Genomic DNA, 56,814 nt, shown 5'->3' on the forward strand with positions numbered 1-56,814 from the left:
GGCCAGGCTGGCAGCGGTGGCGCAACCGGCCAGGCCGCCACCGATGACCATGGCATGGCGCTCGCCGTTGACGGCTGCCGGGCGCGCAAACCAGGGTTTGGGTGTGGCCGGTGGTGGCGTATCGTCGGGCCAACCGAGAAACTCGCCGCGCAGGATTTCCCACTTGTGGCCAATGCCCGGCGTGCGTTTCATCTTGAAGCCGGCGGCGTTGATCAGCCGACGTACCCAGCCGGTGCTGGTGAAGGTGCTGATGGTCGAGCCCGGTGCCGCCAGGCGCGCCAGTTCGGCGAACAACTCAGCGGTCCACATGTCGGGGTTCTTGGCCGGGGCAAAACCGTCGAGAAACCACGCGTCGATTTGCGCATCCAGTTGCGGCAATTGCTCCAGGGCGTCGCCGATCAACAGCGTCAGGGTCACGCGGCCGTTATCCAGCACCAGGCGCTGGAAGCCTGGGTGGATGGCGATGTACTGCGCCAGCAGTTGTTCTGCAAAAGGCTGCAGTTCGGGCCAGAGGGCGAGGGCGCGCTGCAGGTCTGCGTGGCTCAGCGGGTATTTCTCCACGCTGACAAAATGCAGGCGTGCCCCGGGCACTGCGTGTTGTTCGAACAGTTGCCAGGCGCACAGGAAATTCAGCCCCGTACCAAAACCGGTTTCACCAATCACCAACCGCCCATTCACCGGCAAGGCGGCAAAGCGCTCCTGCAAACGGTTCTGTTCAAGGAACACATAACGGGTTTCTTCAAGGCCCGACTTGTCGGAAAAGTACACGTCGTCGAACACTCGCGAATGCGGGCGGCCTTGGTCATCCCAGTCGAGCTGGGCGTGGGTGATGGGGGTCATGGGCGGCTCATAAAAATAACGGCGGGCAAAGGCACGGCGGCCATTCTAGCCGATCAACCGGTAATGAATTGACCCACGGCAAGCGCGGGTTGAATTTCCTTCCGCGTGTTGTTGCCCAATCCGCTAGTCTTGAGCCATCTTGAAATGGAGCTGCCCATGTTCGAATCCGCGGAAATCGGTCACGCCATCGACAAAGACACCTTTGAGGCCGAAGTGCCGGCCCTGCGTGAAGCCTTGCTGGAAGTGCAATACGAACTGCAACAGCAGAAGCGCTTCCCGGTGATCATCCTGATCAACGGCATCGAAGGCGCGGGCAAGGGCGAAACCGTCAAGCTGCTCAATGAATGGATGGATCCGCGTCTGATCGAGGTGCGCACCTTCGACCAGCAGACCGACGAAGAACTGGCACGGCCACCGGCGTGGCGCTACTGGCGCCAGCTGCCGGCCAAGGGCCGCATGGGCATCTTTTTCGGCAACTGGTACAGCCAGATGCTGCAAAGCCGTGTGCATGGCCAGATCAAGGATGCGCGCCTGGACCAGGCCATCGCGGGCGCCGAGCGCCTGGAAAAGATGCTCTGTGATGAAGGCGCGCTGATCTTCAAGTTCTGGTTTCACCTGTCTAAAAAGCAGATGAAGGCGCGGCTCAAGGCGCTGGCCGACGACCCGCTGCACAGCTGGCGCATCAGCCCGCTGGACTGGCAGCAGTCCGAAACCTACGACAAGTTTGTGCATTTCGGCGAGCGTATCCTGCGCCGCACCAGCCGTGACTACGCGCCGTGGCATGTGATCGAAGGCGTGGATGCGAATTACCGCAGCCTCACGGTGGGCAAAATCCTGCTCGAAAGCCTGCAAAACGCCTTGAAGCTGCCCAAGGGCAAGGCCAGCGGCATGAACCCGGCGCCGTTGATTGCCTCGGTGGACAAAAAGAGCTTGCTCGACAGCCTCGACTTGACCCAGCGCCTGGACAAAGACGATTACGAAGAACAGCTGATTACCGAGCAGGCGCGCTTTTCCGGCCTGATGCGCGACAAGCGCATGCGCAAGCACGCATTGATCACCGTGTTTGAAGGCAACGATGCGGCGGGCAAGGGCGGGGCGATCCGTCGCGTGGCGGCGGCGCTGGACCCGCGCCAGTACCATATCGTGCCGATTGCCGCGCCGAGTGAAGACGAGCGCGCTCAGCCGTATCTGTGGCGCTTCTGGCAGAAGATTCCGGCACGCGGCATGTTCACCGTGTTCGACCGCTCGTGGTACGGCCGTGTGTTGGTGGAGCGTATCGAAGGCTTCTGCACCCCGGCGGACTGGATGCGCGCCTATGGCGAGATCAATGATTTCGAAGAGCAACTGCGCGATGCGGGCGTGATTGTGGTCAAGTTCTGGCTGGCCATCGACAAAGACACGCAGCTGGAGCGCTTCCAGGCCCGTGAGGAAATCCCCTTCAAGCGCTTCAAGATCACCGAAGACGACTGGCGCAACCGCGATAAGTGGGACGATTACCGGGCGGCGGTGGGTGACATGGTCGACCGTACCAGCACCGAAGTGTCGCCCTGGACCCTGGTGGAAGCCAATGACAAGCGCTGGGCGCGGGTAAAAGTGCTGCGCACCATCAACCGCGCGCTGGAAGAGGCGTTCGACAAGACCGACAAACACGACAAGAAGAAAAAGAAATAGCGGAAGCTGTCGAGCATTGATCGTTCCCACGCTCTGCGTGGTAACGCATCCAGTGACGCTCCGCGTCGCCTTCAAGGTGGCCTTGGTCAGCGGGACGCAGAGCGTCCGGGGCTGCATGCCCACGCGGAGCGTGGGAACGATCCAAAGAAATAACCCTGGCTCGCCACAGAAGCCTCGTTCGTAAGGCGGTCATGCTTTTGCATATGCCAGGTGAATGATCATCGCGGTTGGGCAGGCCCGGATCTATGCTCGGTCCATCTCCCAACAACAAGATCGAGGTAGCCCATGCGTGAAGTAGTGATCGTCGACAGCGTGCGAACCGGCCTGGCCAAGTCCTTTCGTGGCAAGTTCAACCAGACGCGCCCGGATGACATGGCGGCCCATTGCGTCAACGCGCTGCTGGCGCGCAACGGTATCGACCCGGCGACGGTCGAGGATTGCATCGTCGGTGCCGGCTCCAACGAAGGCGCCCAGGGCTACAACATCGGGCGAAACGTGGCGGTGCTCTCGCAACTGGGCACCGGGACGGCGGGCATGACCCTCAACCGGTTCTGTTCCTCGGGCTTGCAGGCAATTGCGATTGCGGCCAACCAGATTGCCTCGGGTTGCAGCGATATCATCGTCGCCGGTGGCGTCGAGTCCATCAGCCTGACCATGAAAAGCGTCAACACCGACAACCTGATCAACCCGCTGCTCAAGGCGCAGGTGCCGGGCATTTACTTCCCCATGGGCCAGACCGCCGAGATCGTCGCGCGCCGCTATAACGTCAGTCGCGAAGACCAGGACCTGTACGCCCTGCAAAGCCAGCAACGTACCGCCCAGGCCCAGGCCGACGGCTTGTTCAACGATGAAATCGTGCCGATGGCGGTCCAGTACAAGGTCGAAGACAAAAATACCGGCCAGGTGCAGGTGCTCGATGGTGTGGTCGACCGCGACGACTGCAACCGCCCCGACACCACCCTGGCCAGCCTCAATGGCCTTAAGCCGGTGTTTGCCGAAGACGGTTCGGTGACGGCGGGCAACTCCTCACAGTTGTCCGATGGCGCTTCTATGACTTTGGTGATGAGCCTGGAAAAAGCCCTGCAACTGGGGCTCAAGCCCAAAGCGTTTTTCCGTGGTTTTACCGTGGCCGGTTGCGAGCCGGACGAAATGGGCATCGGCCCGGTGTTCTCGGTGCCCAAACTGCTCAAAGCCAAGGGCCTGCAGGTGGCGGATATCGACCTGTGGGAGCTTAACGAAGCGTTTGCTTCGCAGTGCCTCTACGCACGCAATCGCCTGGAAATCGACAACGCCAGGTACAACGTCAACGGCGGCTCGATCTCCATCGGCCATCCGTTCGGCATGACCGGGTCGCGGCAAGTGGGGCACCTGGTGCGTGAGTTGCAGCGCCGTAACCTGCGCTACGGCATCGTCACCATGTGCGTGGGCGGTGGCATGGGCGCGACCGGATTGTTTGAGGCGGTGCGTTAGTCAATCGACAGTTAGCACCGTAGCCAAATAAAGGGGGAGCATGCTCCCCCTTTGCACATTCGCTGTTTGGTAATAATCAGGTACGGCTTCGTTTGTTTGATTAGTTGCTCTAATGGCGTAAACACGGTTATTTTTTAACTCATGTAATCCTCGTCTTACAGATGCGATCTGGTTTGAATTGTTCTCATTAGTCCGCGCGTAGTCCTTTTCCTTCAGCGCTTTTCAAAGTTTTGGCAAATAGCCATGTTTTTCCTGCGTGGTCTAGTGTGTCGCGGCTACTTGGTTTGCGGAAATGGATGGCTTACTTGCGCAAGTGTGAAGTGGAGAATTGCCTGGCGTTGAGCTGATCCCTGAATTGCAATACAACTAATTGGAAAACAACTCAGGAGTCATCGGCTTAACAACACGGGTTATAACCGCTCGTTTAATCAGCCCTGCACCGACCTGTGGCCGGGCTTCTTTAATGACACTTGTGAATAAGTGGGAATCTGTACATGAAAACCAAAATGAAAGCTGCGCTGTTGTCTATCGGTCTGATGGCCGGCTCGATCTCTGTTGCGCAGGCAGCGGATGGGACGGTTACGTTTCTGGGGTCGGTGCACTCGGGTGCTTGCTCTATCAAGCCTGACTCGGTGGATCAGACCGTTCGCCTGGGGGCGATTGCCAAACACCAACTGGAGTCGGGCGGCAAGTCTGAAGCGCGTCGTGTGCTGATTGAACTGGAAGGCTGCGACCTGTCCGGCCTGACCGATAACACCGTGACCACCACCTTCACCGGCGCGCCTTCCAGCGCTGTGCCTGGTGCGATCGGTACGGTCGGTGGTGCAGGCGGCGTGGGCATCATGATGACTCACGGCGGTGACCTGGTTGAACTGGGCAAACCCACTACCCCGCAGGCCATCGCCACCGGTAACAACACCCTGGAGTTCGGTGCCTACGTGCAAGGCGCTGCCACCGACCCGATCATCCCGGGCGACTTCAGCGCCGTCACCAACTTCACCTTGGCTTATCAGTAAGTTTTGCTCCCCGCCACCCAGCGTGGCGGGGGGACGCTGACGGGAGATCCAGGTGAAAACATTCAAACGCCTCGCACTCGCCTCTTCTTTGATGACATTCATCAGCCCTTGCGTATTCGCCCAGGCATCTTCGCAAGGTCATGGCGTGGTTCAGTTGGGGGGAGAAGTCGTTGACTCCGCCTGCGGGCTGGAACTGGGCAGTATCGATCAGACCATCGAGATGCCACCGGAGCCGGTCGGCCGGTTGCTACGCAACACGCGCGGCGAAGACCATCCCTTCCAACTGCGACTGGTCAATTGCACGCTGACTCGCCCGGACCCATCACGCCCTGGGGCAACCCTGCCTGACTGGGAACACATGCGGGTGACATTTGACGGCGCTACCGACCGGGGAGGGCTCTCCTTTGCCGTGTTTGGTGGCTCGCAGGGGGTTGCCCTGCACATCGTTGACGCTGCTGGCGAAGAGAGTGTTCCCGGGCAGCGAATGTCGCCCACGCCTTTGTCGGAGGGCGATATGACGCTCAACTACAGATTTTATCTGGTCGGTAATGGACTGCCGCTGGTCGTGGGTGCTCACACCGCCGCAGTGCGGTTCAAGTTGGAATACTTTTGAATAGTGATGGACAGGCGTTCATGTTGAATACAGCGAAGTTCAAAAATACGCTGCGCCCGAGCCTGTTTGGCGGGTTGATGTCTCTGGCAGGAACAGCACTGGGAGCCGGGGATGTCGAGTTTAATACGGATGTGCTCGACCTGATTGATCGCAGCAATATTGACTTGTCTCAATTTGCCCGCAGCGGGTTTATTTTGCCGGGTACTTACACGATGGTGGTGCAAGTCAATGGCCAGCCTATTCCTGAACAATCGGTGGCGTTCTATCCTCCGGACAAAGACCCCAAAGGCAGTCAGGCGTGTTTGTCGCGCAGCCTGGTGGAACAGTTAAGCCTGAAAGGCTCCGATGCCGACAAGCTGGCATGGTGGAAGGGCGGCGAGTGTCTGGATATTCAAAGTTTGCCAGGCATGGAAGTCAGTGGAGACCTGGCCACCTCCACGCTGAGTATCAACTTGCCCCAGGCGTACCTGGAGTACAACGCTATCAACTGGGACCCGCCTGCGCGCTGGGATGAAGGGGTGCCAGGGTTGCTGGTGGACTACAGCCTGACGGCCCAGTCCAATTACCAACGAGGCGACGGCAACCGTAATAACCTCAGTGGCAACGGCACCGTCGGCGCCAATGCCGGCGCCTGGCGCTTGAGGGCCGACTGGCAAGGGCGCCTCGAACGTGGTCGGCAGGAAGCGGCCGGGCCGCAAAAGCTGGAGTGGAGCCGCTACTACGCCTATCGCGCGATTCCTGCGCTGAAGGCGCGCCTGGTGGTGGGCGAGAATTACCTGTATTCGGACCTGTTCGACAGCTTCCGTTTTACCGGTGCCGCGCTCAACTCGGACGAGAGCCAGTTACCGCCCAACCTGCGTGGCTACGCGCCGGAAGTGGTCGGGGTGGCCAAGACCAATGCCAAAGTCATCATCAGTCAACAGGGCCGTGTGCTCTACGAAACCCTGGTCGCAGCAGGCCCCTTTCGCATCCAGGACTTGCAGGATGCGGTAACGGGCAAGCTGGATGTACGCGTCGAGGAGCAGGACGGTTCGGTGCACAGCTTTCAGATGGATACGGCGGGTGTTCCTTATCTGACTCGCCCTGGACAGGTTCGCTACAAGTTGGCGACTGGCCGACCGTCGAATCTTCAGAACGGCTCGGATGGCAATGTTTTCGGCACCGGCGAGTTTTCCTGGGGCATCAGTAATGGCTGGTCGTTGTTCGGCGGCGGTATGACCGATAACAACTATCGGGCGTTATCGGTCGGGGCCGGCAGGGACTTGCTGGCGTTCGGTGCCGTCTCGCTGGATGTGACGCAGTCGCGCGCCGAGGTTTGGCGCGAAACGCTCTCGGGCAAATCCTATCGCCTTCAATACTCCAAGAACTTCGAAGAGTACGACAGCCAAGTGACCTTCGCCGGTTACCGGTTTTCCGAGAAAAACTTCTTGAGCATGAGCGAGTACCTGGACGCCCGGTATTACGGGTTGAACGGCGAACTCGGCGGGCGAGGCGATTATCGCGATCCCAGTGAGGGCTGGAAGCCGATTGGTGGCAGCAAGGCGCTGTATACGGTCACGGTCAACAAGCAGTTTCGCGACCTGGGCGCCACCGTCTACGCCAGCTACAACAAGCAAACCTATTGGGACCGGCCAGACACGCAGCGTTGGAACCTGTCGTTGTCGCGCTATTTCAATGTGGGCACGGTCAAGAACATGAGCCTGTCCCTGAACATGTACCGCACCCAGGAATACAACTACAAAGACAACGGCATGGCCGTGACGGTCAGCCTGCCCTTGGGGCGCACCGGCACACTGTCGATGGATGCCAACCGGACCGCCGGCAGGAACAACTTCGCGACGCGCTACAGCGATCGCCTCGATGAGCGCAACAGCTACCAGCTCAGTGCCAGCGATTCTTCCGCCAGTGGTTACTTGAGCCATATGGGCGACCAGGCCGACATCGACCTGAGCGCCAGCACTCAAGAGGGCGGCTACAGCAGCCTCGGCCTGTCGGCACGTGGCGGCGGCACGCTCACCCCCTACGGTGGCGCACTCCATCGTACGACCAGCACCGGCGGCACCCGCCTGATGATCGACACCGGCGGCGTACCTGATGTTCCGGTGCGCGGTTATGGCTCACCGACCCGCAGTAATGTGTTCGGCAAGGCCGTGATCTCCGACATCAGCAGTTACCAGCGCACGGCGGCCAGCGTTGATCTGGAGCGCTTGCCAAACAATGTCGAGGCCACTCAATCGGTCACGCAACTGACCCTTACCGAAGGCGCGATCGGTTACCGCTCGCTGGATGTGATCGCCGGTGAAAAGGCCATGGCCGTTGTGCGTCTGCCCGATGGCAGCTTGCCGCCTTTCGGCGCCACGGTGAAGAACCTCAAACAACAGGACACCGGGATTGTGAATGACGGCGGCAACGTCTACCTGAGCGGTATCCAGGCCGGCGAGCAGATGGTCGTCAGTTGGGGCGGTGACGAACGCTGCCTGCTCACGCTGCCTGTCACGTTGCCTGCGGATGGGTTGACCGACGCCCTGCAACTGCGCTGCCAGCTGGTAGCCACAGACCCATCCTTGGCTGAACCTGCCGTGCTGACCGGCAAGCCCACTGATACGGAGAACACATCCTCATGATGCCCAACATACGACTCACTTCCCAGACCTTGGCGCTGCTGGCTCTGGCCCTGAGCCAGAGCGCCAACGCCGCCGTCGGCCTGGATCGTACCCGCGTGATTTTTGATGGCGGCAAAGATGCCACCAGCGTGAATATCACCAACAACAATACCCAGTTGCCGTATCTGGCCCAGGGCTGGATCGAGGACGAGGCGGGTAAAAAAATCACCTCGCCGCTGATCGTGCTGCCACCGGTTCAACGCTTGGAGCCTGGCAAACAAAGCCAAGTGAAAGTCCAGGCGCTGCCGGCGGCCAAGTCGCTGCCGCAGGACCGGGAGACGGTTTACTACTTCAACCTGCGGGAAATTCCGCCGCGCAGCGATAAGTCCAACACCCTGCAAATTGCCTTGCAGACCCGCATCAAGCTGTTCTACCGGCCGCAAGCCATTACGCCGAGCCAGCAGGACCTGTCCAACCCCTGGCAGCAGAAACTCACCCTGACCCGCGAAGGCGACCAGTACCGGGTCCACAACCCGACGCCTTACTACGTGACCCTGGTGGATGCGCGCAGCAGCAAGGAGGGCAAAACCGTGGAGGGCTTTGCGCCCCTGATGATTGCGCCCAAGGAGTCGTTGACCCTGGGCCCTTCCGCCAAGGCGCTGGGTTCGGCGCCTTACCTGGCCTATGTGAATGATTACGGCGGTCGTCCGCTCCTGGCGTTCACCTGCACGGGTGACACGTGCAACGTGAACGTGCAGGCCTCATCGCCTAATTGAGTAATGCCAGCTGCTGGAGAACATCATGAAGTCGCAACGTGTGAAGGTCTTGGGCGGCCTGTTATGGGTCTTGGCGGCGGCGGTTCACGCCGCCGAGGATGACGAGGATATCGAAGGTATGAGTGGGCTGCTGAATGTGCTCGGCTCTATGCATGAATCGCCTTGCAGCCTGGATATGACCTCACTGCATCAGACGGTTGACCTGGACGCCGTGTCCACCAGCCAATTGCAACGGCCCGGCGACCAGGCGACGGCCAAGGCCTTTCAGCTGCGGTTTACCGATTGCCTGCGCACGGCCGGCCGTGTGCGCAACGAACGCACGGGAAACCTGGCATGGAGCGCCTACCAACCCGTGGTGTCGATAACGTTTGATGCGCCGGCCGATGCCGATGACCCACGGCTGGTCAAAGTGCAAGGCATCACCGGGATGGGCCTGCAATTGACCGACGCCTTGGGCCGTGACGTACAGCTGGGTTCAAGGGGCCAACCCTTGTTTTTGCCCGTAGGACGCAACACCCAGACCTGGCGTGTTCGGCCCACCCGCACCACCGCGCCATTGAGCAGTGGGGCATTCAGGGCTGTGGTGGATTTCAGGCTCAATTATGAGTAAGGGCAACGCGATGACCCAATCAATCGGCCCAAGGGCCATTCTTATTGCTGGTGGCCTGCTGTGGTTTGTCAGTCAAAGTGTGCAGGCCGAGACCAGTTTGGTCATCCGGGCAGTCATCATCGCGCCTGCGCCTTGCGTCATTAATAACGGCACGACCCTTGATGTGCCGTTTGGCAATGACCTTCAGACGTCACGGGTGGATGGCGTCAATTATCGTCGCGGTGTGCCTTACACCGTCACCTGTGATTCGCCCTTCAGCAACGCCCTGACCCTGGAACTCAAAGGCACCGGCGCCGGGTTTGACAGCCGCGTGCTGGCCACCCGCAAGGCCGACCTTGGGGTCAAGTTGTTCGTGAACGGCACTGACTGGCCGCTGAATACGGCGGTGAATTTTACCTTTCCCAATTTCCCCGTGGTGCAGGCGGTGCCGGTCAAGCGTGAGGGCAGCAAGCTGACCGGCGGGGCATTCGATGCTGCCGCCACCCTGGTGGTCGATTACCAATGACGAGGAATGATCAATGACTTTTTGGCAGCAGCGCGCGTTGCTCACCTTGTGTTCCATCGGCCTTTGCAGTGGTGCGTCGGCCAATTTGACGTTCAGCGGGACGCTGAATGAACCACCGCCTTGCACGATCGACAGCGGCAACACGATTGAGGTGGATTTTGGCGACGTCGGGGTAAAGCGCGTCGACGGTGTGAAGTATCGCAGAGGTGTCGGCTACGCCATCAACTGTGGCACCGACACGTTGCCGTGGGAGCTCAAATTGAGCGTCAACGGCACAGCCACCTCGTTTGACGGTGCAGCGGTGCAGACCAACGTACCGGCACTGGGCATTCGTGTTTTCCAGAATAACCTGCCACTTCCACTTAATACGCCACTGGACATCAACCTGTCGTCACCGCCGACTTTGGAAGTGGTGCCGGTGCAGCTGCCAGGCGCCATTTTGACGCCCTCGCGATTTACGGCGGTGGCCACGTTGTTGGCCGAATACCAGTAGGAGCTGAGTCGATGCGAAACCACATTGTGCCAAAAGGCGGGCTGGCGTTATTGCTCACCTTCGGCCTGATCCCCCTGGGCCATGCGGCGGACAACCTGATGTTCAAGGGCAACCTGGTTGAAGAGGCCTGCACCCTCCGCCCAGGCGATGAAGCAATCACGTTGGAGCTCTGGGACGTCACCAGTAAGCACCTCTACATCAACACGCGAACAGTGGGCAAGCGGTTCCAGCTGCACCTGGAGGAGTGTGACACCACCATTGGCAACACCGTGACCATCACCTTCGGCGGTGCCGAAAACAGCGAGCTGCCCGGTTTGTTCGCGCTGGACGGTGGCAGTGGTGCCTCAGGGATTGGCGTCGGTATTGAGACACTGAGCGATAAGCCACTGCCTGTGAATGCCGTCAGCGATGAGCAGGTGTTGAGTGATGGCAGCAATGTGATCGAACTCAAGGCTTTTGTGCAGGGCGAGCCGACCGCCATCAGGGATCAAACCATCGGGCACGGTGCATACACGGTGACCTCAACGTTTACGCTGGATTACCCGTAACGATCAACCGACATTCATAGGTTGGAAACAGCCTTGCACACACCTCGCTCGCTGGAAGGTGGTCTGCGCGGATACGCAACGAGAGATCAAAATGAAACGAATATACAAAGCTGTTGTGCTGCTCCTGCTGACTGCTGTTGCAACGACCGCGCAGGCCGTTGACTGTCGGGTCAATGGCGGGGCGTGGGGGCGTGTCACTCACCTGACCGTACCCGTGAACGTCCGGCTCGATGAGGATCGCACGAGGATTCTGATGGAGGGCGCCCGGCTCGAATGTCGATTCACCGCTGGTGCAGGTCCTGCTTGGGGCGAAGACTACTGGGCTACCGGTAATCCAACAGGCGCCCCTTGGACCCCCGGCCCTAAATTCAGCAGCGAGAGGGCCGGTTTGCGAATCAACGGATCTTTCCAGAATGTTCCTGTTCCGGCGGGGATACGAATAGCCACGATGCCCAACAACGGCGTCGGCTACCCGATCAATATCACGCCTTACATTCTGATGCGTAGCAGTCCATCCAACCCGATCGATGTTCGAATCGGCGATATGCTTGGGCTCCTGCGTATCTCCGCCACGAACAACTATAACTCAGACAGAGCGGATCTCACGGTGACCTACACCGCAGCCAACGACTTCACCGTTTCCCCCTCCACCTGCACGATCAACAACAATAACCCGATCGAAATCAACTTCGGCACGGTGCACCAGCGCGCAATCGGCATAGACCCGCTCACATCCTCCATCGTCAGTAACCGCAGACTCACCTACTCCTGCCCGGACGGCGGGATCAACACGCCTATCACGATTACCTACAAAGGCACCCGTTCCGGATTCGACACGCGGCTGTTGATGATGAGTAACCCGGACGTGGGCACGGCCATGGTGCGCGCGGGAACTGCAGTGCCGGTGAACGGTTCGTTCCTCACCCGTATCACCAACAGCGCGGGCGCAGACGATGTGACGTTTTCGCTGGTACGGCGCAATGGCTCTCTTCCGACAGCAGGGGCTGTAAGTGGCAGCGGTGTGCTGGTGATGGGGGTGCCCTGACACACAAAATGATCGATACCCAAAGCGCAGTGCATCGCCCTAGAATGCCGGCTCCTCCACCTCTGGTTTTTTGGGGCACTCATGCACATTTCTTCGGGCCGCTGGGTCTATGGTTTTCTCCTGACCCTGCTGACCGCGCTGCTCTGGGGCATTCTGCCGATCAAGCTTAAACAAGTGTTGCAGGTGATGGACCCGGTTACCGTCACCTGGTTTCGCCTGGTGGTGGCCGGCAGTTGCCTGTTTATCTACCTGGCGCTGAGCAAACGCTTGCCCAGTCGCAAGGTGCTTGGCCCCAGGGGCGGCTGGCTGGTGGCGATGGCTGTGTGCGGGCTGGTGGGCAACTACGTGCTGTACCTGGTGGGCCTGAAAATGCTCAGCCCCGGCACCGCGCAACTGGTGGTGCAGATGGGGCCGATCTTTTTGATGATCGCCAGTGTGTTCGTGTTCAAGGAGCGTTTCAGCCTGGGGCAGGGCGCGGGGTTGGTGGTGCTGATCCTCGGTTTTGGTCTGTTCTTCAATCAGCGCCTGGCTGAGTTGCTGACCTCCATGGGCGCCTACACGGCCGGCGTGCTGACGATTCTGCTGGCCACCACCATCTGGGTGTTCTACGCCCTGGGCCAGAAGCAACTGCTGACGGTGTGGAATTCGCTGCAGGTAATGATGGTGATCTACCTGTCGTGCGCTCTCTTGCTCACGCCGTGGGCGCATCCGCTGGAGGCTTTGCAACTGAGCCCGCTGCAAGGCTGGTTGCTGTTGGCCTGCTGCATGAACACGTTGGTGGCGTATGGCGCGTTTGCCGAAGCGCTGGCGCATTGGGAGGCGTCGCGGGTCAGTGCGACCCTGGCGCTGACGCCGTTGGTGACCTTTGTCGCGGTGGCCTTGGCGGCGTGGTTGTGGCCGGACTATGTGCAGGCGGAGCAGATCAATACCCTGGGCTACGTCGGCGCGTTGGTGGTGGTGCTCGGGTCAGCGACGGTAGCGCTGGCGCCGTCGCTGCTCGCCGGGCTCAAGGCCCGGCGGCTGCGCATGGCGCATTAATACCCTTAAAGGACGAACACGCCCACTGTGGCGAGCAGGCTTGCCCTGCGTTGGGCTGCGCAGCGGCCCCAAAACCCGCCGACGAGGTCTGTCTGACAGAGCGCGTTGCCTGGATCAGGGCGGCTTCGCCACCCAACGCAGGGCAAGCCTGCTCGCCACAGAAACCGCGTTCACCACAGGATGCTTTTTCGCCCGCTCTCCTAGTGCCCGGCTTCCAGCATGTTTTCCGGGCGCACCCACTGATCGAACTCTTCATCAGTCAGGTAACCCAGATCCAGCGCGGCCTGGCGCAGCGTCAAGCCTTCGGCGTAGGCCTTCTTGGCAATCTGCGCCGACTTGTCGTAGCCGATATGCGGGTTGAGCGCCGTTACCAGCATCAAACCGCGCTCCAGGTGCTCGGCCATTTGCTCGGCATCCGGCTCAAGGCCGGCGATGCAGTGCTCCTGGAAGTTGTTGCAGCCGTCGGCCAGCAAGCGGATCGATTCGAGCAGGTTGTGGATGATCACCGGCTTGTACACGTTCAGCTGCAAGTGCCCCTGGCTGGCGGCGATGCCGATGGTCACATCATTGCCCAGCACCTGGCAGGCCAGCATCGACAGCGCTTCGCACTGGGTGGGGTTGACCTTGCCCGGCATGATCGAGCTGCCCGGCTCATTGGCCGGCAGCTTGACCTCGGCCAGCCCGGCGCGTGGGCCGGAACCCAGCAGGCGCAGGTCGTTGGCGAGTTTCATCAGCGCCACCGCCAGGGTTTTCAGTGCGCCGTGCAGGGTCACCAGTGGCTCGTGGCCCGAGAGCGCGGCGAACTTGTTCGGCGCAGTCACGAATGGCAAGCCGGACAGCGCCGCCAGCTCGGCGGCAATCGCCTCGCCAAAGCCATGGGGCGAATTGAGCCCGGTGCCCACGGCGGTGCCGCCCTGGGCCAGCTCGCACACGGCCGGCAGGGCGCTGCGGATGGCGCGCTCGGCGTAGTCGAGTTGGGCGATAAAGGCCGAGACTTCCTGGCCAAAAGTGATCGGCGTGGCATCCATCATATGGGTGCGGCCGGTCTTCACCAGTTTCATATGGCGGGCGGCCAACTCGGCCAAACCGCCAGAAAGCGTGGCGAGCGCCGGTAACAGGCGTTGATGAACCGCCTGCACCGCCGCAATGCTCATGGCCGTGGGAAAGCAGTCGTTGGAGCTTTGCGAGCGGTTCACATGGTCATTGGGGTGCACCGGGCTTTTGCCACCACGGACTTTGCCCGACAGCTCGTTGGCACGGCCGGCGATCACTTCATTGGCGTTCATATTGCTCTGGGTGCCGCTGCCGGTCTGCCATACCACCAGCGGGAACTGGTCGTCGTGCTGGCCATCGAGCACTTCATCGGCGGCCTGTTCGATCAGGCGGGCGATGTCGGCGGGCAAGTCGCCATTGCGGTCGTTGACCCGTGCTGCGGCTTTCTTGATCAGGGCCAGCGCGTGCAATACCGCCAGCGGCATGCGTTGCTCGCCGATGGCGAAGTTCACCAGCGAGCGTTGGGTCTGGGCGCCCCAGTAAGCGTCATCCGGGACTTGGACGTCTCCCAGGCTGTCGGTTTCGATACGGCTCATCGGGCACACTCCTTCAGGTTCGTTTGCGCAGTTTAGGCTGTGCTCGGGGGTGGGGGTTCCATAAAAGACGTTTCATCGAGGGTATTCCCATGAGGTTCAGGCTGCATGCCGCTCCCACCGAAAGGTGGATTGCGCGCCCATGCCCCGGCAAAACCAGGCCGAACAAGGCCTGGGGTTGAGCCGCGAGGTTTTTTAGGCGCAGAATGGTCGCCCTTGGGGTCTTACCTCGCCTGCTAGAAAGGAAACTCGATGACTCGTCTTCGTGCCATCTGTACCGCGGTTGCTCTGGTTTGCGCCAGCGGCCAGGTTTTTGCCGATACCGCCAGCCATAACGCCAGTGCCGAAGCCTTCCTGACCCTGGCCCACGCTGACAAGCTGGGTACCCCGGTGTACATGCAAGTGCAGCAAATGTTCGCCCAGCGTTTCGAACAGACCAAGGCACCTGCCGCCAAGCAGTCCGTACTGGACAGCTACCAGGCCAAGGCCAACGCCGCGCTGGACCAGGCCATCGGCTGGCCGAAGCTGAAGCCGGACATGGTCAAGCTCTACACCACCAACTTCAGCGAATCCGAGCTCAAGGACCTGGTAGCCTTCTACCAGTCGCCACTGGGCAAGAAAGTCCTGGAAAAAATGCCGCAACTGACCCAGCAATCGGCCCAGATGACCCAGGCCAAGCTGGAAAGCGCCGTGCCGGTGGTCAACAAGCTGCTCGAAGACATGACCAACGAGCTGGCGCCAAAAGCCGCCGCCCCGGCCAAGAAGAAGTAAGCAGGAATGACCATGCAACAGCGTATCGAAACGGCGCTCGCCGCCCTGAGCCCGCACCACGTGAGCGTGCTGGATGAAAGCCACATGCACAGCCGTGGGTTGCAGACCCACTTCAAGGCCGTGCTGGTCTGCCAGCAGTTCGAGGGGCTCAACCGCGTCAAGCGCCACCAGACGGTCTACGCCACCCTGGGTGACCTGATGAGCGAATTTCATGCGTTGGCGCTGCATACCTATACGCCTGAAGAATGGGCGAAAATCGACGCAGCCCCGGCCTCGCCGACCTGCGCCGGCGGGCATGACTAATGATCAGGTGTCTCTGACCCCCGGCATTTGTTAGAATCCGCAACGCGCCGCTTAGCCGGCGCGTTTTTTTTGCATCCGGTTCACCCCTTACGAGGGTAGCCACCTGGAGAGAACACCCTTGACTCAACCGATCGTCGTGGCGGCACTGTATAAGTTCGTCACCCTCGAAGATTACGTCGCCCTGCGCGAGCCACTGCTGCAGGCAATGGTCGATAACGGCATCAAAGGCACCTTGCTGATCGCTGAAGAAGGCATCAACGGCACCGTTTCCGGCAGCCGCGAAGGCATTGACGGCCTGATGGCCTGGCTCAAGAACGACCCACGCATGGACGACATCGACCACAAAGAGTCGTACTGCGACGATCAGCCGTTCTACCGCACCAAGGTCAAGCTCAAGAAAGAGATCGTGACCCTGGGCGTCGAAGGCGTTGACCCGAACAAAAAGGTCGGCACCTACGTCGACCCGCAGGACTGGAACGCGCTGATCAGCGACCCTGAAGTGCTGTTGATCGACACGCGCAACGACTACGAAGTGTCGATCGGCACCTTTGAAGGCGCAATCGACCCGAAAACCACCAGTTTTCGCGAATTTCCCGACTATATCAAAGCCAACTTCGACCCGGCCAAGCACAAGAAAGTCGCGATGTTTTGCACCGGCGGCATTCGTTGCGAAAAAGCCTCCAGCTATATGCTCAGCGAAGGTTTCGACGAGGTTTACCACCTTAAAGGCGGGATCCTGAAGTACCTCGAAGAGGTGCCGCAGGCAGAAACCAAATGGCAGGGCGACTGTTTTGTCTTCGACAATCGCGTCACCGTGCGCCACGACCTCAGCGAAGGCGACTACGATCAATGTCATGCCTGTCGCACACCGGTCAGCGTAGAAGACCGCGCGTCCGAGCATTATGTGGCGGGCATCAGTTGCCCGCATTGCTGGGATAAGCTGCCGGAGAAGACCCGCCGCAGCGCCATCGATCGGCAAAAGCAGATCGAGCTGGCCAAGGCCCGCAACATGCCGCACCCGATTGGCTTCAACTACAAGCAAACCCCTTCCGAGGCCTGACCCATGCCCGCGCGCCTGCTCTATGTGATGGACCCGATGTGTTCCTGGTGCTGGGGCTTTGCCCCGGTGGCGCAGGCGCTGGTTGAGCAGGCCCAGGCGGCCGGCGTGGACGTGCACCTGGTGGTGGGCGGTTTGCGCACCGGCAGCGGCGCGGCGCTGGAGCCGACTACGCGGCGCTATATCCTTGAGCACTGGCAGGCCGTCACCGACGCCACCGGCCAGCCGTTCAAGCGTGAAGGCGCGTTGCCCGACGGCTTTGTCTATGACACCGAGCCTGCGTGCCGCGCCATCGTCACCGCGCGCAGCCTGGCGCCGGATTGCGCCTGGACACTGTTGGGGCTGATCCAGCGGGCGTTTTATGTCGAAGGCCGGGATGTGACCCTCGCCAGCGTGCTCGTGGAACTGGCCGAGCAGGCCGGTATTCCGCGCATCGAGTTTGCCGGCGCCTTCGACCGCGCCGATCAACATGCGGCGACGGCGGCTGATTTTACCTGGGTGCAGGACCTGGGCATTGCCGGTTTCCCGACGTTGCTGGCCGAGCGTAATGGCCAGTTGGCGTTGCTGACCAACGGCTATCAGCCGTTGTCCGAGCTGTCGCCCTTGCTCGCCCGATGGCTGGAGCGTGCCACCTGTGCAGGATGAGCCCAAACGCACCGACCGACTGACCTGGGCGGAAATTCGCCGCCTGGCGCTGCGTCACAAGAAATCCCTGTGGATCGCCAACGGCGTTGCCGTGCTGGCGACCCTGTGCAGTGTGCCTATCCCTTTGCTGTTGCCGCTGCTGGTGGACGAAGTGCTGCTGGGCCACGGCGATGCCGCGCTCAAGGTAATGAACCACGCGTTGCCACTGGGCTGGCAAAAGGCCGCTGGGTATATCGGCCTGATGCTGTTAGTGACCCTATGCCTGCGCTGCGGCGCGCTGGTGTTCAACGTGGTGCAGGCGCGGCTGTTTGCGCGGCTGGCCAAGGATATTGTGTACCGCATCCGCGTGCGCCTGATCGAACGGCTTAAACGGATTTCCCTGGGCGAATACGAAAGCCTGGGCAGTGGCACGGTGACCACGCACCTGGTCACCGACCTGGACACGCTGGACAAGTTTGTTGGTGAAACCCTCAGCCGCTTCCTGGTGGCCATGCTCACGCTGGTCGGCACCTCGGCGATTCTGGTGTGGATGCACTGGCAACTGGCGCTGTTGATTCTGCTGTTCAACCCCTTGGTGATCTACGCCACGGTGCAGTTGGGCAAACGCGTCAAACACCTGAAGAAGCTGGAGAACGACAGCACGTCGCGTTTTACCCAGGCGCTGACCGAAACCCTCGACGCCATCCAGGAAGTGCGTGCCGGCAATCGCCAGGGGTTTTTCCTCGGGCGCCTGGGCCAGCGCGCCCAGGAAGTACGCGACTACGCGATCCACTCGCAATGGAAAACCGACGCCTCCAGCCGCGCCAGTGGCTTGTTGTTCCAGTTCGGTATCGACATCTTTCGCGCAGCGGCGATGCTCACCGTGTTGTTTTCCGACCTGTCCATCGGCCAGATGCTCGCGGTGTTCAGCTACCTGTGGTTCATGATCGGCCCCGTAGAGCAACTGCTGAACCTGCAATATGCCTATTACGCCGCGGGTGGTGCGCTGACGCGTATCAACGAGCTGCTGGCACGGGCTGACGAGCCGCAATATGCCGGCGGCGAAGACCCGTTCACCGGGCGTGAGACCGTCGGCATCGAGGTGCGCGGTCTCAACTTCGGCTATGGCGAAGAGCTGGTACTCAACCAGTTGAACCTGGCCATCGCACCCGGCGAGAAGGTCGCGATTGTCGGCGCCAGCGGCGGCGGCAAAAGCACCTTGGTGCAACTGCTGCTCGGGCTGTATACGCCCCAGGCCGGCAGTATCCGTTTCGGCGGTGCCACCCAGCAGGAAATCGGCCTGGCGACCATCCGCGAGAACGTCGCAGTGGTGCTGCAACACCCGGCGCTGTTCAATGACACCGTGCGCGCCAACCTGACCATGGGCCGCGCCCGCAGCGACCAAGCCTGCTGGCAGGCACTGGAAATCGCCCAGTTGGATGCTACCGTCAAGGCACTGCCCTTGGGCCTGGACAGCGTGGTGGGGCGCTCGGGTGTGCGTTTTTCCGGCGGGCAGCGCCAACGCCTGGCGATCGCGCGTATGGTGCTGGCCGAGCCGAAAGTGGTAATACTGGACGAGGCCACCTCGGCCCTGGACGCCGCTACCGAATACAACCTGCACCAGGCGCTGGCGCGGTTTCTCAGTGGGCGTACTACACTGATCATCGCCCACAGGCTTTCTGCGGTGAAGCAGGCCGACCGGGTACTGGTGTTTGATGGCGGGCATATCGCCGAAGATGGCGACCATCAGCAGTTGATTGCCGATGGAGGGCTGTACGCCAAGCTCTATGGGCATCTGCAACAAGTGCGTTGATTTAGCTGAGCTATCGAGAGCGGATTTTCGCGTGCGTATCAAGCAGTGCATGTGCAAGGGACCTCATGAAGCAAAAGCGTACTCTCGGAGCGACGTTAAGCAGGCCTCGGTTGCTGGGCATTGTCTGGCCCTTTATTGCCGTCGTGCTGTTCCAGGCATTGCTGGGCTGCGTCAGCCTCTACGTGCTGTCAGCAGTGCGCGGCTATGTGGCAGGCGAGAGCTTGTGGTCCAAGGGCCAGAAAGATGCCATCTACTACCTGACCCTTTACGCCGATAACCGCGACGAAGCGACCTTCCTCAAATACCAGCAGGCCATCGCCGTGCCCCAGGGCGGCCATGAGTTGCGGGTGGCGCTGGACCAACCCACGCCCGATCTTGCGGCCGCGCGCCTGGGCATCCTCAAGGGCGGCAACCACCCCGATGACGTGTCCAGCCTGATCTGGCTGTACCTCAATTTTCGTCATTTCAGTTACCTGGAAAAAGCCATCGAACTGTGGACCGTCGGCGATGGTTACCTGGTGCAACTCGATGACCTGGCCCAGGCGATGCACCGGGCGTTCCACAGCGATCAAGTCAACTCTGGCGACGTTGCCGACTGGAAGAAGCACATCATCGCCATCAACGAAGGCGTGACGCCGGCGGCCAAGGCCTTCAGCGATGCCTTGGGCGAAGGCTCGCGGATGATCCTGCGCCTGCTGCTGATCACCAACCTGGCCACTGCCCTGGGTTTGATCGTGCTGGCGCTGCTGCGTACCCACAAGCTGCTGACTCAACGCCACGCCTTTGCCACCGCGCTGCAAGCCGAGAAGGAGCGGGCGCAGATCACCCTGGAGTCGATTGGTGACGGCGTGATCACCACGGATGTCGACGGTGCGATTGCCTACATGAACCCGGCCGCCGAGGCGCTGACCCATTGGAAAAACGCGCAGGCCCAAGGTTTGCCGTTGGCGGCGTTATTCAACCTGCTCGACGAGAATGCCGAGCCCGATGGTTTTGCCCTGATCGAACACATTATCAAGGGCGAACTCAGTGGTGGCAGCGGGCATTCCAAGCTGATCCAGCGCATGGACGGCAGCACGGTGTCGGTCACCCTGGTTGGCGCGCCGATCCGCAGTGCCGGCAAGGTCAGCGGCGCGGTGCTGGTGCTGCACGACATGACTCAGGAGCGCCAGTACATCGCTAACCTGTCGTGGCAGGCGACCCACGATGCCTTGACGGGCCTGGCCAACCGCCGCGAATTCGAGTTCCGCCTGGAGCAGGTGTTGCAACAGGTGTCGCGCCAGCAGAGCGGGCGGCATGCCCTGATGTTCCTCGACCTCGACCAGTTCAAGTTGGTCAACGACACCTGCGGGCATGCAGCGGGTGATGAGCTGTTGCGGCATATCTGTGCGTTGCTGCAATCGGACCTGCGCGAAGGCGACACCCTGGCGCGCCTGGGCGGCGACGAGTTCGGCATTCTGTTGGAGAACTGCCCGGCAGCCGTGGCGGAAAAGATCGCCGAAAGCCTGCGCCACACCGTGCAAAGCCTGCACTTTGTGTGGAAAGGCCGGCCGTTCATGACCACCGTGAGCATTGGCCTGGTGCATATCTCGCAATCGCCGACCACCCTGGAAACGTCGTTGCGCGCGGCTGATATGGCCTGTTATATGGCCAAGGAGAAGGGCCGCAACCGGGTGCAGGTCTACCATGCCGATGACTCGGAATTGTCCCTGCGTTTTGGCGAAATGGCCTGGGTGCAGCGCCTGCACATGGCCTTGGAAGAAGATCGTTTTTGCCTCTATTCCCAGGAAATCTCGCCGCTGGGTCACACCGATGGCGGCAATGGTCATATTGAGATCCTCCTGCGCCTGCATGACGAGGCGGGTCGGATCATCCTGCCGGACAGTTTTATTCCGGCTGCCGAACGTTACGGTTTGATGACTTCGCTGGACCGTTGGGTGGTGGAGAACGTATTTAAGATTATCGCCCGTTGTATGCAAGAGCGTGCAGGCCGTCCTATGGCTATGTGTGCGATTAATCTGTCAGGCATAACTATTGGAGATGATGATTTTCTCGGATTTTTACGTGAGAAATTCGAGGCTTACAGCATTCCGCCGGAAATGATTTGTTTTGAAATAACCGAGACCAGTGCTATTGCCAATTTGGGTAGTGCGATCCGCTTTATTAATGAACTCAAGGCCTTAGGTTGCCATTTTTCGCTGGATGACTTTTGTGCCGGAATGTCTTCATTCGCCTATCTTAAACATTTGCCTGTAGACTTCCTGAAGATCGACGGGAGTTTCGTAAAGGATATGCTGGACGACCCGATTAACCGTGCCATGGTCGAAGTGATCAACCACATCGGCCACGTCATGGGTAAGCGCACAATTGCCGAATTTGTTGAAACACCGCTGATCGAACAGGCTTTACTTGAGATCGGTGTGGATTATGCTCAGGGCTACCTGATCGAACGTCCGCAATTGTTTACCTTTGATAGTCTGCAATGCCGACCTGTGCGGCCGCAGCCACTGTTGCTAAAGGCGCCCGGCACATTCCGCTGAAGCATTCGACGGTCTGTACAATCACACTAGAAAAGGAGCCCTACAGTGATCGACACCTTCAACCGAACCGGCCCGCTTATGGAAGCCTCGAGTTACCCGGCCTGGGCGCAACAACTGATCCAGGACTGTAGTGAGAGCAAGCGCCGGGTTGTCGAACACGAACTGTACCAGCGCATGCGTGACAACACGCTCAGCGCCAAAACCATGCGCCACTACCTGATCGGTGGCTGGCCAGTGGTTGAACAGTTTGCCTTGTACATGGCACAGAACCTCACCAAGACCAAGTTTGCCCGTCATCCTGGAGAGGATATGGCGCGCCGGTGGCTGATGCGCAATATTCGCGTGGAACTCAACCACGCCGACTATTGGGTGCACTGGGCGCGCGCCCACGGTGTAAGCCTGGAAGAGTTGCAAGCGCAGAACGTACCACCGGAGTTGCATGCACTGAGTCACTGGTGCTGGCACACCAGTTCGGCTGATTCATTGATCGTGGCGATTGCAGCGACCAACTACGCGATCGAGGGGGCGACCGGGGAGTGGTCTGCCGTGGTGTGCTCGACCGGTGTATATGCGGCCGCCTTCCCTGAAGAAGACCGCAAGCGCGCCATGAAGTGGTTGAAGATGCACGCGCAATACGACGACGCCCACCCTTGGGAAGCGCTGGAAATCATCTGCACATTGGCGGGGATGAACCCGAGCAAGGCCTTGCAGGTAGAACTGCGCCAGGCGGTGTGCAAGAGCTACGACTACATGTACCTGTTTTTGGAAAGTTGCATGCGGTTGGAGAACGAAAAAGCAAAGGCGCCAGCAGCCGTTCGCGAGCGTCAGGTTCGCGTCGCCAGCGAGGCGTGATGTAAGCGTGATGGCGGGGGGTTACCCCGCCATTGCCAAGCGGTTGCGACCTTCGCGCTTGGCCACGTACAGGGCGTTATCGGCCCGCCGCAACAGGCTTTCTGCCGACTCGGCCGCCAACAGTGTCGAGCAACCCAGGCTCACCGTCAGTTCAATCCGCTTGCCATCGGCCCAATAGTCCTTGGCCTCTGCCGCCCGACGCAGGCGTTCGCCGACCAAACCTGCCGCATCCCGGCCGGTGTTCGACAGCAAAATCAAAAACTCTTCCCCGCCAAACCGAAACACCATGTCCACATTGCGCAACTGGCTTTTGATCGAGTCGGCGACCGCGCGCAATACGATGTCGCCCGCCGCATGGCCGTGGGTGTCGTTGATTTTCTTGAAATGGTCAATGTCCAGCATCAGCAAGGACAGTGGGCTCAGGTGCCGCCGGGCCATGTCGATTTCCCGTTGCAGCGTCTGGTCCATCGCAATGCGGTTGCCGGTTTCGGTCAGCGGGTCACGCAGGGCGCTGCGGGTGGCGGCGCGGTAGAGCAGGGCGTTGCGCATCGGGTACAGCAGGGTCGACAGCAACGACTCAAGCTGCGCCAATTCGTCGTCCAGCAAACGCTGGTTGCGCCGGAATATCAACTCGCCCAGGTGCTCGCCTTCATGGCTCAAGGTGTAGCTCACCGAGTGGTGCCCACGATGGCCAAACTCCAGGCGCAAGTCGCTGGCCTCATGGCGATATTGCAGCGCGTCCAACGGCACCAGCCGCTGAACCTCGCGAAAGAACAGCGCCAAAATGCGTTCCGGCTCAAGGCTGGTTTGCAATTGCTGGCTCAGTTGCTGACGAAGTTGCGCAAGTGTGGTGGGGCGACGTGGAAGCAGGGACGGCTGACCAAACCCCAGGCGTTGCAATTTGGCACTGTCGAAGTCAATTGCGTTGGTCTGGGTAGGTGATTTCATAAGCTGACGGCCTCTAAGCACTTAACTGTCTTACAGGCTGCACGAGAGTGGCAGATGCCAAGCGCCTTACTGTTCCTTCAGTTCCGTAAAACATTGGAAACAGTTTAAACCGCTTTGCCATGGGTTATAACCCATGGGCCCTGCCACACGTCTTGTCATCGCTTAACCTGCTTGAAAGGGGTTAGAGCGAGATTCATGCCAGTTTGTTTAACTTAAAAAAACGCCTTATAAATCAACGACTGTTTAAAAAGCTCACCCCAGTCGTTGCGCCCTGACGTCAGTTATTTGGCTGTTTGAACCAAGGTGGTGTGGTCAATCTGATCAATCGAGGTCACGCCGGTCAAGGTCATGGCCACGCGCATCTCCTTGGCGAAGATATCCAGCAGGTTTTCCACCCCGGACTGGCCGGCGGCGGCCAGCGCATACACCGTCGAGCGCCCCAGCAGGCAGCCTTTGGCGCCCAGGGCGAGCATGCGCACCACGTCAAGCCCGGAGCGAATGCCGGAGTCCACCAGCACGGTCAGGTCATCGCCCACGGCTTCGGCAATCGGCGGCAGGGCTTTGGCGGTCGACAATACGCCATCGAGTTGGCGCCCGCCGTGGTTGGAGACCACGATGCCGTCGGCGCCGAAACTCACTGCGTCCTTGGCGTCCTGGGGGTCGAGGATGCCCTTGATGATCATCGGGCCTTTCCAGAACTCACGGATCCACTCCAGGTCTTTCCAGCTGATCGACGGGTCGAAATTATTCGCCAGCCAGCCAATGTAGTCTTCCAGGTGGGTGGGCTTGCCAAGGTATTTGGAAATATTGCCCAGGTCGTGTGGGCGGCCCATCAAGCCCACATCGAAGGCCCATTGCGGCTTGCACACGGCCTGCAGCATCCGGCGCTGCGCCGCATAGGGCCCGGACATGCCCGAATGCGCATCACGGTAACGCGCGCCGGGTGTGGGCATATCGACGGTGAATACCAGCGTGGTCACGCCCGCCGCCTGGGCGCGCTCCAGCGCGTTGCGCATAAAGCCGCGGTCCTTGAGCACATAGAGCTGGAACCAGATCGACTGCGGGCTTTGCGACGCTACCTCTTCAATCGGGCATACCGACACTGTGGACAGGCAAAACGGGATGCCCGTGTTGGCTGCCGCCTTGGCCGCCTGCACTTCGCCACGTCGCGCATACATGCCGGTCAGGCCCACGGGGCTGAGAATCACCGGCATGGCCAGTTCCTGGCCGAACAAGCGGGTCTTGAGGCTCAGGTTGTCGACATTGCGCAGAATGCGCTGGCGCAGGCTGATCTCGGCCAGGTCCGAACTGTTGGCGCGCAGGGTGTGCTCGGCGTAGGCGCCGCCGTCGATGTAATCGAACAGAAAGCGCGGCAGCTTGCGTTTGGCGGCTGCACGGTAGTCGGAGGCGGACGAGATGATCATGAACGGGTTCTCCACAGAGCTGGGTCGCACCACCATAAGCAAAAAGCTGGCATGATAAAAACAACTTTTATTACTGGCATCCAGTCGCTATAGGAATACCGATGAACCTGAGAACCGTGCGGGCGTTTGTCGAAGTGGTGCGCCAGGGCGGTTTCTCCCAGGCGGCTGAAGTGGTGGCCCTGACCCAATCCACGGTGAGCAAGGCGGTCAAGACCCTCGAAGACGAGCTTGGCGCGCCGCTGCTCAACCGCCTGGGCCACCGTAACGAGCTGACGGCGGCCGGCGAAATCGCCTACCGCCGCGCCCTGGTGTTGCTCGCCGAACACAACGACCTGGTGGCCGAGATCAACGACCTGCGCGGCCTCAAACGCGGCGTACTGCGCATCGGCCTGCCACCGGTAGGCTGCGGCGTGCTGTTCGCGGCGATGTTCGCAGCGTACCGCAGCCGCTACCCGGAGATCGAAATCGAGCTCACCGAATACGGCAGCAAAAAACTGCGCGAATGCCTGGAAGCCGGGGAGGTCGACCTCGCCGCGCTGCTGTTGCCGGTGGACCAAGCCTTCGACTACCAGCCGGTGCGCAATGAACCACTGATGGCGGTACTGCCCATCAACCACCCACTGGCCAAGCGCACACGCATCGACTTCACCGACCTGGCCGATTCACCGTTCATTTTGTTCGAAGCCGGCTTCGCCCTGAACGCCAAGATCCTCGCCGCTTGTGAACGCAAAGGCGTCACGCCCCGAGTGACCGCACGCAGCGGGCAGATCGATTTTATCGTTGACCTGGTGGCGGCCGGGCTGGGCGTCGCCTTCCTGCCACGCATGCTCGCGCTCAAACATCAGCACGCGGGCATCGCCTTGATTGCGTTGGACGAACCCCACACCGACTGGCACATCGCCCTGGCCTGGCGCGCCAGCGCACACCTGCCACCGGCGGCGCGCGCGTGGCTGGATCTGGCCAAGGAAATGGCCAGTCCGGTATAGCGGGCTGCAAGCGGAATTTGCAGGATTTCGTCCAAATGCACCTCAATGCTTGACTTCTTCTTTTTAATCAGTAACATACGGCGCATTCCGCGATAGCTCAGTTGGTAGAGCAAATGACTGTTAATCATTGGGTCCCTGGTTCGAGTCCAGGTCGTGGAGCCAGATAGAGAAAAGCCTGCAGCGATGCAGGCTTTTTTTTGCCTTGGATTTGGTGCGCAATCGGCACCTACGCAGGTGCTTTTCCAGCCACCCACGGCATTTTCTTACCGATCCGCGACAGAAACCGTCGAACGCCAGGCCCTCGAATGACGCGCAGGGCTCTAGCACAATGATTTGCCTTCCTCGACCGAAAAACTGTCAAAAATCTCTCTTGGAAACATTTTGATACTCGGAGTAATGTGCTCGCTGATTCATCTTCGCGTGTTCAAATTTTTCCAAGGATTAGGAATATGTTGCGCCGTCGCATGCTGATCATGTTGGGTGTTTCTCTGGTTGTGGTGTTGATGTTGGCGGCCTATAAGGCGTTTGCCATCTATCAACAGATTCAGGGTTTTACCAAGCCTCAACCGCCCGTCAGCGTGGCAGTGGTGACTGCGGTTGAGCAGCCCTGGCAGCAGCGCTTGCCGGCCGTGGGGGCGTTCAAGGCGTTGCGCGGTGTGAGCCTGAGCCTGGAGACCGCCGGGACGGTCAAGGACGTGCAGTTCGAGTCGGGGCAAAAGGTTCAGGTCGGGCAACCCCTGGTCCGGCTGGACAGTGCGGTAGAGCAGGCGCAATTGGAAACCGCCCAGTCAGATCTTGGACTGGCACAGTTGGATTATGGGCGCGGCAGCCAACTCGTTGGTGATCACGCCATCTCCAAGGGTGAGTTCGACCGCCTTTCAGCCCAGTTGCAAAAAAACAAAGCCACGGTGAACCAGCTCAAGGCCACCCTCGCCAAGAAGCACATTCTTGCGCCCTTCAGCGGGGTCATTGGTATTCGCCAGGTGGATGTTGGGGATTATCTGGCCAGCGGGACAGTGATTGCCACGTTGCAGGACCTCAGCAGTCTTTACGTCGACTTCTATATCCCTGAGCAATCGGTGCCAAAGATTGCGATCGGCCAAGGCGTGCAGGTAGAAGTCTCGGCCTATCCGAAACAGATGTTTCCTGGCACCGTCAGCGCGATCAACCCCAAGGTCGAGACCACCACACGGAATGTGTTGGTGCGCGCTACCCTGGCGAACCCGGATAACAAACTGCTCCCGGGCATGTTCGCCAATCTGCAGGTGCTGCTGCCCAATCCGACGGTTCATATCGTGGTACCGGAAAGCGCGATTACCTACACCCTTTACGGTAATTCGGTGTACGCGGTCGCGCAAAAGAAGGCCGAGGACGGCAGCGTGGAGAAAGATGCAGACGGTCAGCCCCTGCTGATTGCCGAGCGGCGCTTTGTTGAAACCGGAGAGCGGCGGGGTGGCCTGGTGTTGGTGACCCGCGGGTTGCAACAGGGCGAGCAAGTCGTCAGCGCTGGCCAGCTGAAGCTGGATACGGGAACGCCTATCACCATCAGCCCTGACAAGAACCAGCCGGCCGATCGACAGGCTCGCGTTGAAGGTGCGCTATGAAGTTCACCGACATCTTCATCCGTCGGCCGGTGCTGGCCCTGGTGGTCAGCCTGCTCATCGTGCTGCTGGGGTTTCAGGCCTACAGCAAGTTGGCGCTGCGCCAGTTTCCGAAAATGGAAAACGCCCTGATCACCGTCACCACTGCCTACCCTGGCGCCAATGCCGAGACGATTCAGGGCTACATCACTCAGCCTTTGCAGCAAAGCCTGGCAAGTGCCGAGGGGATTGACTACATGACGTCGGTCAGTCGCCAGAATTTTTCGGTGATTTCGATCTACGCGCGCATTGGTGCCAACAGCGACCGTTTGTTTACCGAGTTGTTGGCCAAGGCCAACGAGGTCAAGAACAAGTTACCTGCGGATGCTGAAGACCCTGTGCTGAGCAAGGAGTCCGCCGAAGCCTCCGCGCTGATGTATATCAGCTTCTCCAGCGAGCAATTGAATAACTCGCAGATTACCGACTACCTTTCGCGGGTCATTCAACCCAAGCTCGCCACACTGCCCGGCATGGCCGAAGCCGAAATCCTCGGCAGTCAGGTATTTGCCATGCGTATCTGGCTGGACCCGGTGAAGCTTGCCGGCTTCGGCCTGACTGCCAATGACGTCACGGCAGCGGTGCGCCGATACAACTATCTGTCGGCCGCAGGCGAGGTAAAGGGCGAGTATGTGGTTACCAGTATCAACGCCACTACCGAACTTAAGTCCGCCGAAAACTTCGCGGCTATCACGCTCAAAACCGACGGTGACAGCCGGGTGCTGCTGCGCGATGTAGCACGGGTGGAGATGGGCGCGGAAAACTACAACGCGATCAGTTCCTTTGGTGGCACGCCCTCTGTGTACATCGCAATCAAGGCCGCGCCGAGCGCCAACCCACTGGAGGTGATCAAGGAAGTGCGCAAAATCATGCCTGAGCTGGAGGCCCAGTTGCCGCCCAGCCTCAAGGTTGATATTGCCTACGACGCCACCTTGTTCATCCAGGCGTCCATCAACGAGGTGGTGAAAACGCTGTTTGAAGCCGTGCTGATTGTCATCGTGGTGGTGTTCTTGTTTCTGGGGGCGCTTCGTTCGGTGGTGATACCGGTGATCACCATTCCGCTGTCGATGATCGGCGTGCTGTTTTTCATGCAGATGATGGGTTACTCCATCAATTTGCTGACGCTGCTGGCGATGGTGCTTGCCATCGGCCTGGTCGTGGATGATGCGATCGTGGTGGTCGAAAATATTCACCGGCATATCGAGGACGGCAAGCGCCCATTGGACGCAGCATTGGAGGGCGCGCGGGAAATTGCCCTGCCGGTTGTCTCAATGACCATCACCTTGGCGGCGGTCTATGCCCCGATCGGTTTTCTCGACGGGCTGACCGGGGCCCTGTTCAAAGAGTTTGCTTTGACCTTGGCCGGTGCCGTGGTGATTTCCGGCGTCGTCGCGCTGACACTTTCGCCAATGATGTGTGTCCTGCTGCTGCGCCATGACAAAAACGCTTCCGGGCTGGCGAGCCGGTTGGACCGGGTATTCGACCGGCTCAAACGACGTTATCAACGCATGCTTCACGGTACGTTGAACACGCGGCCGGTGGTGGTGGTCTTCGCGCTGATCGTGCTGTGCCTGATTCCGGTGTTTCTCACCTTCACCAAGGCGGAATTGGCGCCTTCCGAAGACCAGGGCATCATTTTCATGATGGCCAGCGCACCACAGCCGACCAACCTGAATTACATGAATACCTACACTGATGAATTCATCAAGATCTTCAAGACATTCCCAGAGTACTACTCGTCGTTCCAGATCAACGGCTACAACGGGGTGCAGTCAGGCATAGGCGGTTTTCTGCTCAAGCCGTGGAATGAGCGCAGTCGCACTCAGATGCAGATCCTGCCTGAATTGCAGGCGCACTTGGCGCAGATCCCAGGTTTGCAAATATTTGGTATCAACCTGCCTTCTCTGCCCGGTACTGGCGAAGGCCTGCCCTTTGGTTTCGTCATCAATACTGCTCAGGATTATGAGTCGCTGCTGAAAGTGGCCGAGCGCGTAAAAAATCGCGCGATGCAATCGGGCAAGTTCGGTTTTGTCGATATCGACCTGGCGTTTGATAAGCCGGAAGTGGTGGTGGAGATCGATCGCGCCAAGGCATCGCAGATGGGCGTGTCGATGCAGGACCTCGGCAGCACGCTGGCGACGTTGTTGGGTGAGGCGGAAATAAACCGGTTCACCCTCGAAGGGCGCAGCTATAAGGTCATTGCACAGGTTGAGCGTGCGTACCGTGACAACCCCGAATGGCTGAACAGCTACTACGTCAGAAATACCCAGGGTGAATTATTGCCGCTGTCGACCTTGATCAGCATTACAGACCGCGCGCGGCCACGGCAGTTGAACCAGTTCCAGCAGCTCAATTCTGCATTGATCTCGGGTTTTCCATTGGTCAGCATGGAGGAGGCCATTGAAACGGTGAAGCAGATTGCCATTGAAGAGGCGCCGCCGGGGTATGCGTTCGACTACAGCGGGGAATCGCGCCAGTTCGTGCAGGAAGGCAAGGCGCTATGGGTGACATTCGGCTTGGCGCTGGCGATTATTTTCCTGGTACTGGCGGCGCAGTTTGAGAGCTTCCGCGACCCGCTGGTGATTCTGGTGACAGTGCCGTTATCCATTTGCGGGGCGTTGATTCCGCTGTTCCTTGGGTGGTCGAGTCTTAACATTTATACCCAGGTAGGGTTGGTGACGCTGATCGGGTTGATCAGCAAGCATGGGATTCTGATCGTCGAGTTTGCCAACCAGCTGCGCAGAGACAAGGGGCTATCGCCGCGGGAGGCGGTGGAGCAAGCGGCGGCGATTCGCCTGAGGCCGGTGTTGATGACGACGGCTGCCATGGTATTTGGCATGGTGCCGCTGATTTTTGCGACGGGGGCTGGGGCTGTGAGTCGATATGACATCGGCATGGTGATTGCCACCGGGATGTCGATCGGAACTTTATTCACCTTATTTGTTTTGCCCTGCGTCTACACGTTGCTGGCCAAACGTGACAGGGAAGTGACAAGTGAAGTTGCCATGGCGCCCGTCTAACCGTTTTATTGGCTGTAGATTCAACTAAACAGCAAGTGAGGGGCCGTACAGTGCGGGTTAAAGCGCTGCGATTTTTATCATCCATTAAATAGTGCCAGCCGTTCATCAGTGTCTGATTTTTATGTGTAAAAAATATTTTGACAAGCTTATAGCTATTTGTTTAGGATCTATTGGATCCAATTATAAGAACAATAAAGTCGACTGACTTTTATGCCGCTCTCGTTTTTTACAAAACATGGAAGAAGGGGTGTGATCGCTATGTATCTGATCAAAGTAAAACAAATTGCAGCAGATATTCTGTTTCTCGAAGGTCCCGACGCAATACCCAGCGATAAGTCATTCGACCAAATCGGATTTACGTCCATTGACTTCATTGATTTCTGTTTTGAAGTTAAGTCGCAGATCAACCCCCAGGTTGAGCCCGAACACTTATGGCCGTTCCATAAAATGCAGGCTGATCCGGCACTCTGTGTGGATCGCCAGTGGACAGCCAAGGGCTGGGAAGTGGCCAGCGAAATACTTCAGGTTCCTGACAGTACTGTTATTCAGCCGGATAAGATCGGTAGTTTCTGGACGCCGGAGTTTTGCTCTCGGCGCCTAGAGGCGCTTGCCCATGGCTAGTGTCTTCATCACCGGCCTCGCCGTACGACAATCAGGGTTCGACCTGGCGGATATCGGCCGGCAAGACATCCTCCCCATAGCCGCCAGGCAACGGGCCAAGGTGCCGGCGGTGCTCTCTGCACAGTTAGCTAAACATATTGCCCGCGAAGACCGGGCGATCTTGTCCGATGCGGCCATACACAGTCTATTGGTCTCAGGCGCCGCCTGCGCCATGGCAGAACAAGGCGGCGCGTTTGATCAAGCGGCGCGGGCAGAGATCAATGTCTATACAACCGCAGAAATCGTCCGCGACTTTTATGAGATTCTCTACGACTACCGAATGAAACACCCGGAACTGTCAGCAGAATCTATACACGCTGAATTAGGTCGGGTCGCAGGCGCTGTTCACCCACTGAGGCTGTTCCGTAAGTTACCGACTAATAACCTGTACCACATTGCCAAATATTTTGGCTTTACCGGTGGTGGGTATCCCTTACGCAGTATGTCGTTGGGCGGGCTGTCTTTATTGGAACAGGCGCTGTTCAAGCTGCAACATGCCGAGCAGGGCGGTGCCCTGTTGTGTGCGGTCGGCGATATGACCAAAGCCGATAACCTGGAGGCTTTTCGGAAGATGGGGCTGGTTGAAACAGACCCCGTCGACGCCACTGCCGATAAAGTCAGCGTGACTTACGGGGCGGTGGCGTTGATGCTTGAAAATACCACCCTGCTGCAACATTCCGGTCATGTTGCACTGGCCGAAATCGTTGCGGTTTATAGCCGATTTGATGCACAGATATATTCAAAACAAGCGGATTGGGAGGCCTTGCTGCAATGCCTGCCGGCTGCGGTTATTGACACGCATCCTGTGGTCATCATGTATGACAATGGCGCACCCAACTTGCGCCAGGTAGAGGACGCTGCGGTCTTCAAGATCATGCCTGAGGCCGACGTTCGCCGTTACAAGCCTTACACAGGCTACGCCGGTAGCACCAGCGGCCTGGTGGATCTGGGGTGCGCCTTGGCAGATGAAAGCATCGAGGTCGGGCGCACACTATTGGTGAACGGGATGGGAATCGGGATTGGTTGTGCCTGTGCGGTAGTCAAAAAGCTAAGGCATTTAACTCCTGATCAAGCATTGTCGGGAGAACTATCATGAGAGAACGTGTAGTGATCACCGCTCTCGGCTGTTGCACGCCCTTGGGTGATACTTACGATTCAGTAAGAGCGGCACTCAGCGAAGGAACGTCGGGGATTCGCGAAATCCACAAGTTTGACACGGGTACATTCAAGAGCCATTTCGCGGGTATTCCACAAGTAGGCAATACACCCGCGTCGGCCTCCAGGCGCAGCCGTTCATGGGATGAGCTTTATGTCAGTAACGCTATCAAGGGTTTGTTGGCCTGGCCGGGCACGGATTTAAGTCATCTCGCGCCAGAGCGTATTGGTTGCTTTCTCGGGGTGGATGAGCCTGTTCCTGATATTCATCAGACCGTGGACTTCGTTTACGACTTGGAACGAAACGCGGATAACGCCTTTACAAACATGGCCGCGGTAATGGAAAAGCACTATCGAATCAGTGACTTTTCCCGTATGGACCCGACTCAGTTGTTACGTCAGGTCCATGCGCACGTTCCGTTCCACGGCCCGACCATGGTGCACGTCGGTCTTTGCTCTGCATCGTTACAAGCGATTGGCACCGGCTTTGAACAGGTGGCGAGCGGGCGAGTCGACGCGGCAATAGTGGGGGGCGCCAGTGCCAAGGTCACGCCTGAACATTATGTAGGCCTGGAATCGGTTGATGTGATCTGTACCGATGCCGCTTTACCGCCTGATGGATTGTCGCGCCCCTTTGATACGCGCCGCTCAGGCTATGTGCCGGCGGAAGGGGCGGTACTGTTCTTGTTGGAAACATACACCAGCGCGCTCAAGAGAGGGGCCGTGCCGTTGCTGGAAGTCGTGGGGTATGGCGCGAGCATGAATGCGAGTCATATTGTGAAACCCGACCCTGACAGCCGGGAAATGAAACTCTCAATGACGCGCGCACTGGCAAGTGCCCAGTTGAATGCAAGCCAAATAGGCTTGGTGAATGCGCACGGCACGTCGACGGTGTTGAACGACTTGCATGAGTCCGCCGCGATTTGTTCGGTGTTGTCCGAGGCTGTTCCGGTCACCGCGAACAAGTCATTGCATGGGCATATGATCGCTGCCGCCGGGGCCATGGAAACGCTTAATACCTTGATTGCGTTGAGAGAAGGCTTTATTCCAGGCACGCGTAATCTTGATGTGAAAGACCCGCAGTGTTCAGCCAATGTCATAGGCGAAACGCGCAGCGCCCATATTGAATATTGCCTCAAGAACTCTTTTGGCATGGGCGGGCTTGCCGCATCCATGATTTTTCGCCGAGTCGATGCTTGATTATAAGGATTGCACAATGAAAACAATCCAGCGCCGCACAGCTTTTCCAGTCGATAAGTTTAATCAAATGGTGATGGGGTATATCAGTGAGGATTACCCTGGTTCGCTGCAAACGGTAACGGACTATCAGGGGTTTATCGACGCCTACCCCGTCATGGATAAAAGCGCCCTGGCAGCGTCGGGTCGGCAACTGCTGGCGGCCGGCAAAATGCAGGGCTGTTATGTCGTTTCGACCTCGGGCACTACCCGCAGCCCTGTGATTCTGGCGAATAAGTTCCTGCAGGGAGTTACCGAAAACAGCTACCCCTACCAAGTACGCCAGGCCATGGCCGAGCACGTATTCAGTGCCAATGACGTTGTGGCAAACCTGCTCACGGCTGGCGGCCTGGGTAACAGCTACGAGGGCATGTGCCGGTTGCTTGAGAATATTGGGGTGACCATCCTGCCTGTGGGCCGGCCGGATACCCTGTCCAATAACGCACTCTTGCTCGATTTGCTGGAACGTTTTTCTGCTGATGTCCTGGTGGGGTCACCCAGTGGGATTGTGCAAGTTGCTCAGGCCGCACTGAGTGCCGGTGTGTCGTTGCCCATACGCAAGATTGTTTTTGTCGGCGAAGCCTTCCACCTCTCCAAGCGCGAGTTCGTGAGTGAACAGTGGCCGCAGGCGTCTTTCTATAGCATTTACGGTGCGACGGAATTGGGCTTTGCCGCGATCAATACTCCACAGATGAGTGCGGGCCACCACTTGGTGCTTTCCGACTGGTTTTTCGTGGAGGTCAGCGAGCAAGGTGAACTGTTGGTCACCGATCTCAAAGCGCCTGTGGTGCCGCTTATTCGTTATCGCATTGGCGACTACGGCGAGCTCTTTTCAGTCTCGGGTGACGCGGCCTATTACTTGAGCATCGGCGACAGAGTAGAAGAAGAATTCAGTCTGGGAGGGCACAAGATTCGATTGGACCTTGTGCGCAAGCAACTGACCGCCGCGGGCGTGGATGCAACCTATTGCCAGGTCACACTCAAGTCGGTCGAGTTGGGGCGGGACCGCGTGGAAGTGGCGTTGGATCTACCCGATAGCGAGGTGGGCCAAAGTCTGCAGGCGCACGTTGCGTCAGTACTCAGCCAGATCCCCAAACTGAGTGAAGCCTTGCGGCGTGGCGTCGCCGAGTTGTCGGTTGTGGGCCGCGAGCACTTTCAGTTCAACGCCCGGCAAAAGCTACCGTCCCTGCGAGATGAGCGCCAGCGTGTGGGAGTTGCGTGAATGGGCGCAGAGCTATCAATGCGTATCGACAGATTGCTGGCCATTCCCACAGAGCAGCGTTGGCAGGGTGAACTCTTTCAAGCGTATTCGGATTTATTGATTGTATTGAACAACTACCCGCTGAACTTTTCGGATGAGACCGCGCACAGTAGCGAGCGCAGTCGGATGGCTGACTGCCAGCGAAAAGTGCTTGAGATAGAGCAGTTGTTCGAGTCGACGTTGAGCGAGCAGTGGGCAAACCTGTTGAGTAAGGGCAGCCCGCTCAGCCGTTTTTTCTACCGGATTTATCAACGCATGGTCAGCGCTGAACTCAAGAGTCTTGACGGTAGCCTGGGGCGGATGTGCCAGGTCGGTGTGGGGGCGATGCCGCTGAGTATTTTACTGTACCTGCAGAAAACATCCTTTGTGGTGACGGGTATTGATAGTGATCACAGCGCGATTGTGAAAGCCCGACAAGGGCTCCATGGCGCGCTGAGCGCCCTGGATATCCCGGCTGAACGTTTGAACCTGGTCGAGGCGGACGGCGTAGATTTTGATTACGGCAGTTATGACGTGGTGGTGGTGTCCATGACCGTGTCCCCGCGGTCTCGCGTGGTGCAACGTATTCTGGATACCTGTCGGCAGCCACAACTTCGGATCGTGTTGCGTGACACCGAAGGCTGGAAGCAGTTTATCTATCGCCCCGTCGGGCTGCCGGGTCAGGATGCTTTGAAGTTAGTGGCTCACCATGTTGGCTGCCCGATTAGCAGTGCTGTTTATTCCGTACGATCTCATCATTGAGGGATACCCATGCTTGTTATATTGCGTGAAACGCCACTGTGGGTGTATGCCGTTTTTTTCATGCTTCTCTATTACGGCGTGATGGCCTGTTTTAGAAGTACTGAAACACGTCGTTCCCTCTTGCTCAGCCCGGTCATCTTTGTGGTGTGGTCATTGGCGGCAATGGACTATGCCACGCATCCACTGCTTTCAATGGGCACCTGGGTGGCAGGGTTATTAGTCGGCTGGGCAATCGCAGCGTTGTGGTTTGACTATCACGGTATTACCCAAGGGGAGGCCCGGCACTCCATTTCAGTGCCGGGCTCATTAAAGCTGTTGATACTCTCGATGTTTTTTTTCGGCATTAAATATTACATCGGTTATGAGCAGGCGACAGATCGAGTGTTCGCCAGTTCATTGCCGATGGTGGTCTTGATTGGCGTGGCGTCGGGTTTGACGATCGGGCTGTTGTGCGGACGCGCGTGGAAGATGCTGTCGATTCTGAATCGGTATGCGCGAGACGGCATTGCCGATGCCACGTGTGTCAACAAGACATGAGGGGCGCCGGGTGCCGGGACGGTCAGCGGGCTGACAAGACGCCGTGGGAGGCTTCATGAATTATCTGGAACTGTGTCCTGAGTTGGAAAGGCATGGTGAGCTGTTCCGTGTTCGGCTGGATCCTGATGTGCTGGAGATGTTTATTGCTCGCTACGACGCCAGTCTGGTCACCGTTGAGCTGTGTCACCAGTTCGCGGTGAGGTGTGTGAGGGCGAGCGCCGGTGCGGTGTCAGTGGCCGAGCGGTTTTTGCCGGTGTCGTTGCGTAATCTGAGTGCGGGAGACCTGCGCCAGGCGCGCTATTTATTTGGCCAGGTCTCCCATGAGCCCCGTGGCGGCGCGGTGCAGGTTTTCTCGTCGAGCGACCCCACTCAATACGATGAGGTGTTTTGTTTGGTGACGGTCATGGCCACGCAGCCATGAATTAAATCGGCCGGGATGCCTTTTGCGTTCTGCTCCCCAGGGGTGTGCATGTCATGATCAATCTTATTATTCCTCCGTTGTTGTTTCCTTACTTTCTGACCTGGCGATCGGGGAGTTATACCGAGGCGGCATTGTTGTCATTAGTGGTCTTGATTGTGCTGTGCTACAAGGGCTTGAAGCACAAGTTTGTTATTGATTGGAGTGTCGCGTGTGGCTTTGTTCTGGTCGCTTGTATTTCGTATGCTGAACCCGGATTTTTCAGCTTGTCATACACTAAACCGCTGATCTACGCCTTGTTGGCAGTGGCCGGGTGGGGCTCTTATTGTATTGGCAAACCCTTCACGCTGCAGTATGCAAAGTTGGAAGCTCCGGAGGAAGTCTGGCACACGCCGGCGTTCTTTTTCATCAATAAACATATCACCTTGATGTGGAATGCGGTGTTCAGCCTTAATTTTGGACTTGCTGTATTGAGTCTGATGTTTAACGACTACTGGCCGATTTACTTATTGATGTCTTACTTCACGATCTTGTGCGCCGTGGTGTTTACTCAAAAATACCCGGATTACTATTTGGCTCAGGGAGAAAGAAACCGTGCGGTATGAAGTGTTTACCACGTCACTGGAGTCAATAGACGAAAACCACTCGGTGTTGGTCCAGGTGGACGCGGTCGCTTCGATCTTTGATGAGCATTTTCCAGGGCATCCGATTGTTCCAGGTGCGTTTACGGTGGGTTTTGTGCTGAGTTGTTGCCGGCACCTGCTGCCGGGTGCGTCCCTGCGTGTAAAACGAGTGGTCTTTATGGCGCCGATCACACCAGGGGAGTGTCTGGATTTACAGTTTTCAGGGTTCGACCGGCCGGGCGCCAAGGAGGTCGGCTTTGTCCTGAAGACTTCACGTTCTGTACATTGTCGAGGGAGCGTCATGTATGACTAAGACCGCTATTGTAACGGGAGGAACGCGTGGAATAGGCCGCGCGATTGCAGGCAAGTTAATCGCGGAGGGATTTACCGTTTTCGCGACCTATTTCAAGGATGAAGCCGCTGCAGATCGCCTCACGTGCGAGTTCGGCCCGAGTGCAATCACGGCGCGCGTTGACGGTAGCGACAGGTGTCAGGTTGAACAGTTCTGCACGCAACTTCAGGGCCATCCTCTGCCTTCAGTGTTGGTCAACAATGCTGGCATCGCGCGCGATGGGTTGTTCTTGAGTCAAGAGCCGTCCACGTTTGAACAAGTGATGGCAAACAATTTTGGCGGCACGCTGAATTTTTGTGAGGTGTTTGCCCCGCTGATGGCAAAGGCACGCCACGGCAATATTATTAATATCGGTTCGGTTGCCGCGCAAAAAATAAAGTTGGGTAATACAGCCTATGGCTGCGCCAAAGCCGCGATTGAACGCCTGAGCATGGGCCTGTCGATCGAACTGGCGCGCTTTGATGTGCGAGTGAACTGCGTTTCTCCGGGCTTTGTGGATACGGACATGTTTCAGGCTTTCGCCGGTGATCAGGTCAGGGAGATTCTCAAGTCGATTCCCGCAAGACGGGTAATGACGGCTGAAGAAGTCGCCGAGGCCGTGTGTCTGCTGGCAACCCGGCGCCTTTCAACCACTGGCAGTTTGCTGCGTGTGGGGAATGGCGAAAATGTTGGATGAACCCTTGGAGGTTTGCCCCACGGCGCAACAGAACAGCCCGCCATGGTTGGGCGCGTATCTTCAGCGCGTGGGCAACCCTGACGCAAGCCAACCGGATCTTGCCAGCCTGGCCCGTCTGCACGAAGCGCACGTCACCCATATTCCATTTGATATGGCAGATGGATTTCTGGACGTAGAGGTGCCGTTTGCATTGAACCTCGTCGCTCAAAAAATCGTGTACGGGCAACGGGGCGGTGGTTGTACGCACATGAATGGCATTTTTGCGCAGGCCCTGGAAAGCCTTGGGTTCTCGGTGCAGCGCACCTTGGCCAAGACATTCGCGCACGGCGTATGCCGTGAGTTGTCTACGCACATGGCGCTGGTGGTCAGTGCGCAGGGAAAACGCTGGCTATGCGATGTCGGGTTTGGTCTGCGCGGCCCCATAAGGCCGCTTTCGCTTGATGAGCGTGATGATCAGCTGACGCAAGTGCAGGGTTGCCACCGCTATCGCGTCACGCGGCTGGGCAATCGTGACTGGTTGGTGGAGTACCTGCGCGGCGAGTGTTGGCAGGGCCTGCTGGTTGTCCGTGATGCAGACTACAACTATGAAGAGTTTCGCGTGACTCACTTTTACAACACCCATGCCCCCACCTCCCTGTTTGCCAGCCATTTCATTTGTGCCCGCCCTCATTCAGAAGGGGGCGACATCCTGCAAAACGGCACGCTGGTGTGTGTCCAGGGCAAGCGTCGCTCCAGCTACAACGTTCGAACGATTGACGAACTGGTTCGCCTGGTGAAGTCGCATTTCAACATCGTTCTTTGTGCGCAACGATTTCGTCAACTACCGCCAGGCATCAGCAGGGATTAATACGATGACTAAGCGCTGTCTGATCACCAACCCCGTCTCCAATGCAAATCTGTTAGTGGGGTACCTGAAGGAGCAGGGTGTTGACTGCTACGCCGTCATGGAGATGGATAAAGTCAGCAAAATGCCGACTTTGAGCGAGAAAAAGAAAGGCGAATTCAATGCCGAACTCTATCAAGGGATTTTTATCTCTGCCGAACAGGTACCGGGGCCTGATGAACTGCCTTTCGACATCATCCTCGCCGGCAGCGAGAACGGTGTATTCATCGCCGATATCTTGAGCGAGCGTCATGGCTTACCTGGCAATGACCCCGCTTACTCTCGGTTACGTCGCCATAAAGATGCGATGCAGCGCGCGCTGGCAGAGGCGGGTCTGGCGTGTATATCGACACACGTGCTGGAAGGGAAGGCAGCTGCGCAGTCGGTTCTGGAACACTGGGATGCGTACCCCTGTGTGCTCAAACCGCAGTCGTCGGCAGGCGGTGAAGGCGTGGTTTTTTGCAGAAACCGCGCTGAGTTGCAGAGCGCGATTCTTGCCGCGGATTGGGGCGGCTTTTCTTCAACATGGTCGGACAATGATTGTTTTGTGCTGCAACCCTTTGTCACCGGCAAAGAGTACGTTGTCGATATGGTCGCGCAGCAGGGCACCTATGTTGTTGCGTCCGTCTGTCGCTATATCCGCTGTGATGAACTGGGTATTGAAGGCTGCCCGTTCGTGAAGAAATTCACCTTCCTGCTGGACCCGAGCTCCGACGCGGTGCGGGCCTTGGTCGACTATGCCAAACACGCGGCTTCAGCCATGGGGATTGAAAACGGAGCAATCCATATGGAGTTGCTGGACAGCCCCAATGGCCCTGTGATGATCGAAGTGGGCGCGCGATTGCACGGCACCATCACCCCGGTGCTGTTCGCGCACTGTTACGCCCCTCACTTACTGGAACAACTGTACTTTTCCAGTTTCGCGCCGGCCGCTGAGCTGTCTGATGCGCGGCTGATCAAGCCTGGCATTATCAGTGACGTTATCAGCACCTCACCCGGTGTTTTCGGGGGGACGCCTGAGGGTTTGCCGGCAGCGGTTCGCCAGCTCAGCAGCCTGATAGGGGTTCAATTGAATGTCGAAGAAGGGCAGCCCTTCAAGAAAACCAGTGACCTGTTTTCGTCTTCGATGAATGCAGCTTTTTCCCATGCTGACGATGCTGCTCTGTGGGCAGACGTGCAGGTGTTTGAGCAATTGACCGCGTCAGCGCTGAACGGGGCGCAGTTGAGTCCCGAGAACTGGCGGTTTCTTAAGGATGAGTACCTCGCCTATTTTTAAGTCAGGTTCTGCAGGGAAGGCGGCTTGCATGCTAAATCACTCTTTTTTTGATGCGCAGTCTTTTGACCGTATGGTTGAGCACTATCGTGAGGCGGGTTACTCGGGTTACCCACGGGCGCTGAGCTATGAACAGTTTGACCGTCTGTACCCTGTATCTTCAAAGACCACACTTCAGGGTGTGGTGGAGAAGCTGCGTGATGAGGGCCGTTTGCGTCATTGTTATTTGGTCAGTTCGTCGGGTACAACCGCCTCTCCGCTGGTTGTGGCCAATGATTTTTGGCCCAGTGTCTCGCGAGACGCCTACGCAGTGGAGCTGCGTCGCTTTTTAGGGCAGCGGGTGTTTTCCAGTCAGGACGTCGTGGCCAACTTACTGGTGCCTGGCGGATTTGGCTGCTTGTACGAGGGGCTTTCGCGATTATTGGAGCCGATTGGCTGCACCGTTTTGCCTGTCGGGCGTCTGGACGCGCAGGACTGCCCCGAGGGGTGCCTGGATATCTGCCGCGAAGTGGGAGTCAGCGCCTTGCTGGCGACACCGGGCGGTATTATTCAGGCCGCTCACATGGCGTTGAAAGCCAATGTAGTGCTGGATATCAGAAAAGTGATTTATATCGGCGAAGCGTTCTCCGGCGCTAAGCAAGATTACATAAGAACGGTTTGGCCGAAGGCCGAGTTTTATGGCCTTTATGGGAATACCGAGATGGGCCTGGTGGGCGTTTCAACCCCTGCACACCCGCCGGGTCATTATGATTTCCTGAGTAAATGGGTACTGGCCGAGGTCGACGCCCAGGGCAAGTTGTATCTCAGTGATTTGAAGGCGCCTATTGTTCCGGTTATCCGTTATGACACGGGGGACATCGCTACGCTGCTGCCCACCTCGCAACAGCGGGTCGGCACCTTGATCCTGCAGGGGCGCAGTGATACGAGCTTTAATTTTTGCGGCAATTTACTCAGCCTCTCGACTGTCTGCCAGACCCTATGGCGCCGGTGTGGCCAGTCATTTGCCTTGCAGTTGACCCTGTCCACAGGGGATGCAGGCACAGACCACTTGAGCGTCAATTGCGATTTGACGTCGTTCGCTGATCCTGACGCGGCTTGTCGGGCTATCGAGCTCGCCCTGATGAGCATCGCTGGCTTGGAGGAGGCGCTGCGACGCGGTGTCGCTACGCTCGGCATAGAGCGTGACGTTGAATTTTGGCGAAGTGCCCGTGAAAAAGAGCCGGTGTTGCGGGATGTGCGTCAGCGGTAAGTGTCGGGTGTGGCAGGCTTATACAATCCGGCCTCTAACACCTGGACTCGCTGGCGCAAAGCGTCATGCCGGCGCCGGGGCACCCGTTAAGGACGAATACCTGCACTGTGGCGAGCAGGACAATCCTGATCACCACATGAACGGAGTGTGCTCAGGCACGTGTGCGAAAGCCCTTGGCATCGGCCGGTAAAGCCGGTTTGGCCTCACGCTGCTCCCACTTGGCAATCACCATCGGCGCCAACGCATTGCCCAACACATTCAGCGCGGTGGTCGGCATCTCCATCAAGCGATAAACCCCCGCGATAATCGCCACGCCTTCCAGCGGCAAGCCGGCACTGCCCAAGGTGGCGGAGAGAATCACGAACATAAACCCCGGCACACCGGCCGCACCCTTGGAGGTCACCACCATGGTCACCACCAGCAAGGCCTGATCGCCCAGGCTCAGGTCGATGCCATACAACTGCGCCACAAACAACGTGCCGATGCCGAGGAACAGCGAGGCGCCGTCGAGGTTGAACGAGTAACCCACCGGCACCACAAAGCTCACCAGCGACGGCGGCACGCCATAGGTTTCGAGCTTTTTCATCAATTGCGGCATCACCGCCGCGGAGCTGGCGGTGGAGAAGGCCAATACCAGTTCATCCTTGATATGCCGCATCAAGGCAAACAGGTTGATCCCGCACAAACGCGCAACCAGGTTGAGCACCACCAGCACGAAAAACACGATGGACACATAGCTGACCATGATCAGTTTGGCCAATGGCAGCAGCGCGCCGAAACCGAAGTTGGCCACGGTGACGGCGATCATGCCGAACACGCCGATGGGCGCGTAGGCCATGATCATCGAGGTCAGTTTGAACATGCCATCCGAGAGGCCACGCATCAGCGCGATCACCGGGTCTTTGCGTTCGGCGGGCAAGCGCGACACAGCAAGGCCGAACATCACCGCAAAAAACAGCACCGACAACAGGCTGCCCTGGGCCATGGCGCTGATCACGTTGTCGGGGATGATGCCGACGATGATCTGCCCCAGGCTGTGGCCGCCGCCACCGCTGGCAGGCAGGGTGACAGTTGCCGCATGCAGGCTGGCCAGTTCAGTGCCGGCGCCGGGTTTGAGCAGGTTGCCCAATACCAGCCCGACAATGATCGCCAGGGTGGTGATGCAGAAAAAATAGCTCAGGGTTTTGACCCCGATACGGCCCAGGGCCTTGCCGTCACCGTGCCCGGCAATGCCCACCACCATGCAAGAGAACACGATAGGCACGACGATCATCTTCATCAGCTTGATAAAAATGTCGCCTGCCGGTTGCAGGATATTCTCCACCAGCCACGGCCGGGATTCGGGAAAACGGTGCAACAGGGCACCAATGGCGATGCCGGCGAGCAAGCCGATCATGATTTGCCAGACCAGCGCGATGCGGGGCGTGTGCATGGGAATGCCTCATTTGCGATCAATGATTTTTAAGTTGTTGTTCTAGGCAGTCAAAACAGCGGCCATCCCTTGGCCGCCGGGTGTTGCGCCGGGTTCAGCGCAGGTCGTGGCACGCGTCCCGGAGGCGACGGCAACCTTCTTCGATCACGTCTGGCGCGCTTGCGAAGGACAGGCGCACATAGGGCGACATGCCGTACGCCGCGCCGCTGACCGTGGCCAGGCCGTAATCGCGCAGCAAGTACTCCACCAACTGCGTGTCGCTCTCCAGGGTTTCCCCTTGTGGCGTGAGCTTGCCCATCAGCCCGCTGACATTGGCGAACACATAGAACGCGCCGTCCGGTGGGGTCACGCTCACGCCGGGAATGCCCGCCAAGCGTTCCAACATCAGCGCACGGCGGCGCACGTATTCATCGCGCATGACGGTGATGGGCGCCTGCTCACCGGCAAAGGCCGCCACCGCAGCGGCCTGGCTCAAGGAGCTGGGGCAGGTGGTGGTTTGCGACAGCAACTTGGCAATAGCGGCGATCAACCACGCCGGCCCTGCGCCAAAACCCAAGCGCCAGCCGGTCATCGCGTAGCCTTTGGAAGCGCCGTTGATGATCAGGGTGCGCGGTTTCAGGTCCGGCGCCAGGCGCGTCAGCGGCACGTGGCGGGCATCGCCATACACAAAGTGCTCGTAGATCTCATCGGCCATCACCAGCACGTGGGGATGTGCACGCAATACCAAGGCCAGGGCCAGCAGTTCGGCTTCGCTGTACACCGCGCCGCTGGGGTTGTTGGGGCTGTTGAGAATCACCCATTTGGTGCGCGGGGTGATCGCCTGTTCCAGCGCCTCGGGCGACAATTTGAAGCCCTGGTGTTCATCGCCGTGGATGATCACCGGTGTGGCGTCATTGAGCCGTGCCATGTCCGGGTAGGACACCCAGTACGGCGTATGCACGATGACCTCATCGCCGCGGTTAAGCGTGGCGGCCAGCGCGTGATAAATGATGTGCTTGCCGCCGCAGCCGGCGACCACTTCGTCCAGGCCGTAGACCAGATCATTGTCGCGGGAGAGCTTCAGGCAAATGGCCTGGCGCAGCGCGAGGGTGCCGGTGGTAGCAGTGTAATGGGTGTCGCCGCTCTCCATCGCCAGGCGGGCGGCGTGGAGAATATGCGCCGGGGTGTCGAAGTCCGGCTCGCCCACGGTGAAATTGACGATATCGCGGCCCTGGGCGCGCAGTTCAGTTACCAGGGCATTGGCGGCCACACTCGGCGACGGCGCGATGCCGAGCACACGCTCGGAAAGAAAGGCTGTGCTCATGTTCACTCCGCCAAGCCGGCGTTTACCAGCACTTTGTCGATCCAGCCTTGGCGCACCGCGCCCGTGGCGATTTCGGCCTTCACCGCTTCTTCGTGCTCGGCATGTTGCCCGGCACGGCGCAGCACTTGAGCCGCGTCAGCCTGGGAAAAAGCCACCAGCCCGTCTTCATCACCCACCAGCAAGTCGCCGGGGTTGATCAGCATGCCGCCGATGGACACCGGCACATTCACCTCGCCAGGCCCGGTTTTGTAAGGCCCGGTGTGTACGACGGCGCGAGCGTAGCAGGGCGTGTCCTCAAAGCTTGCGACATCACGAATCGCGCCGTCGATCACAAACCCCACGCAGCCGCGTTGCTGGGCGTATAGCTTGACCAACTCGCCGATCACCGCGTTATTGGTGTCGCCCTGGCCGTCCACCACCAGCACATGGCCGGGCTGCATCATGCTCATGGCCTTGTAGATCAGCAGGTTGTCGCCGGGCCGGGTTTTGACCGTGATCGCCGTGCCCACCAGCTTGCCGCTGCGGTTATAACGCGTCAGCCCACGGGCGCCGATATGGCGGCCGAGGTTGTCGCTGATATGCGGGGTGACCACATGGGCAAAGGCTTCGACCAGCTCAGCCGGAGCCATCGGGGCGTTGGGAAGGATGCGTGAACCGGGCAAGGACATGGCAAATCTCCAGAGTCGTCAGATAGCGAAGGGCTATGGCCGGATCTTAGGAGTGATAAACCGACAGTTTTAGCGATATTTTATGATGTGATAGCATCGATTTTTCTCATGAGTTGGTTGCCGTGATCACCTTCAAGCAAATCGACGCGCTGTACTGGATCGCTGAACTGGGCAGTTTTGAAGCGGCGGCCAACAAGTTGAACATGTCACAGTCGGCCATCTCCAAGCGCATCCAGGAGCTGGAAGACACCTTTGATGTAGAGATTTTCGACCGCAGCAAACGCAACGCGCGGCTGACCGAAAAGGGCGGCGAGCTACTCGACTATGCCCGCGACCTGCTCAAAGGCCGCGACCAGTTGCTCGAACGGGTCAGCGCCCGTGAAGTGCTGGTGCGCAGATTTCGCCTGGGCGTCACCGAGTTGACCGCGCTGACGTGGTTACCGGCACTCGTCGAAACCTTGCGCCAGGCTTACCCCAAGGTGCAGATCGAGCCTTCGGTGGAACTCAGCAGCGAGCTGTTCCGCAAGCTCGAAAGCGACCAGCTGGATCTGGTGATCGTGCCCGACGTGTTCAGCGACCCACGCTTTCACAGCACCGCGCTGCAAAGCGTGGAAAATGCTTGGATCTGCGCGCCCAGCCTGATCCCCGACGCCGACCCGGTGGGCCTCGAGACCTTGGCCAACTACACCGTGCTTACCCAGGGCGCGCAGTCGGGTACCGGGTTGATCTACGAGCGTTGGCTGGCCGCGCACAACGTGCAGATGCCGCGTAGGCTGTCTAGCCACAACTTGTTGGTGCAGGTGGGGTTGGCATTGTCGGGGATTGGCGTAAGTTACCTGCCCAGGGCGTGCTTGTCGCACTTGATCGAGCAAGGCGCGCTGCGGGCCCTGGTCACCGAACCCGAATTGCCGCGCATCCAGTACGTGGCGTTGCACCGGGCGGACCGGCAGTTCGGCTTGAACCAGGACGTGGCGCAGATGGCGCAAGCGTGCTGCGATTTTTCGCGGTTACTGCTCTAGCGTATCCATCGCCACAGAAGTCTATTGCTCTAGCGCCGAACTTGATGATCGTTCCCACGCTGATCGTTCCCACGCTCTGCGTGGGAATGCATCCGGTGACGCTCCGCGTCACGCTTTAAAGTGCTGGACGCAGAGCGTCCGGGGCGGCATTCCCACGCGGAGCGTGGGAACGATCAATGCCTGGGAGCGGGTCAGCGAGCGCGCGCGCCGCATGGGCGTTTTGGCACATTCGCCAGTTTTAACATAGGCTAATTGTGTATTGCTTGATCGTAGAAGGTTGCCGTAAGTTCGCCTGCCGTCATCAGGAGCAACATTGGCATGAGCCGCTTACCTTCTCAACATAAATCCCGGCAACGCAGTCATTGGGAGCTCCTGCAAATCAAGGTGGGTGTGGCCGCGAGCCTTGTTTCAGTCGTGGCCCTGTTGTGTGTGGCGGGTTGGACGGTCTGGGTGACTTACTACGTAAAGCAAGACTCGCAAATGAGTGCACTGCTGCTTAAAGAGATGCAGATCAAAACCGAGTTGAGCGCCCATGTGGGTGCGACCTTGAAGACTCAACTGATGCCTGCCGAGGACGGCGCCAGTCTGCTGGAAGTGGGTGTCACACTGTCCAACAGCGGTAATGACATTGCACGGCTGAATCTGGACCGGCGTGTTTTGTCGATCGTAAAGGTTCAGCGCTTTGACGCGGGTTTGCCGGTGTATGGGCCTGCCTGGGATGTGGCAGAGGCGCGGTATGACGGTATGAGCTCGACCTTGCTGGTATTTCCCTTTCTGGATATCGGGCCTTCCGAAACCTATGAGCTCAAGTACATCGTCAAGCTTGATGAGCCAGGCGTGTACCTGGTCCGCTTTCTTTCGCGGATGAAAGGCGATCATATAGAGCGGCACAAACTTAAAATGAATACACCCTCCATCATTGAATACTCAACCGGGGCAGATGCATTTGTCACCGTGCCCTGAGGGCGAGTGATCTTTGGCGTTTCTCTCCCGGCACGCTGTATTAAAGGGCAAGAGACTGGTAAGTATGGCGTCGGATAGTGAGCCGATGTAATCAATCATGAAACGCCATTTCGAAGATTTGCAGCTGGGCAGCATCGAGCTGTTCTGCCTGGCTGCCGAAGCCGGCAGCTTTACTGCAGCTGCGCAGGCCGCAGGCGTTACCCCGGCCGCCGTGAGCCGGAGTATTTCGCGCCTGGAAGAACGCCTGGGTTCGCGCTTGTTTGTGCGCACCACCCGTAGCATTCGCCTCACCGACAGCGGCCGCACATTTTACGAGCAGTGCCGCCAGGCGCTGACGCAACTGGTGGAGGCCCAGCAACAGGTGATGGGCGCGCAGGCGGTGCCGTCCGGGCGCTTGCGCATCAGTGTGCCGACCACTTACGCACATCACCGCTTGCTGCCGCTGCTGCCCAGGTTCCGTGCGCAGTACCCGCAAGTCACTGTGGATATCCACATCAGCAACCGCAATATCGACTTCGTTGCCGAAGGTTATGACCTGGCCATTCGCGTGCGCGCCCAGCCGGATTCGTCGCTGATCGCGCGGCTGCTGGAAGATGCTGAGTTGGTGGTTATCGCTGCGCCTGCGTACTTGCAGCGCGTCGGCACGCCGCAGACGCTGGACGATCTGCCATTGCATGAGTGCATTCAGTTTGAACTGCCCAGCAATGGCCGGCGCATCCCCTGGCTGTTCCAGCTGCAAGGCCAGGAGCAGGAGTTTGCCGGAGAGGCCGGTTACAGCATTGCCCATGATGTGCTGGGCGGCGTAACCCTGGCCAAACACGGCGCGGGGTTGTTTCAGACCTACAAGTTTATCGTTGAGCGTGAATTGGCCGACGGCAGCCTGGTTGAAGTGCTGAAGCCGTTTGGCGGGCGTTCACGGCCCTTCACCTTGCTGTATCCCCATGGGCGCTATGTGCCGCATCGGGTGCGGGCGTTTGTGGATTTTTTGCTGGCATGTCGGGACGAATGGGCGACGCGGTAGCGGCCGTAATGTCCCATGTCAGCAGGAGTTGGCTGATCGCCGCGTCGATATCCTTAAACCGCACGTTATCGCGCGCCAGAATCGAAACGCCCTGCAGGAAACTGTCAAATACCGTCGCCATCGACGCCGCTTGCGTGGTGCCTGGCAATTGCCCAAGACGTATGCCGCGCTCAACGCAGGCCACAATGCCCGCCCGGGTACGCACCCGCGATTGCGTCAGTGCGTCCGCGACCCGTGCATTCTCCGGGCTGGGTGCGCTCATCACGCCCAGCGCCACCATGCAGCCCTTGGGGTGCCCGTCTTCACACTGCATGCGCGCCGACTGGCGCAACGCGGTTTCGATCGCCGTGCGAGGTGGCAAAGCCTCGTCCCACAGGCATTCGGTGACCTGGGCATAGGTGGCCAGATAACGCTGCACGCACTCATCGAACAGCGCTTCTTTGGAGCCGAATGCCGCGTAAAAACTTGGCGCGGAGATACCGCCACCCAAGCCGGCCTTGAGCTGGGCGAGGGAGGTGGCGTCATAACCATGCTGCCAGAACAGATGCATGGCCTGTTCAACGGCCTGGTCTCGGTCGAAATTACGCGGGCGGCCCATTTGTGCCATGTGGGGAATCCTCTGGGTAAGCGAGATAAATACTAGTCGATACATAAGTCGTTGACAACGCACGGTGTGCGCACGCAACATTTATATCGATCAGTATCTAAGTCGTCCCAAGGAGTCTCCCGTGACACCCTCACTCAGCTTATCCGCGTCCTCCGACCGCCTGCCCATTGGCGCTTTGCTTGCCCTGGCCATGACCGGCTTTATCTGCATCGTTACCGAAACCTTGCCCGCCGGGCTGTTGCCGTTGATCAGCGATGGCCTGGCGATTTCGCCGTCGATGGCCGGGCAGATGGTCACGGCGTACGCGCTGGGTTCGGTGCTGGCGGTGATTCCCATGACCATTGCCACCCGTGGCTGGCGGCGGCGCAATGTGTTGCTGCTGACCATCGTCGGCTTTCTGCTGTTTAACTCCATCACCGCGTTGTCGTCCCATTACGGCATAACCCTGGTGGCGCGGTTCTTTGCCGGCGTGGCGGCGGGGCTGGCCTGGAGCCTGCTGGCCGGTTATGCCCGGCGCATGGTTGCGCCGCACCAACAGGGCCGGGCGCTGGCACTGGCCATGGTGGGTACGCCGATTGCGTTGTCGCTGGGTGTGCCGCTGGGCACGTGGCTGGGTGGCCTGGTGGGCTGGCGTACCACCTTTGGTCTGATGTCGGCGCTGACGCTGCTGCTGGTCGTGTGGGTGCTGGCGAAAGTTCCGGACTATCCGCCGCAGCCTGCGCACCAGCGTCTGTCCCTGGGCCAAGTGCTGACCACGCCCGGCGTGCGGCCGGTGCTGGCGGTGGTGATCAGTTGGATGCTGGCACACAACATTCTGTACACCTACATTGCCCCGTTTGTGGCGCGTGCAGGCTTGGCTGAACGTGTGGATTTAGTCTTGCTGGTGTTCGGCATTGCCGCGCTGCTGGGGATCTGGTTGACGGCCAAACTGGTCGAACCGCTGTTGCGCAAGACCGTGCTGGCAAGCCTGGTGACGTTTGCAGCGGTAACCCTGGTGTTCGGCTTTGTCGGCAGCGTGCCGCAGGTGATCTACCTTGGCGTGGCCGTGTGGGGCCTGAGTTTTGGTGGCGCCGCGACACTGCTGCAAACCGCATTGGCCGATGCCGCCGGAGAGGGCGCCGATGTGGCGCTGTCGCTGAACGTGGTGGCGTGGAACAGCGCCATTGCGGCCAGCGGTGTAGTCGGTGGCGTGCTGCTGAAAACGTGGGGCGCCGCCTCCTTTCCATGGGCAATGGCGCTGTTGCTGCTGGTGGCGTTGGTGATTGCCTGCACGGCGCGTGCCCATGGCTTCAAACCGGGACGGCGGTCAGCCGATGGGCCAGCGGTGGCGGGGTACTAGGCGCTAAGCGAGCTTCACGTTCATGGTGCCGCCTGCCCGTTCGGCAAGTGGCTTCCCCCGCAGGCGCAGCATCCTGCGTGAAGCGCTGGCGTGCCTTAACGAGGTGGGGATCCTGGCGCGGGCGGCCTGGAATTCGATCCGTCAGGCGTCGCACTAAAGGTTAAAGTGAGGGTCCATTAGGCTCCTCACTTTAAGATATAAAACATGCACTTACGCATTATTGCAGTTGGCCTGTCGGCGTTTGTTCTGTTCTCGCCCGGCGCACAGGCCCGCAGCCTGCTGGACCTGATCAAACCACCCGCCCATGAACACACTTCGCGCTCAAGCTCCATCAGCCAAAGCGCGGCCCTCGGTCTCTATTCCCGTCAAGAAAAACAGCTCTCCTTCGACGGCTGCGCGGACCTGTTTCCCGGCGCCAAGCCGATCAACACGGCCACCGTACCCGCCTCGATGAAACCCATGGCGCTGTGTTCGGATCACTTTGCGGTGCTCTACTCGCAAACCAGCAAGACGCCTTTGGTGGTGGTTGAGCGTTTGAATGCCGCACAGCTGAAAGACGCCAAGGGTGAAGAGCGCACCAACCAGTTTTATCCCGACCCGCGCATTCCCAAAGGCGCGCGCGCGGAATTGAGCGACTATCGCAGCCAGCACCCGGCGGTGGACCGCGGCCATCAATCCCCGGCCGCCGATGCGCCAAGCGCAAATGCCATGGCGCAGTCCTTCGCCTTGTCGAACATGGTGCCGCAAGACCCCACCAACAACCGCAAGATCTGGAGCAAGGTCGAGGCCGACGTGCGCAAGTTCGCCGTGCGCGCCGGCGGCAATGTGTTTGTGTTCACCGGCCCGTTGTTTGATGCCGGCTACAGCACCGTCGGCGACAACAAGGTGTGGGTGCCCACACGCCTGTTCAAGCTGGTGTACGACGCCTCGTCCCAACGCGCCTGGGCCTATGTGCTGCCCAACGCCGAAACCCGTATCCAGAAGCCGATGGACTACGACACGTTCGTGAAAAGCACCGGGCTCAAGTTGCTCGGCAACTTGCCGGTTACGGGGTCAGTGGGTCGGACATAACCACTTTTCTGGATGGGCCCGCTGTACTGGCGCCCACGGGGTGTCGGCACAGCGGGCGTCTCACGGCTTTAGACTTTTTCGATCCAGCCTGCCGGCGCTTCAACGTCGCCGTTCTGGATGCCGGTCAGCTCATTGAACAGACGTTGGGTCAGCGGGCCGGCCTCATGTTCGCTGTGGAATACATGCAGGTGATCGTTGTAGCGGATACCGCCGATCGGTGTGATCACCGCTGCGGTGCCGCACGCACCGGCTTCCTTGTAAGCCGCGAGGTTGTCGATATACACGTCTTCTTCCACCGCCTTGAGCCCCAGACGGCTTTGCGCAAGCTCGATCAGCGAGGCGCGGGTGATGCCAGGCAATACTGAAGGTGAACGCGGCGTCACAAAGGTGTTGTCATGGGTGATGGCAAAGAAATTGGCCGAGCCGACTTCTTCGATTTTTTTATGGGTCAGCGGGTCGAGGTAAATGCAGTCGGCAAAACCCGCCTGCCGTGCCTCGGTACCGGGTAGCAGGCTGGCCGCGTAGTTCCCGCCGACCTTGGCAGCGCCCGTGCCATTGGGGGCGGCGCGGTCGTAGTCCGAAATGATGAAGTTACTCGGTTGCAACACACCTTTGAACAACGCGCCGACCGGGATGCAAAACACGCAGAAGATAAACTCCGGCGCGGTACGCACACCGATGTTATCGCCCACACCGATGACGAACGGTCGTAGATACAGCGAGCTGCCGGTTCCGTAGGGCGGCAGGAAGCGTTCGTTGGCCTTGATCACCTGCTTGCAGGCATCAATGAATTGCGCGGTCGAGACGGGCGGCATCAGCAGCCGTGAGCAACTGCGCTGCATACGGGCAGCATTCTGATCGGGGCGAAACAGGTTGATCGAACCATCCTTGCAACGGTAGGCCTTCATCCCCTCAAAACACTGCTGGCCATAATGAAGCGCGGTTGAGCCTTCGCTGATATGCAGCTGGTTATCTTCGGTCAGCGCACCTTCCTGCCACTGACCGTCACGCCAGTGTGCAATGTAACGAAGGTCGGTTTTCCTGTAGCTGAAGCCCAGGTTATTCCAATCCAGTTGCGGATGTTCCATATCACGACTCCCGAACCCGGCTACGGGTGGTATTTATTGGTTCCAGTGGATGCTCAATGCAGCATCAAGCCATTGGTGGTACGCGTTCGCCGCCTCATCCGAGGCATGTACCGAGAAGATGAACCCTGGGTAGCCGCCAAACGCGGGAGGGGGTGGTGAAAGGTGTCCGGCCTCGAAAAAGGTCACGATCCGTGCGGTTTCCGGGTGCGCCTCGACCTTTTCCAGCCCGCTGAAACCGTTGAAACGGCCATCGCCGCGCAGAGGAATGATGTAGTTTGCAGCCACTCTGGCGGCCGGCAGTACATCGGGCAGTGCCGGGGTCGGTAGCCCCAGGGCAGCCTTCATGCACAGTGCGGCGAACGACACGCCGGTGCTCTGCTCGACCACAAAGTGCGAGACCCCCGAGCCCCCAATACGTGCGCCGATTTCAATCACATACGCTTGCTGCTTGGCATCCAGGCGCAGCTCCACATGGGCGGCGCCCATGGTAATGCCCAACGCCTTGACCCCGGCGCGCGCGGTTTCGCACAGCGCCATGATCAAGGGGGCGTCGATATCTCGACGCTGGCGATAGATCGTTTCTTCAAACCAGGGCCCTTCGGGTTGGCCCTTGTCGCCCACGGCCAGGACATGCACCCCTTCGATGTCGACAAAGCACTCCACCACGAATTCTTTACCCGGCAAATACTGTTCAACAACCAGGCCTGCGGCTTTGTCCTGGTCATAGAAACGTGCCAGGTCCTTGCTCTGCACCTCCCACACGGCGTTGACCAGGCCGGGAAGCTCTTCGGCCGTTTTGGCCAGCATCACACCGGTGCTCGACCAGCCGGAGAGCGGCTTGATCACCAGTGGCAGCCCCAGTGCGCGGGTTTGCGACAGGTCGTGGGGGTTATCAATGTAGCAAAAGCCCGGTGACCTCAAGCCTGCCTCGGCAAAGGCCTGGCGCATCAGGTACTTGTTGCGGGCCAGCGCCGCCACATGGGGATCGATGCCAGGTGTACCGATTTTTTGCGCCGCCAGCGCCGTCCAGATGATCGCTTCTTCGCGAACCGTCATCACCCCGCCAATCCCTCGCTCTTGCGCGCCGGCCGCGAACGCTTCCAGCGCCACCTGCGGCTCGTCGAACACCGGCAGCTGCCAGGTCGACGTGACCGCCGGCAAGTGAGCGGGGGCGCTTTCGGTCGTGTCGTAAATCAGTACCAGTTCAATACCTGCCGCTTCTGCGGCCTCGAATACAAACGACAACTTGGCACTGCGGTGGCAAACCAACGCCAGCTTTTTCATTGTATTTCCTCACTAACCGGTTGGTTTGGGGGGCGACGCTTGAACGTCCAGCCCGAGGCGCCTGATGCATCCATGAATAACAGGGTGATCCCCACCATGACCGCAATCATCGCGACGATTTTTACTGCACCCAAGGTCGTGCCGGAGCCGATCAACCACTCACCGGTGACCACGGCGAACGGCGCCAGCAAGCCAATCGCATTGGCATACAACACACCGCCCTCGGCCAGGACCTTCTGGTACAACACATACACCGGCGCCGAGCAGGCCGCCCCCAGGATCAGCACTTTGAGTGCATCCTCAAGGTTCAGCAGTAACAAGGGCGCGGGGTCAAGAATGAACAGCGGCACAAAGCACGCTGCGGCGATCAGCGTGACCCAGGCCAGCGAGTTGATCAGTGGCAAATCCTTGAGGTAACGCTTGGACAGCAGGCCATAAACGGCGTAGGAAAGCGCCGCGACCAAGGCCAGCGCAATGCCTGACGGGCTGACTGCGCCAACGTCGCCGGTATGGGTATTGAACGCCAGCGCCGCGACACTGACGATCACCACACCCGCCAGCTTGAGCCAGGAAAACCCCAGGCTGCGTGTCAGCAGACCCAGCAGGTAGGTAATGCCCGGAATCGTCGCCAGGACCATGGTCAGGTCGCTGGCTTTCAGCGTTTTCAAGGCGCCGAAGCTGCAGACAAAGTAGAGCGAGAACCCCAGGATCGACAGGATGAAAAACCCCGGCATCCTGGCGAGCAGGGGCTTGGAAGCCTGCGGCGGCCGTGTGCTGAACGCCACGATCAGCCATAAGGCGGCCGTTGTGGCCCACAGCCTGAGCCCAACGGCATGCATCACCGCAAGGCTACCGAGCAGGCTTTTCGACAGCAGCCAACTGATCGAGAACAACGCGAGAATGGCCACGGTGAACAGCAGCAGGCGGACCTTCAATGCATTCATTGGGGGCACTCGGCCAGCACGCGGCGTGCGTAGTGCGTGGCCGGGAAATTGAAGCGTGCCAGTGGGGTTTGCGGTGCGCCCAGATGCTGCTGCACATAAGCTTTGGCACCCGCCAGATAGGCCTCGTCGTCGAGTGCTTCGAGGGCCTCGATATCGGCGATCATCGACACCAGCTTTTGGCCAAGACGTTCGCTGTCGAAGGTGAGGTGACCGTGCTCGGTTTCGATCAATGCCTTGGCATTGATCAGCATCTCGAACAGCAAAATCCCGGTGCCGGCATCGAACGTCATGTGCTGGTCCGAGCCTTTGGGGTAGCGGAACATGCGTTCGAGCAGGATGAACTCGGCGATTTCACGCCAAAAGTCCGGACGGTGTTCCAGCACCAGGCGCACCGTAATCAGGTCACACTTGGTTTCTTCCAGCAGGCCGGTAAACCAATTCAGCTTTATGTAGAGGTTTTTGTCCAACGGGCGTGGCCCGGTGTGGTGCGCATAGTCGTGGTAATAACCCCACAGGCAACGCGCGTCGTACATATCTGACTCAGACATCTGGCGGCTGCTCAGTTGGCCGAACAGGAACGGGCTCTGGCGCCCGAACAAGCGGTCTGCCTCGACGAGTGTCTGCTCGTTGTAGATACGCAGAAACTTGCTGAAGAAGAACAACGCGAAGGTCTGTTTATCGACCTTGGCTGCCGTCGCCACGGACTCTGGAAACAGCACAATGCAATTGCCTTGCAGGAACCCCTTCGAGGCCGCTCCCAGCTTGATGCATTGAAACGGTGCCACGTAGTGCTCGGTGTACTGCGCGGCCTTTGCCAGGTAAGGGGTTTCACTGCGGTAGCCGGTGACCAGCTCCAGCCGAAAGCCTTCGGGGTCTGGGCCGTTGGTCGCGCGCATGGGGGCCAGAAGAAACAAGGCGTCGCCGGGTGCAGGGGTGTTGAAACAGGCGAGTGTCTTATCGAACAAAGGCCGTTGATCCAGGCCATTCTTCAGCCAGTTGCCCAGGTCTTCCAGCGTCGCCGTCAGCAGCGGCGCAGACAGCCCGTCGATCATTGCGGCGTGCCGGTCAAGCTCGGCGATCAAGCGGTTGATGCGGGCCTGGTCGGCCAGGTCCGGGGCCTTGATGCTGCCATCCAGTTCCTGGCGGGCACGCACTTCATTGACGATATTGACCAGGGTCGACAGCGGTTCAGGCTTTTGCATGGTCGGCTCGCTTCAGCGAATGGACCAGAAAGGCCATCGGCACCTGGCCGAAATCCTCAATGATGTTCAGTTCATGCAGGTCTGCCGCAACCACGGTGGTCACGCACGCATCTGCCTTGCCGGTGCTGCACAGCACGGCGGCATCGGCATTGCTGTTGGCAAACACCTTGCGGTAATGGCTGGCCACCAGGGATTGGGGCGCGGGGTGGGTTGCCACACTCTTTATCTGGTCGGCGCTGGTACGACTGGCAAGCACCATGGAATGGGTCGGCATGATGAAGCTGTCGCACAACTCCATATCGCCCAGGCGGGTAAAAATCAGTGTATGCAAATCGGGATAGGCGGCGCAGCTTAAAAGATAGCCGTCCTGTTTTCCGGACAACTCATCAAAGGCTTGCTCAAGCGTCTCATGCAGAACAATTCGCTGCGTGCCATTGCGCTCTTCACGAGAGTCAAGCCACCACTGCGCGGCGGTGGCGCAATTGGTACCTTCGGGGCCGAGGGTATAGATAGTGGGACTGATAGCCGTGTGCATGCTTTAACTTCCTTGTCGGAGCCCACCGGACAGCGGGCCAGAATCCATTCCTGCCACCTGTTGGTGGCTGCCTTGGCGCAGGTTACTGTAGGTTTTTTGTTCAAGCAATACACCCGGCTAAACTAAACGTTGCCACCTTCGCGGCCTTGCCTGGCCGTCTGAATTCCTGCAAAGGCCGACCCTGTCAGGGTTTATACTCACCGCCAATCTCCCCCCCGATCAGATCCGAGAAAGCCCATGAGCACCTCCCTTTCCCTGACCCCAGCGCGTAAGCCTATCGCGCCTTTGGCGGCTTTTATCATCCTGGTGGCCGGCGCCGTATTCCTGCAAAACAGCGTCGGCTCGCGCCAGGTGCTGTTGCTGGTGGTTGGCGCCGCATTGGGCTTGACCCTGTACCACGCCGCTTTCGGGTTCACGTCGGCCTGGCGCGTATTTATCAATGATCGGCGCGGCGCCGGCTTGCGCGCACAGATGGTCATGCTGGC

Annotated in this window: 54 protein-coding genes and 1 tRNA gene (1 of these 55 only partly in view); 42 read left to right on the plus strand and 13 right to left on the minus strand. The window is 59.1% G+C overall.

All coding sequences use genetic code 11. The annotated features are described in order from the left end of the window. Window positions 1–840 (minus strand): tRNA (5-methylaminomethyl-2-thiouridine)(34)-methyltransferase MnmC2 (gene mnmD / locus BFP92_RS23595; protein WP_139114106.1); only part of this gene is annotated, 840 nt, incomplete at its 3' end. Window positions 841–996: 156 nt separating this feature from the next. Between mnmD and pap the strand changes: the two genes are divergently transcribed. The 12 genes from pap (at window position 997) to BFP92_RS23655 (ending at window position 13,228) form a co-directional block, all read left to right on the plus strand. Further along, window positions 997–2,511 (plus strand): polyphosphate:AMP phosphotransferase, encoded by a 1,515-nt coding sequence (pap, locus tag BFP92_RS23600; RefSeq protein WP_065931346.1) that lies wholly within the window; start codon window positions 997–999, stop codon window positions 2,509–2,511. A 285-nt stretch (window positions 2,512–2,796) separates the two neighbouring features. Further along, window positions 2,797–3,981, plus strand: coding sequence for a thiolase family protein (locus BFP92_RS23605; protein WP_065931347.1), 1,185 nt, complete (start codon window positions 2,797–2,799; stop codon window positions 3,979–3,981). Between the two features lie 494 nt (window positions 3,982–4,475). Further along, window positions 4,476–4,997 (plus strand): fimbrial protein, encoded by a 522-nt coding sequence (locus BFP92_RS23610; protein ID WP_058420940.1) that lies wholly within the window; start codon window positions 4,476–4,478, stop codon window positions 4,995–4,997. Between the two features lie 52 nt (window positions 4,998–5,049). Then, on the plus strand, window positions 5,050–5,610 hold the full coding sequence (locus tag BFP92_RS23615; RefSeq protein WP_065931348.1) for a fimbrial protein: 561 nt from the start codon (window positions 5,050–5,052) through the stop codon (window positions 5,608–5,610). A 20-nt stretch (window positions 5,611–5,630) separates the two neighbouring features. Then, window positions 5,631–8,234, plus strand: coding sequence for an outer membrane usher protein (locus tag BFP92_RS23620; protein ID WP_163005563.1), 2,604 nt, complete (start codon window positions 5,631–5,633; stop codon window positions 8,232–8,234). Then, the gene (locus BFP92_RS23625) at window positions 8,231–8,989 is read left to right on the plus strand and encodes a fimbria/pilus periplasmic chaperone (RefSeq protein ID WP_065931349.1); all 759 of its coding nucleotides are present in this window, start codon (window positions 8,231–8,233) and stop codon (window positions 8,987–8,989) included. The genes BFP92_RS23620 and BFP92_RS23625 overlap by 4 nt, the downstream gene beginning before the upstream one ends. 25 nt (window positions 8,990–9,014) lie before the next feature. Beyond that, complete coding sequence (locus BFP92_RS23630) at window positions 9,015–9,599, plus strand: fimbrial protein (RefSeq protein ID WP_065931350.1); 585 nt, start codon at window positions 9,015–9,017, stop codon at window positions 9,597–9,599. Between the two features lie 10 nt (window positions 9,600–9,609). After that, the gene (locus tag BFP92_RS23635; protein ID WP_065931423.1) at window positions 9,610–10,104 is read left to right on the plus strand and encodes a fimbrial protein; all 495 of its coding nucleotides are present in this window, start codon (window positions 9,610–9,612) and stop codon (window positions 10,102–10,104) included. Window positions 10,105–10,117: 13 nt separating this feature from the next. After that, window positions 10,118–10,597: a fimbrial protein gene (locus BFP92_RS23640; protein WP_065931351.1), complete on the plus strand. Its 480-nt coding sequence runs from the start codon at window positions 10,118–10,120 to the stop codon at window positions 10,595–10,597. 11 nt (window positions 10,598–10,608) lie between these two features. After that, window positions 10,609–11,145 carry a fimbrial protein gene (locus BFP92_RS23645; protein WP_065931352.1) on the plus strand — a complete coding sequence of 179 codons (537 nt, stop codon included), beginning with the start codon at window positions 10,609–10,611 and terminating at the stop codon, window positions 11,143–11,145. A 91-nt stretch (window positions 11,146–11,236) separates the two neighbouring features. After that, entirely contained in the window at window positions 11,237–12,190 is a 954-nt protein-coding gene (locus BFP92_RS23650) for a fimbrial protein (protein ID WP_065931353.1), read from the plus strand. 81 nt (window positions 12,191–12,271) lie between these two features. Further along, the gene (locus tag BFP92_RS23655; RefSeq protein ID WP_065931354.1) at window positions 12,272–13,228 is read left to right on the plus strand and encodes a DMT family transporter; all 957 of its coding nucleotides are present in this window, start codon (window positions 12,272–12,274) and stop codon (window positions 13,226–13,228) included. 200 nt (window positions 13,229–13,428) lie between these two features. Here the strand turns inward: BFP92_RS23655 and BFP92_RS23660 are convergent, their stop codons facing one another. Then, the gene (locus BFP92_RS23660) at window positions 13,429–14,817 is read right to left on the minus strand and encodes a class II fumarate hydratase (protein ID WP_065931355.1); all 1,389 of its coding nucleotides are present in this window, start codon (window positions 14,815–14,817) and stop codon (window positions 13,429–13,431) included. Between the two features lie 249 nt (window positions 14,818–15,066). Between BFP92_RS23660 and BFP92_RS23665 the strand changes: the two genes are divergently transcribed. From BFP92_RS23665 to BFP92_RS23695, 7 genes are all read left to right on the plus strand, one after another. After that, window positions 15,067–15,585, plus strand: a complete 519-nt coding sequence (locus tag BFP92_RS23665) for a DUF2059 domain-containing protein (RefSeq protein ID WP_003175221.1) — start codon at window positions 15,067–15,069, stop codon at window positions 15,583–15,585. Between the two features lie 6 nt (window positions 15,586–15,591). Continuing rightward, window positions 15,592–15,888: a BolA family protein gene (locus tag BFP92_RS23670; RefSeq protein WP_065931356.1), complete on the plus strand. Its 297-nt coding sequence runs from the start codon at window positions 15,592–15,594 to the stop codon at window positions 15,886–15,888. A 118-nt stretch (window positions 15,889–16,006) separates the two neighbouring features. After that, entirely contained in the window at window positions 16,007–16,948 is a 942-nt protein-coding gene (locus BFP92_RS23675; RefSeq protein WP_065931357.1) for an oxygen-dependent tRNA uridine(34) hydroxylase TrhO, read from the plus strand. Window positions 16,949–16,951: 3 nt separating this feature from the next. Further along, entirely contained in the window at window positions 16,952–17,590 is a 639-nt protein-coding gene (locus tag BFP92_RS23680; protein ID WP_065931358.1) for a DsbA family protein, read from the plus strand. Further along, complete coding sequence (locus BFP92_RS23685; RefSeq protein WP_056861154.1) at window positions 17,580–19,382, plus strand: ABC transporter ATP-binding protein; 1,803 nt, start codon at window positions 17,580–17,582, stop codon at window positions 19,380–19,382. Before BFP92_RS23680 ends, BFP92_RS23685 begins: the two co-directional genes overlap by 11 nt. A gap of 65 nt (window positions 19,383–19,447) precedes the next feature. After that, window positions 19,448–21,922 (plus strand): EAL domain-containing protein, encoded by a 2,475-nt coding sequence (locus BFP92_RS23690; RefSeq protein ID WP_065931359.1) that lies wholly within the window; start codon window positions 19,448–19,450, stop codon window positions 21,920–21,922. A gap of 45 nt (window positions 21,923–21,967) precedes the next feature. Beyond that, complete coding sequence (locus BFP92_RS23695; RefSeq protein WP_058420948.1) at window positions 21,968–22,774, plus strand: iron-containing redox enzyme family protein; 807 nt, start codon at window positions 21,968–21,970, stop codon at window positions 22,772–22,774. A 21-nt stretch (window positions 22,775–22,795) separates the two neighbouring features. Here BFP92_RS23695 and BFP92_RS23700 read toward each other — a convergent pair whose 3' ends face one another. Both BFP92_RS23700 and lldD read right to left on the minus strand, forming a co-directional pair. Further along, the gene (locus tag BFP92_RS23700; protein ID WP_065931360.1) at window positions 22,796–23,722 is read right to left on the minus strand and encodes a GGDEF domain-containing protein; all 927 of its coding nucleotides are present in this window, start codon (window positions 23,720–23,722) and stop codon (window positions 22,796–22,798) included. A 281-nt stretch (window positions 23,723–24,003) separates the two neighbouring features. Then, window positions 24,004–25,146: an FMN-dependent L-lactate dehydrogenase LldD gene (lldD, locus tag BFP92_RS23705; protein WP_065931361.1), complete on the minus strand. Its 1,143-nt coding sequence runs from the start codon at window positions 25,144–25,146 to the stop codon at window positions 24,004–24,006. Window positions 25,147–25,247: 101 nt separating this feature from the next. Here lldD and BFP92_RS23710 point away from each other — a divergent pair, with 101 nt between their 5' ends. The 17 genes from BFP92_RS23710 (at window position 25,248) to BFP92_RS23785 (ending at window position 41,853) form a co-directional block, all read left to right on the plus strand. Further along, on the plus strand, window positions 25,248–26,132 hold the full coding sequence (locus tag BFP92_RS23710; protein ID WP_065931362.1) for a LysR family transcriptional regulator: 885 nt from the start codon (window positions 25,248–25,250) through the stop codon (window positions 26,130–26,132). A gap of 86 nt (window positions 26,133–26,218) precedes the next feature. After that, a tRNA-Asn gene (locus BFP92_RS23715) sits at window positions 26,219–26,294 on the plus strand. 287 nt (window positions 26,295–26,581) lie between these two features. Next, the gene (locus BFP92_RS23720; protein WP_065931363.1) at window positions 26,582–27,736 is read left to right on the plus strand and encodes an efflux RND transporter periplasmic adaptor subunit; all 1,155 of its coding nucleotides are present in this window, start codon (window positions 26,582–26,584) and stop codon (window positions 27,734–27,736) included. Beyond that, window positions 27,733–30,789: a multidrug efflux RND transporter permease subunit gene (locus tag BFP92_RS23725; RefSeq protein ID WP_065931364.1), complete on the plus strand. Its 3,057-nt coding sequence runs from the start codon at window positions 27,733–27,735 to the stop codon at window positions 30,787–30,789. The genes BFP92_RS23720 and BFP92_RS23725 overlap by 4 nt, the downstream gene beginning before the upstream one ends. A gap of 258 nt (window positions 30,790–31,047) precedes the next feature. Next, complete coding sequence (locus BFP92_RS23730) at window positions 31,048–31,410, plus strand: phosphopantetheine-binding protein (protein WP_139114107.1); 363 nt, start codon at window positions 31,048–31,050, stop codon at window positions 31,408–31,410. Next, a complete protein-coding gene (locus BFP92_RS23735; RefSeq protein WP_065931366.1) occupies window positions 31,403–32,545 on the plus strand; it encodes a hypothetical protein in 1,143 nt (380 codons plus the stop codon). Before BFP92_RS23730 ends, BFP92_RS23735 begins: the two co-directional genes overlap by 8 nt. Further along, window positions 32,542–33,804 (plus strand): beta-ketoacyl-[acyl-carrier-protein] synthase family protein, encoded by a 1,263-nt coding sequence (locus BFP92_RS23740; RefSeq protein ID WP_065931367.1) that lies wholly within the window; start codon window positions 32,542–32,544, stop codon window positions 33,802–33,804. Before BFP92_RS23735 ends, BFP92_RS23740 begins: the two co-directional genes overlap by 4 nt. 16 nt (window positions 33,805–33,820) lie before the next feature. Further along, entirely contained in the window at window positions 33,821–35,062 is a 1,242-nt protein-coding gene (locus BFP92_RS23745; RefSeq protein ID WP_065931368.1) for a phenylacetate--CoA ligase family protein, read from the plus strand. A gap of 18 nt (window positions 35,063–35,080) precedes the next feature. Next, window positions 35,081–35,842 carry a hypothetical protein gene (locus tag BFP92_RS23750; protein ID WP_170875861.1) on the plus strand — a complete coding sequence of 254 codons (762 nt, stop codon included), beginning with the start codon at window positions 35,081–35,083 and terminating at the stop codon, window positions 35,840–35,842. 9 nt (window positions 35,843–35,851) lie between these two features. Continuing rightward, window positions 35,852–36,379 carry a DUF6622 family protein gene (locus BFP92_RS23755; RefSeq protein WP_065931370.1) on the plus strand — a complete coding sequence of 176 codons (528 nt, stop codon included), beginning with the start codon at window positions 35,852–35,854 and terminating at the stop codon, window positions 36,377–36,379. 55 nt (window positions 36,380–36,434) lie between these two features. After that, window positions 36,435–36,800: a hypothetical protein gene (locus BFP92_RS23760; RefSeq protein WP_065931371.1), complete on the plus strand. Its 366-nt coding sequence runs from the start codon at window positions 36,435–36,437 to the stop codon at window positions 36,798–36,800. A gap of 53 nt (window positions 36,801–36,853) precedes the next feature. Then, window positions 36,854–37,402, plus strand: a complete 549-nt coding sequence (locus BFP92_RS23765; protein WP_065931372.1) for a hypothetical protein — start codon at window positions 36,854–36,856, stop codon at window positions 37,400–37,402. Further along, window positions 37,392–37,733: an ApeI family dehydratase gene (locus tag BFP92_RS31465; protein WP_139114109.1), complete on the plus strand. Its 342-nt coding sequence runs from the start codon at window positions 37,392–37,394 to the stop codon at window positions 37,731–37,733. Before BFP92_RS23765 ends, BFP92_RS31465 begins: the two co-directional genes overlap by 11 nt. Continuing rightward, complete coding sequence (locus BFP92_RS23770) at window positions 37,726–38,448, plus strand: SDR family NAD(P)-dependent oxidoreductase (RefSeq protein WP_065931373.1); 723 nt, start codon at window positions 37,726–37,728, stop codon at window positions 38,446–38,448. Before BFP92_RS31465 ends, BFP92_RS23770 begins: the two co-directional genes overlap by 8 nt. After that, window positions 38,438–39,295 carry an arylamine N-acetyltransferase family protein gene (locus BFP92_RS23775; RefSeq protein ID WP_065931374.1) on the plus strand — a complete coding sequence of 286 codons (858 nt, stop codon included), beginning with the start codon at window positions 38,438–38,440 and terminating at the stop codon, window positions 39,293–39,295. Before BFP92_RS23770 ends, BFP92_RS23775 begins: the two co-directional genes overlap by 11 nt. Before the next feature lie 4 nt (window positions 39,296–39,299). Continuing rightward, complete coding sequence (locus tag BFP92_RS23780) at window positions 39,300–40,607, plus strand: ATP-grasp domain-containing protein (RefSeq protein WP_083221791.1); 1,308 nt, start codon at window positions 39,300–39,302, stop codon at window positions 40,605–40,607. 28 nt (window positions 40,608–40,635) lie between these two features. Continuing rightward, window positions 40,636–41,853 (plus strand): phenylacetate--CoA ligase family protein, encoded by a 1,218-nt coding sequence (locus BFP92_RS23785; RefSeq protein WP_065931376.1) that lies wholly within the window; start codon window positions 40,636–40,638, stop codon window positions 41,851–41,853. 151 nt (window positions 41,854–42,004) lie between these two features. On the opposite strand, the gene BFP92_RS23790 is transcribed toward BFP92_RS23785, so the two are convergent. From BFP92_RS23790 to BFP92_RS23800, 3 genes are all read right to left on the minus strand, one after another. Beyond that, window positions 42,005–43,285: a cation:dicarboxylate symporter family transporter gene (locus BFP92_RS23790; RefSeq protein WP_065931377.1), complete on the minus strand. Its 1,281-nt coding sequence runs from the start codon at window positions 43,283–43,285 to the stop codon at window positions 42,005–42,007. A gap of 94 nt (window positions 43,286–43,379) precedes the next feature. Beyond that, the gene (locus tag BFP92_RS23795; protein ID WP_065931378.1) at window positions 43,380–44,588 is read right to left on the minus strand and encodes a pyridoxal phosphate-dependent aminotransferase; all 1,209 of its coding nucleotides are present in this window, start codon (window positions 44,586–44,588) and stop codon (window positions 43,380–43,382) included. Between the two features lie 2 nt (window positions 44,589–44,590). Further along, window positions 44,591–45,256 (minus strand): RraA family protein, encoded by a 666-nt coding sequence (locus BFP92_RS23800; protein ID WP_065931379.1) that lies wholly within the window; start codon window positions 45,254–45,256, stop codon window positions 44,591–44,593. A 122-nt stretch (window positions 45,257–45,378) separates the two neighbouring features. Here BFP92_RS23800 and BFP92_RS23805 point away from each other — a divergent pair, with 122 nt between their 5' ends. The 3 genes from BFP92_RS23805 (at window position 45,379) to BFP92_RS23815 (ending at window position 48,259) form a co-directional block, all read left to right on the plus strand. Then, the gene (locus BFP92_RS23805; RefSeq protein ID WP_065931380.1) at window positions 45,379–46,275 is read left to right on the plus strand and encodes a LysR family transcriptional regulator; all 897 of its coding nucleotides are present in this window, start codon (window positions 45,379–45,381) and stop codon (window positions 46,273–46,275) included. 318 nt (window positions 46,276–46,593) lie between these two features. Continuing rightward, on the plus strand, window positions 46,594–47,238 hold the full coding sequence (locus BFP92_RS23810; RefSeq protein WP_065931381.1) for a hypothetical protein: 645 nt from the start codon (window positions 46,594–46,596) through the stop codon (window positions 47,236–47,238). 97 nt (window positions 47,239–47,335) lie between these two features. After that, window positions 47,336–48,259: a LysR family transcriptional regulator gene (locus BFP92_RS23815; protein WP_065931382.1), complete on the plus strand. Its 924-nt coding sequence runs from the start codon at window positions 47,336–47,338 to the stop codon at window positions 48,257–48,259. Here the strand turns inward: BFP92_RS23815 and BFP92_RS30725 are convergent. Next, window positions 48,162–48,866, minus strand: a complete 705-nt coding sequence (locus tag BFP92_RS30725) for a TetR/AcrR family transcriptional regulator (RefSeq protein WP_083221792.1) — start codon at window positions 48,864–48,866, stop codon at window positions 48,162–48,164. The genes BFP92_RS23815 and BFP92_RS30725 overlap by 98 nt on opposite strands. A 121-nt stretch (window positions 48,867–48,987) precedes the next feature. Here BFP92_RS30725 and BFP92_RS23825 point away from each other — a divergent pair, with 121 nt between their 5' ends. Both BFP92_RS23825 and BFP92_RS23830 read left to right on the plus strand, forming a co-directional pair. Beyond that, window positions 48,988–50,205, plus strand: coding sequence for an MFS transporter (locus BFP92_RS23825; protein WP_065931384.1), 1,218 nt, complete (start codon window positions 48,988–48,990; stop codon window positions 50,203–50,205). Between the two features lie 204 nt (window positions 50,206–50,409). Then, window positions 50,410–51,276 (plus strand): DNA/RNA non-specific endonuclease, encoded by an 867-nt coding sequence (locus BFP92_RS23830; protein ID WP_065931385.1) that lies wholly within the window; start codon window positions 50,410–50,412, stop codon window positions 51,274–51,276. Window positions 51,277–51,344: 68 nt separating this feature from the next. On the opposite strand, the gene BFP92_RS23835 is transcribed toward BFP92_RS23830, so the two are convergent. From BFP92_RS23835 to BFP92_RS23855, 5 genes are read right to left on the minus strand one after another with little or no spacing between them, the layout of a single operon-like run. Further along, window positions 51,345–52,364, minus strand: a complete 1,020-nt coding sequence (locus BFP92_RS23835; RefSeq protein WP_056861168.1) for a branched-chain amino acid aminotransferase — start codon at window positions 52,362–52,364, stop codon at window positions 51,345–51,347. A gap of 33 nt (window positions 52,365–52,397) precedes the next feature. Beyond that, on the minus strand, window positions 52,398–53,648 hold the full coding sequence (locus tag BFP92_RS23840) for an ATP-grasp domain-containing protein (RefSeq protein ID WP_065931386.1): 1,251 nt from the start codon (window positions 53,646–53,648) through the stop codon (window positions 52,398–52,400). Beyond that, window positions 53,645–54,592 (minus strand): DMT family transporter, encoded by a 948-nt coding sequence (locus BFP92_RS23845; RefSeq protein ID WP_083221793.1) that lies wholly within the window; start codon window positions 54,590–54,592, stop codon window positions 53,645–53,647. Before BFP92_RS23845 ends, BFP92_RS23840 begins: the two co-directional genes overlap by 4 nt. Next, on the minus strand, window positions 54,589–55,794 hold the full coding sequence (locus tag BFP92_RS23850; RefSeq protein WP_065931387.1) for a DUF6421 family protein: 1,206 nt from the start codon (window positions 55,792–55,794) through the stop codon (window positions 54,589–54,591). The genes BFP92_RS23845 and BFP92_RS23850 overlap by 4 nt, the downstream gene beginning before the upstream one ends. Continuing rightward, entirely contained in the window at window positions 55,781–56,329 is a 549-nt protein-coding gene (locus tag BFP92_RS23855; RefSeq protein ID WP_058420961.1) for a type 2 periplasmic-binding domain-containing protein, read from the minus strand. The genes BFP92_RS23850 and BFP92_RS23855 overlap by 14 nt, the downstream gene beginning before the upstream one ends. A 237-nt stretch (window positions 56,330–56,566) precedes the next feature. Here BFP92_RS23855 and BFP92_RS23860 point away from each other — a divergent pair, with 237 nt between their 5' ends. Beyond that, window positions 56,567–56,814, plus strand: the start of a protein-coding gene (locus BFP92_RS23860; protein ID WP_065931388.1) for a YeeE/YedE family protein. The gene runs 964 nt beyond the window's last position; only the first 248 of its 1,212 coding nucleotides appear in the window; its start codon is at window positions 56,567–56,569; its stop codon lies beyond the right edge, outside the window.

Source organism: Pseudomonas sp. 58 R 3, assembly GCF_900006605.1.
GTDB classification, from domain to species: domain Bacteria; phylum Pseudomonadota; class Gammaproteobacteria; order Pseudomonadales; family Pseudomonadaceae; genus Aquipseudomonas; species Aquipseudomonas salomonii.

Excerpts from the sequence above, each read along its gene's own strand:
- BFP92_RS23800 (WP_065931379.1), bottom strand. The coding sequence starts at position 45,256 with ATGTCCTTGCCCGGTTCACGCATCCTTCCCAACGCCCCGATGGCTCCG.
- BFP92_RS23775 (WP_065931374.1), top strand. The coding sequence starts at position 38,438 with ATGTTGGATGAACCCTTGGAGGTTTGCCCCACGGCGCAACAGAACAGC.
- BFP92_RS30725 (WP_083221792.1), bottom strand. The coding sequence starts at position 48,866 with ATGGCACAAATGGGCCGCCCGCGTAATTTCGACCGAGACCAGGCCGTT.
- BFP92_RS23665 (WP_003175221.1), top strand. The coding sequence starts at position 15,067 with ATGACTCGTCTTCGTGCCATCTGTACCGCGGTTGCTCTGGTTTGCGCC.
- BFP92_RS23810 (WP_065931381.1), top strand. The coding sequence starts at position 46,594 with ATGAGCCGCTTACCTTCTCAACATAAATCCCGGCAACGCAGTCATTGG.
- BFP92_RS23835 (WP_056861168.1), bottom strand. The coding sequence starts at position 52,364 with ATGGAACATCCGCAACTGGATTGGAATAACCTGGGCTTCAGCTACAGG.
- BFP92_RS23760 (WP_065931371.1), top strand. The coding sequence starts at position 36,435 with ATGAATTATCTGGAACTGTGTCCTGAGTTGGAAAGGCATGGTGAGCTG.
- BFP92_RS23745 (WP_065931368.1), top strand. The coding sequence starts at position 33,821 with ATGAAAACAATCCAGCGCCGCACAGCTTTTCCAGTCGATAAGTTTAAT.
- BFP92_RS23730 (WP_139114107.1), top strand. The coding sequence starts at position 31,048 with ATGTATCTGATCAAAGTAAAACAAATTGCAGCAGATATTCTGTTTCTC.
- BFP92_RS23670 (WP_065931356.1), top strand. The coding sequence starts at position 15,592 with ATGACCATGCAACAGCGTATCGAAACGGCGCTCGCCGCCCTGAGCCCG.
- BFP92_RS23620 (WP_163005563.1), top strand. The coding sequence starts at position 5,631 with ATGTTGAATACAGCGAAGTTCAAAAATACGCTGCGCCCGAGCCTGTTT.
- BFP92_RS23725 (WP_065931364.1), top strand. The coding sequence starts at position 27,733 with ATGAAGTTCACCGACATCTTCATCCGTCGGCCGGTGCTGGCCCTGGTG.
- BFP92_RS23770 (WP_065931373.1), top strand. The coding sequence starts at position 37,726 with ATGACTAAGACCGCTATTGTAACGGGAGGAACGCGTGGAATAGGCCGC.
- BFP92_RS23650 (WP_065931353.1), top strand. The coding sequence starts at position 11,237 with ATGAAACGAATATACAAAGCTGTTGTGCTGCTCCTGCTGACTGCTGTT.
- BFP92_RS23720 (WP_065931363.1), top strand. The coding sequence starts at position 26,582 with ATGTTGCGCCGTCGCATGCTGATCATGTTGGGTGTTTCTCTGGTTGTG.
- BFP92_RS23640 (WP_065931351.1), top strand. The coding sequence starts at position 10,118 with ATGACTTTTTGGCAGCAGCGCGCGTTGCTCACCTTGTGTTCCATCGGC.
- BFP92_RS23655 (WP_065931354.1), top strand. The coding sequence starts at position 12,272 with ATGCACATTTCTTCGGGCCGCTGGGTCTATGGTTTTCTCCTGACCCTG.
- BFP92_RS23605 (WP_065931347.1), top strand. The coding sequence starts at position 2,797 with ATGCGTGAAGTAGTGATCGTCGACAGCGTGCGAACCGGCCTGGCCAAG.
- BFP92_RS23740 (WP_065931367.1), top strand. The coding sequence starts at position 32,542 with ATGAGAGAACGTGTAGTGATCACCGCTCTCGGCTGTTGCACGCCCTTG.
- BFP92_RS23735 (WP_065931366.1), top strand. The coding sequence starts at position 31,403 with ATGGCTAGTGTCTTCATCACCGGCCTCGCCGTACGACAATCAGGGTTC.
- BFP92_RS23790 (WP_065931377.1), bottom strand. The coding sequence starts at position 43,285 with ATGCACACGCCCCGCATCGCGCTGGTCTGGCAAATCATGATCGGCTTG.
- BFP92_RS23840 (WP_065931386.1), bottom strand. The coding sequence starts at position 53,648 with ATGAAAAAGCTGGCGTTGGTTTGCCACCGCAGTGCCAAGTTGTCGTTT.
- BFP92_RS23785 (WP_065931376.1), top strand. The coding sequence starts at position 40,636 with ATGCTAAATCACTCTTTTTTTGATGCGCAGTCTTTTGACCGTATGGTT.
- BFP92_RS23855 (WP_058420961.1), bottom strand. The coding sequence starts at position 56,329 with ATGCACACGGCTATCAGTCCCACTATCTATACCCTCGGCCCCGAAGGT.
- BFP92_RS23700 (WP_065931360.1), bottom strand. The coding sequence starts at position 23,722 with ATGAAATCACCTACCCAGACCAACGCAATTGACTTCGACAGTGCCAAA.
- BFP92_RS23750 (WP_170875861.1), top strand. The coding sequence starts at position 35,081 with ATGCGTATCGACAGATTGCTGGCCATTCCCACAGAGCAGCGTTGGCAG.
- BFP92_RS23680 (WP_065931358.1), top strand. The coding sequence starts at position 16,952 with ATGCCCGCGCGCCTGCTCTATGTGATGGACCCGATGTGTTCCTGGTGC.
- BFP92_RS23660 (WP_065931355.1), bottom strand. The coding sequence starts at position 14,817 with ATGAGCCGTATCGAAACCGACAGCCTGGGAGACGTCCAAGTCCCGGAT.
- BFP92_RS23795 (WP_065931378.1), bottom strand. The coding sequence starts at position 44,588 with ATGAGCACAGCCTTTCTTTCCGAGCGTGTGCTCGGCATCGCGCCGTCG.
- BFP92_RS23830 (WP_065931385.1), top strand. The coding sequence starts at position 50,410 with ATGCACTTACGCATTATTGCAGTTGGCCTGTCGGCGTTTGTTCTGTTC.
- BFP92_RS23630 (WP_065931350.1), top strand. The coding sequence starts at position 9,015 with ATGAAGTCGCAACGTGTGAAGGTCTTGGGCGGCCTGTTATGGGTCTTG.
- BFP92_RS23635 (WP_065931423.1), top strand. The coding sequence starts at position 9,610 with ATGACCCAATCAATCGGCCCAAGGGCCATTCTTATTGCTGGTGGCCTG.
- BFP92_RS23645 (WP_065931352.1), top strand. The coding sequence starts at position 10,609 with ATGCGAAACCACATTGTGCCAAAAGGCGGGCTGGCGTTATTGCTCACC.
- BFP92_RS23710 (WP_065931362.1), top strand. The coding sequence starts at position 25,248 with ATGAACCTGAGAACCGTGCGGGCGTTTGTCGAAGTGGTGCGCCAGGGC.
- pap (WP_065931346.1), top strand. The coding sequence starts at position 997 with ATGTTCGAATCCGCGGAAATCGGTCACGCCATCGACAAAGACACCTTT.
- BFP92_RS23755 (WP_065931370.1), top strand. The coding sequence starts at position 35,852 with ATGCTTGTTATATTGCGTGAAACGCCACTGTGGGTGTATGCCGTTTTT.
- BFP92_RS23610 (WP_058420940.1), top strand. The coding sequence starts at position 4,476 with ATGAAAACCAAAATGAAAGCTGCGCTGTTGTCTATCGGTCTGATGGCC.
- BFP92_RS23765 (WP_065931372.1), top strand. The coding sequence starts at position 36,854 with ATGATCAATCTTATTATTCCTCCGTTGTTGTTTCCTTACTTTCTGACC.
- BFP92_RS23625 (WP_065931349.1), top strand. The coding sequence starts at position 8,231 with ATGATGCCCAACATACGACTCACTTCCCAGACCTTGGCGCTGCTGGCT.
- lldD (WP_065931361.1), bottom strand. The coding sequence starts at position 25,146 with ATGATCATCTCGTCCGCCTCCGACTACCGTGCAGCCGCCAAACGCAAG.
- BFP92_RS23815 (WP_065931382.1), top strand. The coding sequence starts at position 47,336 with ATGAAACGCCATTTCGAAGATTTGCAGCTGGGCAGCATCGAGCTGTTC.
- BFP92_RS23780 (WP_083221791.1), top strand. The coding sequence starts at position 39,300 with ATGACTAAGCGCTGTCTGATCACCAACCCCGTCTCCAATGCAAATCTG.
- BFP92_RS23690 (WP_065931359.1), top strand. The coding sequence starts at position 19,448 with ATGAAGCAAAAGCGTACTCTCGGAGCGACGTTAAGCAGGCCTCGGTTG.
- BFP92_RS23850 (WP_065931387.1), bottom strand. The coding sequence starts at position 55,794 with ATGCAAAAGCCTGAACCGCTGTCGACCCTGGTCAATATCGTCAATGAA.
- BFP92_RS23845 (WP_083221793.1), bottom strand. The coding sequence starts at position 54,592 with ATGAATGCATTGAAGGTCCGCCTGCTGCTGTTCACCGTGGCCATTCTC.